Here is a 48,364-nt window from a genome sequence, read left to right on the forward strand (position 1 = left end):
ATAGAAGCAGGACGCGCTGTTAATATGCAAGCCCACAAAGGCAGCATCCATGGTGTTGGAGCCGATATTATTGCCGGTACAAACCCGATACAAAGCAATGATGAACAGAGCGGGAATATCACCATGGAAGCAGGTAAAGATATCATCTTTGAAAGTGCGCAAAACACGCAAAGCACAGAAAACCACACGCAAAGCGCTTCAATGAATGTTGGGTATAGTTATGGTACCGGTGGTACAGGGTGGATGGGGAATGCTTCTTTTGGTAAAGGCAAGGGTTCCAGTGAGGAGGTTCACCAGAAGAACAGCCATATTATTGGCACCGGCACAGTTCACACAACGAGTGGTGCAAACACCACATTGGCAGGCGCCGTGGTTTCTGGAGAGCGTGTAGAAATGGAAGTAGGGGGTGATTTTGCCATTACCAGCCGCAGTGATACGGGACAAAGTTCCAGCAAGCAAAACTCTGTTTCCATTGGTTATAATAGCCGAGAAAAGGATGGTACAGCCACAACCAATATTTCCTTGAACAAGGATAAATCCTCTAGTGATTATCATAGTGTTGTGGAACAATCAGGCATCAAAGCGGGTGATGGTGGTTTTAAGATCAACGTTAAAGATAAAACGACCCTAACTGGGGGGCTTATTGCCAGCACCGCGCTGGCAGATAAAAACAGCCTGACCACAGGAAGCATTAGCACCAGTGATATCAGCAACAGTGCGCATGCTCAAGCTAGCAGCCAAGGTTTAAGCATTTCGGCGGGTGGTCCGATGTATCAGGGCAAATATGGTGTCGGGAAAAACATTGCTAAAAATGTCTTAGATCATTCAAAAGCTAAAGATTCAGAGGAAGGATATACCAAATCTGCTATCAGCAATGGCACCATTGTCATTACTGATGAAGCAGGGCAGAAGGCATTAACAGGACAAGATGTGGAACAAGCCATAGCCTCCCTTAATCGGGATACTGCTAGCGCCCATAAGGGTGTACAACAGCTCGATGTAGGCAAGCTGGAACAAATCGTCCATGAAAATCGCGAAATGGCAACTCAACTCTTAGAAGAAGGGTTTAAATACAGCGATGACTCCTATAAAACCATGTTTATCAAAGAGCACCCCATTGCCGTGGTCGACCGTGATGAAAAGGGTAATATAATCTATGAAATAGATGCAAATGGACAGTATATCACAGACGCTCGTGGACAACCAATACCTCACGCACATTATTTAACGGATGAAGAAAAGCAGCATTTACAAGAGGGTGCTGATGGCAAGGTGCATGTGTCCTTTAATGGCATCTTTACTCCACCAGAGGAAGCCGCTGTTTATGCAGAGCAACATGCAGAAAATAAAAATGAACCGCTTTATTTTGTTGTGTTCCCAGAAGCCGATTCTGCTATCTCAGAACTTCTAGTCGCGGGCTATCAGAAGTTTATGGAAAATAACTTTTGGGGTTTGACCAATTCAACACAAGAAGCAAAAGATTTGATGTATAGCTATGGTCTTACAGGGTTAGAACTTTATGGACATAGTCGCGGGACAATGACATTGGGGAATATGCTGAATTCTTTCAAACAAGAAGGTGTTCACGGTATAGCCAACGAAAACACGACTATCAATCTCTATGGACCAGCCTTTAATGTTTTAGTTGCATCCGGTCTGTTAGGGTATGTGAGTGATAGCAAACAAACCATTGTTGGTTTTGATGGGAATAGATATGACTTTGTAAGCAGAATTATTGGTGGCAATGGCTATACCTACGGGACACTCCCTGCTGGTAGTAACATGTGGAAAGAATGGTGGAGAGTGGTCATGAATCCCATAAGCTCCCATACTTGCCTTGGAGATGCGAGTGATAAGTGTACATGGCGCTATGGCACATCTCATCGTGAACAAAAACCTTGAATTAAATAATGGAGTAAAAAATGAAACACATCGTAAAATTATTAAGTGCTGTAACTCTATTCAGTATCGCTGGATGTCAGTTTAATAAGCCTCCTTCAGGATACTTGACTGCTTGGGAGAAGCCAGGAGCAGATTTTACTGAAATAGGAAAAGCATTATTAGAATGTGGTATGCCAACGCCTTATGATGTATTTCCAGAAAATAGAAAGCAGAGCATCAATGCAAAAGCAACAATTTATGCTTGCATGCTTCAATCAGGGTTTCGCTATAAAGATGAAGAGGTAGCAAGAGCGGGAGGGCCATGTTATACTTTTAAAGAGAAAAACTTGCCCATTTGTCGTCCAGGTGCTGTGATCCCGAGGCCCAGTGTCAAGAAGCGCTTAAACAGCCCTTTTTGTAAAAAATATAAAAATGCACCTGAATGCAAACCTTAAGTCTTGCTAGTGATGATCAACAATCCGCCATCCTTGCCTTCTCTTGGAATGGCGGGACTGTTCCCTCAATCCAACATTTCAATATTGTTCACCGTTGTTTTAATGAAGCGGTGACAGGAAATATCAACAAGCTTATGAGCTGTTTATTGTCAATAAATCCATTAAAAGAGGGGAATAATGAAGAAAATCTTAAAACTATTGAGTTGCATAGCTCTCTTAAATACAGCTGGATGTGTTAACCAACCTCCTCCATCAACTTTAGCATTATGGGAAAAACCAGGTGTCGATAAAGCGATGATCCAACAATCCTTATCAAAATGTGGCTGGAAACCGGTTTATGCTTCTTCTAGTGATATGAATTCGTATGCGAGTGAATTTGCCTCAGTTTATGAGTGCATGAAAAAAGCAGGTTTCCGATATAAATTGCAAGATTCAAAAGGGATCTATTTTACACAACCTCCCAAAAGTGGCTCATTCCTAAGCAATTTAATGATAGCAGGATATCAGCAATTTATGGACAATGACACCTTTGGTGTGACCAACAAAACGAAACAGGAACGGGCTTTACTAACGCATTTTGAGGATGAAAGAAAACGTCAGCAAAAGCAAAAAGCTTTACAAAAGCGATCACCAAAGCGTCCTCCCCATCGTTAAAAGGTCGTTGGATAAAATCACGAATGAAGTAGGGGATCAAAGCCGTCTACTTCTTTATCCACGCAGAGAGCCTTTTAAATTTGGTGGTTAAGATAATCTACAATAAGGCAGGTGAGGGGTCCATTACGGGGGATGCGCATTTTGAAGCCAAAGTCGTGGGGCAATCCACAGGATACGTTAAGTGGTTTGACCGAGGCTGGTGCATCTGGCAGTATGGCAGTGGGCTTTGAAACTGAGAAAGCAGAAGCTTCTTCTCAAGGTTCCACCGCTATGACCACAACAATAGAAGGGCGGACGCGCTGTTAACATGCATGCCCACAAAGGCAGCATTCATGGTGTTGGAGCCGATATTATTGCCGGTACAAACCCGATCGTTCTTGAATTAGAATGAATAGATGCTGGCATATAGATTCTAAAACCTTTAAATAGTATAGTCTTTAAATAGTATAGTAGTGTCTTCAAATCTTTTGTTTCATTCTTTGCACGTGATATCTTAGATACTCTAAATTTGAAAGATAAAATATTTTCTCAGTTATATGTAAAATGCCATACAGATAAGATCTGCTGCATTTTAAATTATATGCTTTAAGATGCTTATTACCTGTTTTTTATTTTAGTGAAAATATAAGGGCGAATAATAAGCTTTCGTGAGGGTTGCTTTATTTATTAATTTTTATTCTAAAAATATCCATTATATTTTATAGTAGAAAGTCTGTTGTTAAACGTATTGGCGTGGTGTAATTGATTCTGCAGAGAAAAAGGTAAAAACAAATCCAGTTTCTTGATTTTATTATGCTTTTGAGAATACTCTCTCTCATAGGGTGGTACTATTTTAGTGCAAAGCCAACTTTTAAAAAAATAAAATAGTTTGGATGTTTGGTGCGGTTAAGAAAAGTACTTAGAAAAGAATCCTTAACTTATAATACATTAAGAGACACATTTAAAAATCTTATTTTCTAAGCTGTGTTTTCTTACTCTCTTATTTTTTAATATGAATAAAAAAGAATATTAATTTAATTGCTAAAGAAGGAACGTTAATAGGTTCATAGCATGATAGGTTCTCTTCCTTATTGTCTTGATATTTTACGTACCATAGATCGTGACCGCTATATATCGGTTTTATTTGCGCCTAAAAAAAAGCGCAAAGCATTGGCTGCTCTTTACGCATTTAATGCTGAAGTTTCTCGTATTCGCGAAAATGTACATGACCCACGCATAGGAGAAATACGGTTACGTTGGTGGTATGATTCTATCGTTCATGGTGAAATGCAAACGAGTGGAAATAATCCGATTTTGACTGATCTATTGACAGCAATGACTCTTTTTAATTTACCTAAGACCGCTTTTTTACGTTATTGTGATGCACAAATTTTAGATCTTTATCACAATCCAATAGAAACGCTTCATGAGCTCGAGCATTATTATGGTGAGACAGCAAGCATCATTTTACAGCTTTCTTGTCAGATATTAGATCCTGATGCTGCACAAGATTTTACAGATATCTATGAACATGGAGGGATTGCTCAAGGATTAAGCGGTGTATTACGCCTTTTATCATTCATGCAATCACGATATCACTATTATTTACCTACTGATATGTTGAAGGCTGTAGGGGGGGAGAGGGAAGATTTAGAATCTCATCGTTTCAGTGATAAACAAAAGGGCTGCATTGTTGAAGCTATGGTAGCATTATCACGCGATCATTATAGCAAATTTTACACGTATTCTCGTGTTTTACCTAGAGCTTTTAAGCCAGCATTTCTTCCATTGGTAATTATACCGGCTTCTCTTCAAAAAGCTCTTCAGCTGGGGGCTGCAATTTTTCAAGAAAATGCAACTTTGCCATTGATACATCGCTATTGGTTGATAACAAGGACAGCAATAAGTGGTAATTTTCCAAAAATATTGTAAAAGAACATTGTCACGTCGAAATTAAATCGATTTTTTCGTATTGAAGAAAGAAGGAGATATGGTGCTTTAAAATCATTTCTTTATTATCAAGAAATGGTGATGTGTTGGTGGCTATGAGTGCAAAAGAATAAGAAATTTTATGATCTTGAAAAAACAGTATATTTTCTCATCAAGTAATATATTTTATTCGTGTATTGGATAGGGGAGATGCAGAGAAGGAAAAACATGAGATAAAGTTTAATACATTCGTTCGTTTGATGAAGAACTTTTGATATTGAGTAGTCTGAATGTATTGGTCGCATCTCATTTATAAATGAAATACAATTTCTATTTTATTATTGAGAAAAGTTATCTTAACAGCCTATTAAGTCTCTAGAAAAAACTCTAATTTTTGAGAAAGTATGAAGCTATAATTGATAATTATTGTGATATGCGAACATATTGATTGAGAGCTCATTTTTTTCTCATATTGAATGAGAACCTTGAATAGAAAAGGATTTCTTCATTTTAAATTACTTTTATAATGAATTTTAAAAATATTTTATATATATATCATAAGACGAGTATATCAATGAAAGTTATTTAAGAAGAAGCAATAGGCTTCTTATGAATGAATATTAAGAGTAGCAGTCGATGAGCTGTCGATGGTATAATAGTAAATCTATCGAGTCCCTCCATTTTTATGCTTATGGAGAAGAAAGCCGGCGCCATCATTATATTTGCCAGCTTGGGGGGCTACAGCTCTTGGCCTTAAGACGGTTCATAAGAGCTACTTTCAGTCCTTTTTTAACAATTTCTATCCACACACGCATCTCGCTTTTATATGCAAGCAAGTGGTTTTAATTGATTCAATATACACAGATTTGAAATGAGAGAATCTTACAATATTCGGGACTCTCATTCAATATACAAAATAGTAAATTATCATTATAAATCAGTTCATTGTCAATAAATGACAGGAGGGATATATAGCTTAATTAGCGACAACATTTACAGCCTTTGGATGGGTAATATTTCTTCATGCGTTGAAAAAACAATTCTACATTCCATTTAGCATTTTTTCGCAAATCTATACATGTACTGATTTGCGAGAAAATTAATCATTATACAAATGATGCTTCTAAGATATAAGCAAATAAAAGATCTATCTCACCTCTTTAATGATAAACGAAGAGCGATAGACACTTTATCAAATAAGCCCTTTAAATTATGCACACCCTTTTTATTGGAGAGCGTTAAAGATCTGATTATAATTCGTGCTATTAATTTCCAAAGGATGTTCTTTATTGGCAACTTGGAGCATTTCTAGCTTAAGATCTTCTCGTATCATCATATCTATATTGGCACGAATATCAGATGAAAGAGTATGAGGAGTGCTGTCTTTAGGCATTGTTACAGTCTTTATTTGATAAATGATACGGTTTGTTGCAACCGGTCCTTTTATGATACCATAATGACCTTTGGGACCAGAAAACAAGGCCTTAACACCTTCATCACCAAGGACTTCAGATGAATCTTGACGCCGGAGGGCTTGTGTTGTTTGTTTTGTAACACCAAGGGTATGAGCAAGAGCAACAAGACTTTTTCCTTCCGTGAGCTGTTTGAGAGCATTTTGGGCTTTTTCATCAAGAAGACGTTGGATTTCCTCATTTTTCCATTGAGAAAGAACATCTAGCTTAGCCTCTTCAAGTGTCTTATCGCGGGCAGGAATAATTTTATCGACCTTATACCAGAGATACCCACCATTTTGAAAAGAGAGAGGATCAAGATCGACACCTTCGTTTGATTGATAGATGGCATTCAGTAAAATATCTTTTTGAGGTAAATCCGTGAGTATTGCACCTTCAAGCGTTTTTCCCGTTTTATCAATGGTAATTGTGCGCAAAGATAACTTGTATTGGTCAGCTAACTCTTTGAGAGAAGCACCCTCAAAACGAGCATTTTCAATGGCTACATAATTGTTACGGATATCATCCATAGCACGATTTTTGGCAAGTATTTGGCGAATATTTTCTTCTACACTTTCAAAAGGAAGAGAGCTTGAGGGTTCAATATGTGTGACGCGAATGATAACAGGTCCCTGTAAGTCATTGATTACAGCACTGACTTGCCCTTGTTGGAGTTCAAAAATTTCGGATGCTAGATGGCTAGGAAGTTCATTTTCTGCGAGAGGCCCTTTTTGTATGTCATTAAGAGTCTTTTTTCCAGCTTTTACCAGTTCATCAAAACTCAATCCATCGGCTATTTTTTTTGCTGCATTATCGGCTTCTTCACGTGTGGGGAATCGCAGTTCTTCAAATGTGCGTTTTTCAGGGGTTACAAAACGTGAAGCATTTTGGGTATAATAAGCTTTTGCCTCATCTGTTGGGATATCTTTAGGTTTTACGAAATCATTAAGTTCCATAGATAATAAAGAGACAGTGCGGTATTCTGGAGTACGAAATTCACTTTGATGTGTTTCAAACCACTTTTGCAGTGTTTCGTGATCAGGATCAGCCGTTATTTCCTTTTCTTTTAGATCAATAATGAGATAATCTGCGATACGCATTTCTCCTTGATAAAGAGCAAGTGCTTTATAGAAGAGATCTGGTGCTTTCATATCAGAGAATAAAGCTGAAATAATTTGGTTACGCTTTTCTTTTCTGGTGTAATAATTAAGAAAAGCACTTTCACTGATACGTAAATGCTGAAGATAGTTATAAAATAAATTTTTATCAAAAGTGCCATTTATTTGGAACATATTATCAGTTCCAATCATACGCGCTATTGTATCTTTTGAAAGACTTATTTTCATTTTACGGGCTTGTTCATCAAGCAGTGTATTTTGTTGTAATTGATTAAACACAAAAGCGGGAATTTGGTATTGCTGCATTTCATTTGGCGTAAACATTCGTCCAAGATGAGCGGCATATGCTAAACGTGCGCTTTGATCGGCAAGAGCGAGACGATAATCATCGACAGTTACTGTGGATTTTCCAGAAGTAATAAGGCCTCTTTCATTTTTGGTGTGTAACTGTGGTATCCCCCATAAAAGAATGAAGCATAAGAGTAAAATAGCAAGGAAAATTCTGGCAATCCAAGAATTTGCAGCATTTCTTACGATGTCAAGCATTGTTTAATTCCACTTTTAACATGAGTTATTATCAAAGCAGTAACGGAATTTGCAACAAAGACACGAAAGATGCAAGCTTTAAAGATTTGCTTTCACTTTATAATTTGGTACTTACAGATAATAATATATTATAATAGCTCTTGAGGTGAAAATATGTCTCCAAATATTCGGCCTTTTCTTGCTGGAAATTGGAAAATGAATGGAACGAGTGAATCGCTTGGAGAGTTGCGTGCTATTGCTACAGGCGTTAGCTCTGATCTAGGTCATTTGTTTGAAGCTTTAATTTGTGTTCCAGCAACGCTTTTATCGCGTGCTTCTGATACGCTGGATGGTGAAAATCTCCTTTTAGGAGGACAAAATTGTCACTTTGATGATTATGGCCCTTATACTGGAGATATTTCAGCTTTTATGCTTAAAGAAGCGGGAGCAAGTCATGTTATTATCGGGCATTCAGAACGTCGTACAGTGTATCAGGAAAATGATGCTATTGTTTGCGCCAAAGTGCAAGCAGCGTGGCGAGCAGGGCTTGTGGCTCTTGTATGTATTGGTGAAACATTGGAAGAACGCAACAATAATAAAGTGCTGGATGTTCTCGCACAGCAGCTTGAGGGATCTTTACCAGATGATGCAACAGCAGAGAATATCATTATCGCTTATGAACCTGTTTGGGCGATAGGCACCGGCAATACAGCAACTGTAGAAGATATTGCAAAAGTGCATCATTTCATTCGTGATGAGATGTGCTCTCGTTTTGGGGAGGAAGGGAATAATATGCGCCTTCTTTATGGTGGATCAGTAAAACCATCTAATGCATTTGAGCTTTTAAGCATTGCTCATGTTAATGGTGCTTTGATAGGTGGAGCAAGTTTAAAAGCGATTGATTTTTTAACTATTTGCGATGTTTATCGTAAATTATAGCGGAGAAATTTGAGTTACCCCTTGGATTGTGTGTTATTTATGTGTAAATAACCATGAAAGAGTTATTTGAAGAGCAGGGTTTATGCAAACAGTACTTATTGTTATTCATTTATTGATTGTGATTACTTTGGTTGGCGTTATATTAATCCAACCTTCAGAAGGTGGTGGGCTCGGTGTGAGTAATAACTCAGGGTTGATGAAAGCCCGTGGATCTCGCAATCCTTTAACACGTTTGACTGCTATTTTAGCATGTTGTTTTTTTGTTGTGTCCATTGGACTTACTGTGGTGGGAAATATATCCAATTCTAGTTCTGATATTTTAAAGCGTATACCGGTTAATACAGAGCAAAATTCTACCCATAAAGACTCAGAATCAGTCCCATCATTAGATAGTGAGTCTTCTCCTTCTATTCTTGAACAGCTAGGAGGTCCTTCGCATTCCCCGCAGGAACAAAAACAGTCCACAAATCCTGAAGCAGAAAGCCCAGTTCCACCGGTTCTTGAAAATACAGTTCCGGATAACACTACAAAATAGTTTTTTAAGAAAATATAGACTTTTTACAGAGGTGATTTTTTCACCTTTTTTATTTGAGAAGAAAAATTGTTTCTTTTTGCATTTTTTGCTGGAAAAATCATTATAAATTGCTTATCACCATAAGCCCATGGCACGTTATGTTTTTATTACTGGTGGTGTGGTTTCTTCCCTTGGAAAAGGTGTCGCAGCGGCGGCGTTAGCAGCGTTATTACAGGCTCGTGGCTATCGTGTACGGCTTCGCAAACTTGATCCTTATTTAAATGTTGATCCAGGTACAATGTCACCTTATCAACATGGTGAAGTATTTGTAACCGATGATGGTGCAGAAACGGATCTTGATCTTGGTCATTATGAGCGTTTTACTGGACGTTCTGCAAATAGCCAAGATAATATTACGACAGGGCGTATTTATCGCAATATTATTGAACGAGAGCGGCGTGGTGATTATTTAGGGGCAACAGTCCAAGTTATTCCTCATGTTACGGATGAAATTAAGAGATTCATTACGACGGGAAATGAAGAATTTGATTTTGTTTTGTGTGAAATAGGTGGGACGGTTGGTGATATTGAAGCAATGCCTTTTCTAGAAGCGATTCGTCAGCTTCGTAATGATCTACCGAGACAAAATGTCGTTTATGTCCATCTCACCTTAATGCCTTATATTCCTTCTGCAGGTGAATTAAAAACGAAACCAACACAACATTCTGTCAAAGAATTACAATCAATTGGTATTTCTCCTGATATTTTGCTTGTGCGTGCAGATCGATCTATTCCAGAAACAGAGCGGTACAAATTATCACTTTTTTGCAATGTTCGCTCCAATGCAGTTATTCAGGCATTAGATGTGCCAACAATTTATGATGTTCCTATGGCATATCATAAGGAGGGTTTAGACTCTGAAGTTCTTTGCGCTTTTGGAATCGATTCGGCACTTTCTCCTCAGATGGATCGTTGGAAAGATATTACGCATCGCATTCATCATCCTGAAGGAGAAGTTACGATTGCTGTTGTAGGAAAATATACGGGCTTAAAGGATGCTTATAAATCCCTTATCGAAGCGATTGCGCATGGTGGTTTAGCGAATAAAGTGAAGGTTAATATTGAGTGGATTGATTCGGAACTTTTTGAAAAAGAAGATTCTGTCTCAGCTTTACAAAAAGCCCATGGCATTTTGGTTCCAGGTGCTTTTGGTGCACGAGGGTCTGAAGGGAAGATTCGAGCAATTCGATTTGCACGAGAGCGTAAAGTTCCATTTTTAGGGATTTGTTTTGGAATGCAATTAGCTTGTATAGAAGCTGCGCGTAATATTGCACAGATTGAGAATGCTTCATCAAGTGAATTTTGCGAAACAGAAAATCCAATTGTAGGTTTAATGACAGAATGGCTCAAAGGCGATGTTCTTGAAAAACGTACAAGAAATGGTGACCTCGGCGGTTCGATGCGTCTTGGTGCCTTTGTGGCTGAATTAAAAGAAGGGAGTCATATTGCCAAAATTTATGGGATGACAAAGATTGTCGAGCGGCATCGTCATCGTTATGAGGTCAATATCGATTATAAGGATAAGTTAGAACAGTGTGGTTTGATTTTTTCTGGTATGTCTCCTGATGGTATTTTACCAGAAACGATAGAGTATGTAGATCATCCATGGTTCATTGGTGTTCAATACCATCCAGAATTAAAATCACGTCCTTTTGATCCACATCCGCTTTTTTCTTCTTTTATTGAAGCCGCTGTAGAACAAAGTCGATTAGTTTAATATATAAATTTGGCTACTTTGCTTTTGAGGAATAAAATGTCTAAACCAAATGCCACTGTGAAAGTTGGAAATATTATTTTTTCAAATGAAATGCCTCTTTCATTAATTGCGGGTCCGTGTCAGATGGAAAGTCGAGATCATGCTTTTGAAATGGCTGGTCGTATTAAAACAATTACCGATCAAGTCGGTATGGGGTTTGTTTATAAATCGAGTTACGATAAAGCCAATCGAACCTCTTTGAGTGCGGCACGTGGTATTGGTCTTGAAAAAGCAATGGCTATTTTTTCTGATTTAAAAAAGGAGTTTGATTGTCCCATATTAACTGATGTGCATACGGAAGAACAATGTACAATTGTTTCTTCTACAGTTGATATTTTACAAATACCGGCTTTTTTATGTCGTCAAACAGATCTTTTGGTAGCAGCCGCTAAAACAAGCTGTATTGTTAATATTAAAAAAGGTCAGTTTTTAGCTCCGTGGGACATGGAGAATGTTTTAAAAAAGGTTGTTTACAGTGGTAATTCGAATGTCATGCTTTGTGAGCGAGGCACGTCATTTGGTTATAACCGACTTGTTTCTGATATGCGTTCGTTGCCTATTTTACGTTCATTGGGTGCTCCTGTTATTTTTGATGCAACACATTCTGTTCAAGAGCCGGGGGGGCATGGTTCTTCATCTGGTGGACAACGTCAATTTGTTGAAGTTTTAGCGCGTGCGGCTGTTTCTGTTGGGGTTGCAGGTATTTTTTTAGAAACGCATCAAGATCCAGATAATGCGCCTTCTGATGGACCCAATATGATTAAAATTGATGATTTACAAAGATTGCTTGAGACTTTAATGGAATTCGATTATCTGTCAAAGAAACTGAATTGAGAAGAAAAAGTATTTCATTAATAGGTTGTTAGAAATGAATCGCGACTTTTATCGGATAAGGAAATACATATGACTATAATTGTCGATATCATTGGACGTGAAGTTCTTGATAGCCGTGGTAATCCAACGGTAGAAGTTGATGTTCATTTGGAAAATGGTGCGTTTGGTCGTGCTTTGGTTCCATCGGGAGCCTCAACGGGAGCCTATGAGGCTGTAGAACTTCGTGATGGTGGTTTGCGCTATCAAGGAAAAGGCGTTGAAAAAGCAGTTGCTGCAGTCAATGGCGAAATTCTTGAAGAACTTGGTGGTCGGGATGCAACAAATCAAATCGCTATTGATCAAGCCATGATTGCTTTGGATGGAACGCCAAACAAAGCCCGTCTTGGTGCCAATGCACTTCTTGGTGTTTCATTAGCTGTTGCAAAAGCAGCTGCGGCTTCATTAAATTTACCTTTGTATCGTTATATTGGGGGGACACAAGCGCATATTCTTCCAACACCTATGATGAACATTATTAATGGTGGCGTTCATGCTGATAACTTGATTGATTTTCAAGAGTTTATGATTATTCCTATAGGAGCGCCTACCGTTAGAGAAGCAATTCGTTATGGTGCTGAAATTTTTCATGCGTTGAAAAAGCGTTTAAAGGGTGCAGGTTATAATACCAATGTTGGTGATGAAGGTGGTTTTGCACCTCAATTTAAAAGTGCTGATCAAGCAATTGATTTTATTATGGAATCTATCATAACATGTGGTTATAAACCAGGGGAGCAGATTGCCATTGGTTTAGACTGTGCTTCAACCGAATTTTATAAAAATGGTTCGTATTTTTATAAAGGTGAGGGGAAATGCCGTGACATCCAAGAACAGGTAGATTATTTAGTGCAACTTGTGAAAAGTTATCCTATTGTTACAATTGAAGATGGAATGGCAGAGGATGATTGGGAAGGTTGGAAGCTACTCACGGATACAATTGGAGAAAAATGTCAGCTTGTTGGCGATGATTTGTTTGTAACAAATTCAGCACGTTTGCGTGATGGTATTAAAATGGGGGTAGGTAATTCTATCCTCATAAAAGTGAATCAAATTGGTACATTAAGTGAGACACTTGATGCTGTAGAAGTGGCACATAAAGCAGGTTATCGTGCTATTATATCTCATCGTTCAGGCGAAACAGAGGATTCTTTTATTGCAGATCTTGCGGTTGCAACGAATTGTGGACAAATTAAAACAGGTTCTCTTGCACGTTCGGATAGATTAGCAAAATACAATCAACTTATTCGTATTGAAGAAATGCTAGGAACCCAAGCGCGTTATGCTGGTGATGTATATCGTTGATAGTTGTGAGCACAAAGTGTGAGAGTATGATATTATTTAGATTATGAAATTGAGATTTCTTATCAAAGACATATGCGCAGTAATTTTATAGGTATTTAAATTTATAGGGATTAAGATGAGAGGTATAATTATTACTCAAGATCAAGGAATGTATCTCGTTTCGGGTGATGATGGTAAGCGTTATCAGTTTGCGACTTGGGATTGGTTGGGAAAGAAACCACCAAGGATTGGTGATACTGTTGATTTTGTCTATGAAGGCGGTGTGGTCAGTTCTGTTTTTCCGTTGTTGAGATCAAGTACAGAGAACTCAAAGATAATGTTTGCACTTCTTTGTTGGGTTGCAGGTATCTTTGGTGTTCATCGTTTTATGGTTGGGAGAGTTCGGACGGGTACTTTAATGCTCGTTTTATCTTTATCAGTTTTTGGATTGATGATTACCGGTATTTGGGCAATTGTTGATTTTATACTCATTGTTGCTGGAAAATTTACGGATAAAGATGGGAAACAGATCACAGACTTGTAAAAATCTTATAATAAAAAGGAGGTAATTTAGCCTGCTTTTTATTTTTATCAATATATTAAGTTCATAATAGCTCTGCGTTATTGTATTATATGTCTTTAATGTAAGATATTAAAAGCCTATGCACAGTTGAACAAAAATATTGAAAAAACTGTGCTATTTTTATAGGTAAAACAAAAGCGCAAATCAATTACAGCGTAATTTGGGTTGCTGTTTATAGCAGCGGGAAATATTAGATTATTGGGGGCCTAACTATTTCAATTACACATTTATCATGGTTTTTATGCGTTTTATTTATACCGTGAGGTTAATCCGCATATTATCGAATTAGAATAATCTCTTTATGAATAACACATGAGGAGTAGCTTTATAGGTGGGCAAGGATGAAGGGTAAAATTATTGGTCAAGATCAAGGGGGGTATCTCGTTTCGGGAGGTGATGATAAGCGTTATCAATTTGAGGATTGGAATCGGTTAGAAAAAAACACCAAAGGTAGGGGATACCGTTGATTTTGTATATGAAGATAATATTGTTAAATCTGTTCTCTCTCTTGAGTCAAAAAGAATTAGAGCAATTAAGATCAGCTTTGGCAGTTATTTGTTTTGGGGGACGGTTAAGTATTCACCGCTTCATAGCTGATAAAATTGGAATGGGTATCGTAATGCTTCTCATTAAATATAACAGGTATAGAACTTTTTATCAATATACTGTGGTCATTTATTGATTTTATAGTTATTTTATCTGGGTATTTTAGGGATGCAAATGGCAATAAAATTACCAAGTTATAGCAATTCAACAAAAGTATAATATAAACAAATATTTTATTTATCAATATATTAATTTAATAATGTAAATTACTTTAGTCTATGTCTTGAATATTAAATAAAAGTATTGAAAAAGACTGTACTATTTCATATGAAAAAAACAAACGTACAAATCAAACAGCGTGTTTTGTATTGCCGCTTATAATTGCGGGAATTTGGGGTTGTTGGGGAATTTTTAGCTTTTTCAATTTTCATATATCACTGTGAGTACAGATCGTATTCATGCTGTGAAGTTTATTTAACATGTTATCATATTAGAAGAAAAGATTCTTTATGAATAACAATTTTATAGGTGGTGAAGATGAAAGGTAAGATTATTAGTCAGGATCAGGGAAATTATTTCGTTTCAGGTGATAATGGTAAGCGCTATCAATTTGCGGATTGGAATTGGACAGAAAAAAACGCCGAAGATTGGTGATATGGTTGATTTTGTCTGTGAAGGGTATAACGGTAAATCTATTTTCCCTATCTTGACTGAAGGTCAGTCACAGCAATCAAAAGTGACGTTAGCTGTCGTTTGTTTTTTTCTAGGTGGACTAGGAATTCATCGTTTTATGGTTGGTAAAGTTGGAACTGGCATTGTAATGCTTCTTATAAATATACTAAGTATAATCAGTCTACCATTTACTTTTGGGTTAGGGATTATAGGGATTATTTTTATAATTACACCTTGGGTATTGATTGATTTTATAGTCATTTTAACAGGAAATTTTAAAGACAAAGCTGGGTGTAAAATCACAAGTTAGTGGGATATCCAATATTTGTAATACAAAAAGTGGGGCATTCAGCTTACTTTGATTGTCTTGAGGGGGGATAAATTGGTGATAAAAAATTGTTTACGTTTCTAGATTGAGTAATGAGGTGTTAATCAAAATCGTGCATAGTTGGGCTGGGTATTGAGGAATTTGTGCTATAAAGACTGTGCTATTTTATGTGGACAAAGCAGAAACGTCGATCAATCAAAGTACGCTTTGTACTGCCTCTTATGACGGTGGGAGTCTTAAGCTATTTCAGTTACCACATTTATCATGGTGAGTATGGGTTGTATTCACGCAGTGAAGTTAATCAGCATATTAGTGAATTAGAAAAGGAGCTTCATAAAATAGAAGCTGAGCGGCTATTCATAGAAAAGCGTATTTCTCTTTTACGCAATGGACATATCGAAAAGGACATGTTAGATGAATATGTCCGAAAAAATTTAAACTTTTCTAAGTCCAATGAATTGACAATCTTAACGCCTTGTAAAGGCTGCCAAAAGTGAATAAAAAATCGCTTAATTTAAACAACAATCACCGATGATATTGTTTAAGCTGATTGATAAGGCTTGTAACTTTTGTTCGTAAAGGTTATTCCTAAACGATCATAAAAGGGAGTTTAATATGGCAGAACGACTTAAAAAAAATTCTGCGTCGGTGGCGCGCACTGCATTATCAAGCACCACAAAGAAAGCACCAATAGCAGATTTTACAAAAGAGGAAGAAATTGTTGCCTATCGTGAAATGCTTTTAATTCGCCGTTTTGAAGAAAAAGCAGGACAACTTTATGGTATGGGGCTTATTGGGGGATTTTGTCACCTTTATATTGGGCAAGAAGCCGTTGTTGTTGGAACATTGAAAGCGGCAAAAGAAGGTGATCAGGTTATTACGTCTTACCGTGATCATGGACATATGTTAGCGGTTGGGATGAGTCCGCGTGGTGTTATGGCAGAATTAACGGGGCGCCAAGGGGGCTTTTCCAAAGGAAAAGGTGGCTCGATGCATATGTTCTCTAAAGAAAAAAACTTTTATGGGGGACATGGTATTGTTGGGGCGCAGGTTCCCATTGGTTCAGGCTTGGCATTTTCGAATCAATATCTTGGTAAAGATAATGTGACATTGGTTTATTTTGGTGATGGTGCTGCAAATCAGGGGCAGGTTTACGAGAGTTTTAATATGGCTTCACTTTGGAAGCTGCCTGTTGTTTATATTATTGAAAACAATCAGTATGCTATGGGAACGTCCGTTTCACGTGCATCTGCAGAAACTGATTTTTCCCGTCGTGGTCTTTCTTTTGAAATTCCAGGTATTGTTGTTGACGGTATGGATGTTCGATCAGTAAAAGGAGCTGCTGATGAAGCAATTTCTTGGGCACGCTCAGGTAAAGGGCCAATCATTCTTGATATGCAAACCTATCGCTATCGTGGTCATTCCATGTCTGACCCAGCGAAATATCGTTCAAAGGAAGAAGTCCAAAAAATAAAAGAGGAACACGATCCGATTGATCAAGTAAAAAGTCGGATTCTTAAAAAAAATTGGGCGAGCGAGGACGATTTAAAATCTATTGAGAAAGAGGTTCGTGCAATTGTTGCGGATGCGGCAGATTTTGCACAAAGTGATCAAGAGCCAGATGCTTCTGAGCTCTATACTGATATTTTAGTTTGATGCGAGGGAAGCAAGTATGTCTATTGATATTTTGATGCCGGCGCTTTCACCAACTATGGAAGAAGGTAAACTGTCTAAATGGCTCAAGAAAGAAGGTGATAAGGTTAGCTCTGGCGATGTTATTGCTGAAATTGAAACGGATAAGGCTACAATGGAAGTAGAGGCCGTTGATGAAGGTACTCTTGGTAAAATTTTTGTGCCTGAAGGTTCTGAAGGCGTGAAGGTTAACACTGTTATTGCGATTTTATTAGAAGAAGGTGAGCGTGCTGAGGATATTTCGCAACCTACTGATGCAACACAAAAACCTAAAGAATCTCCACTCTCTCTTTCCTCGTCAGTTCCGAAGTCTCCTCCTTTTGATATGACTCCTGATTTTGATATTCCAGCGGGTACCCAAATGGTTACGATGACAGTTCGTGAAGCGCTTAATCAGGCTTTGGCTGAAGAAATGCGGCGTAATGAAAAAGTTTTCCTTATGGGGGAAGAAGTTGCGCAATATCAAGGTGCCTATAAAGTTAGCCAAGGTTTGTTGGAAGAATTTGGGGAACGCCGAGTTATTGATACTCCTATTACAGAGCACGGTTTTGCTGGGTTGGCTGTTGGTGCTGCTTTTGGAGGGTTACGTCCTATTGTCGAGTTTATGACATTTAATTTTGCGATGCAGGCGATGGATCAAATTATTAATTCAGCAGCAAAAACACGTTATATGTCTGGTGGACAAATGACTGCTCCTATGGTTTTCCGTGGTCCCAATGGTGCAGCTGCCCGTGTTGGTGCTCAACATTCTCAATGTTATGCAGCATGGTATAGTCATATACCAGGTCTGAAAGTTGTTATGCCTTATAGCGCTGCAGATGCAAAAGGTTTGCTAAAAGCAGCTATTCGTGATGATAATCCTGTTGTTTTCCTTGAAAATGAGATTTTGTATGGGCATCAATTTGATGTTCCTCAACTCGATGATTTTGTTTTACCTATTGGTAAGGCGCGTATTCATAAGTCTGGACAAGATGTGACAATTGTTGCATGTGGGATTGGAATGCATTACGCGGTTGAAGCTTTATCTGAAATTGAAAAACTTGGTATCGATGTTGAATTAATTGATTTACGGACCATTCGTCCGATGGATCTTCCAACAATTCTTTCTTCAGTTAAAAAAACAGGTCGTTTGGTTACAATTGAAGAGGGATTTCCTCAGTCATCTGTGGGAACTGAAATCGCAACGCGTGTTATGCAGCAGGCTTTTGATTATCTTGATGCGCCAATTGCTACGATTTCTGGCAAAGATGTTCCGATGCCTTATGCAGCTAATCTTGAGAAATTGGCTTTGCCTAATACGGCTGAAATTATTGAGGCTGTTAAGGCTGTGACGTACAGAGCAAACGGAGGAAAGTACGATGCCCATTAAGATTACAATGCCAGCGCTTTCCCCTACAATGGAAGAGGGAAATTTAACAAAATGGAATATTAAGGAGGGAGATAAGGTTTCCTCTGGTGATGTTATTGCTGAAATTGAGACGGATAAAGCGACGATGGAAGTCGAAGCTGTTGATGAAGGTAGGGTTGCTAAAATTATCGTTCCTGCTGGAACACAAGGCGTTAAAGTGAATGCTTTAATTGTTGTTTTAGCAGAAGAAGGTGAAGATTTAGCTGAAGCTGCAAAAGTTGCAGAAGAAATCTCTTCTTCTACAAGACAAGAACCAAAGGGCATCAAACAGATAGATTCTCCGAAGCGGACGGACTCCAAGGATACAAAAATATCTCATGAATCATCAACTGGACAATTAATACAGCAAGATAAAAAGGGCCCTCGTCTTTTTTCCTCTCCCTTAGCGCGGCGATTAGCATCTCAGGCAGGTCTTGATTTATCCCTTATTTCTGGGAGTGGTCCGCATGGGCGTATTATTAAGCGTGATGTAGAAAAAGTTATGAGCGGTGATATTTCTAAGACTTCTTATTTGTTACAGACAGGAGAGCCAGTAACCGCAGGTGCTTCTGAGAAACAGATACTGAAACTCTTCAAAGAGGATGAATATGTTTTCATACCCCATAATAATATGCGTAAAACAATCGCTACACGTTTGGTGGAATCAAAACAGAAGGTCCCACATTTCTATGTAACGGTAGATTGTGAACTTGATGCGCTATTAGCGCTGCGTACACAATTGAATGCTGCTGCACCAATGGTTAAGATGCAGGAAGAAGCTAAGCCTACTTATAAGATTTCTGTTAATGATATGGTGATCAAAGCTGTCGCACTTTCTTTGAAAGCGGTTCCTGATGCGAATGTCTCTTGGCTTGAAGGTGGAATGCTTCATCATAAACATTGTGATGTTGGGGTTGCTGTTTCTATTCCCAATGGATTAATTACGCCGATTATTCGCCATGCAGAGGAAAAGCCGTTATCGCTTATTTCCAAAGAGATGAAGGATTTTGCAAAGCGTGCGCGTGAGGGCAAGTTAAAAATGGAAGAATATCAGGGTGGAACAACAGCTGTATCCAATATGGGGATGTATGGTGTGAAAAGTTTTTCTGCTATTCTTAATCCACCGCATGCGACAATTTTTGCGATTGGTGCAGGGGAGCAACGTGCTGTTGTTAAAAATGGTGCATTAGCCATTGCGACAGTTATGTCAGTTACAATTTCTGCGGATCATCGTGCTGTCGATGGTGCTTTAGCAGCAGAGCTCGCGCGGACTTTTAAGAAGATGATTGAAAATCCATTAGCAATGTTGGTTTGAACTGTTTAACAGTTCTTCACGTAAATTGTGAGAGAGTGTATTTAAGAGAATAAAAACAAATTTAAAGAGTTTGAAGAGCAGAGGTATTGCTGTTTCTAGTTTGGGTAAAGCATTTATAGAAAGCTTAGAGTATAAAGAAATAAGATAATTCTGTTATGTTCATTTTCAGTCTTAAGTTTAAAAAATGCATATCCATTTTATATATATCCATGGAGGAATTACTGTGGCAAATCTTTATGATGTAATTGTGATTGGATCAGGTCCAGGCGGATATGTAACCGCAATTCGTGCAGCGCAATGTGGCTTTAAGACTGCGATTGTTGAACGTGAACATTTGGGAGGGATTTGTTTAAATTGGGGATGTATTCCAACAAAGGCTCTTTTACGTTCAGCGGAAATGAAACATTTTGCTGAACATGCAAAAGATTATGGACTAAAAATTAATGGTTCAATTGAGGCAAACATCAAAGATGTTGTGGCACGTTCACGCGGTGTTTCAGCACGTTTAAATGCTGGTGTTGGTTTTTTAATGAAAAAAAATAAAATTGATATTATCTGGGGTGAAGCAAAGCTTACTAAAGAAGCAAAAGGAAGCCAGCCTGCGGAAATTATGGTTTCTTCATCTTCCAAACCGGTTATGCAACCACAAAATCCAGTCCCTAAAGGGACCTTGGGAGAGGGAACTTACCAAGCAAAGCATATCATTATTGCAACGGGTGCACGTCCTCGTGTCCTTCCTGGTATTGAGCCAGATGGAAATCTCATTTGGACTTATTTTGAAGCTATGATACCGCCAGAAATGCCAAAATCTCTTTTGGTCATAGGGTCTGGGGCTATAGGCATTGAATTTGCCTCTTTTTATCATGATATGGGGGCGACAGTCACTGTTGTTGAAATAATGCCCCACATCATGCCTGCTGAAGATATTGAAATTTCAACATTTGCTTGTAAACAATTAGAGAAAAAAGGTTTACGTGTTCTTCGTCAAGCAAAAGTAACAAGGATTGAAAAATCTTCCGATTCTGTAACTGTACATATTGATATTCAAGGTAAAAAAGAGACAATGACTGTTGATCGGTTGATTTCTGCTGTTGGGGTGCAGGGTAATATTGAGAATCTTGGATTAGAAGCTTTGGGAATAAAAACCGATCGTGGGTGTATTGTAACTGATGAATGGAGTTGGACAGGAGTTGCGGGTATTTATGCTATCGGTGATGTGGCAGGTCCTCCTATGTTAGCCCATAAAGCAGAAGAGGAAGGCGTAATATGTATTGAACATCTTGCTGGTTTAAAAAATGTTCATCCGCTTGATAAGAAAAAAATTCCAGGATGCACCTATTGCACACCGCAAGTTGCTTCTGTAGGTCTTTCAGAAGCGACAGCAAAAGAAGCAGGGTATGATATACGTATTGGTCGTTATTCTTTTTCCGCGAATGGCAAAGCGATTGCTCTGGGTGAAGATCAAGGGTTAGTAAAAACAATTTTTGATAAAAAAACAGGACAGCTTCTTGGGGCCCATATGGTAGGAGCTGAGGTAACAGAACTAATACAGGGGTTTGTCATTGCCATGAATCTTGAAACAACAGAGGAAGAATTAATGCATACTGTTTTTCCACATCCGACTTTATCGGAAATGATGAAAGAAAGTGTATTGGATGCTTATGATCAAGTTTTAAACGCTTGATGATTAGATTGTATGAAAGATCTTAAATTTTTCATTGCTCCTTCGTATTTATAAGGCAAAGGCTTAAATGGTTACGGTTGTTGATAGAGTTACGAATAGACGTTTGCGCCATCCTGAAAAGGCGCATCGTCCGGATACAAGCGTTCAAAAAAAGCCGGATTGGATTCGTGTAAAAGCGCCAACATCACCAATTTATAAGGAAACACATGGTATTGTACGTACGCATAAGTTAGTGACTGTATGTGAAGAAGCAGGTTGCCCTAATATTAGCGAATGTTGGAGCCAGCGGCATGCCAGCTTTATGATTTTAGGTGAGATATGTACGCGTGCTTGTGCTTTTTGTAACGTTGCAACAGGGATTCCGCTTGCCGTTGATCATAATGAGCCAGAACGTGTAGCTGATGCTGTTGCACAAATGGCACTAAAACATGTTGTCATTACATCCGTTGATCGTGATGATCTTGCTGATGGTGGCGCTGAGCATTTTGCAAAAGTTATTTATGCGATTCGTCAAAAAGCTCGTAAAACGACAATTGAAGTTCTTACACCTGATTTTCGTCATAAGGATGGCGCTTTAGAAATCGTTGTTGCTGCTAAGCCTGATGTTTTTAACCATAACTTAGAAACAGTTCCTTCTAAATATTTAAAGGTTCGTCCAGGAGCACGTTATTTTCATTCAGTTCGACTCTTACAACGCGTTAAAGAACTTGATCCAACAATCTTTACGAAATCAGGTATTATGGTTGGCCTTGGGGAGGAACGAAATGAAGTTCTACAATTGATGGATGATTTGCGCTCTGCTGATGTTGACTTTATGACAATTGGACAATATTTGCAGCCTACGCGAAAACATCATCCAGTTATTCGTTTTGTCCCTCCTGAAGAATTTGAGTCTTTTGCTAAAATTGGCAAAGTAAAGGGTTTTTTGCATATGGCTTCCAATCCTCTGACGCGTTCATCTCATCATGCAGGAGATGATTTTGCCATTTTGCAAAAAGCGCGTGATGAAAAATTTGCCTTACAGAGATAATTATGCCAACTTTTTCAACACATCGGCAAGTTGCCCATAGTGCTCATGAGATGTTTGATCTTGTGTCAGATATTGAACGTTATCCTGAGTTTTTACCAATGTGTGAGGCTTTAACAATACGTTCTCGCAAGGAATGTGACGAAAAGACATTGCTTCTTGCAGATATGACAGTTGGTTATAAAGTTATTCGAGAAACTTTTACGACCCAGGTTTTTCTTCAGTCGAAGAAAAGTTTGATAGAGGTTAACTATATTGATGGTCCATTTAAATATCTTGAAAATCGTTGGGTCTTTCATAATATTGAAAATACCAATGCATGTAATGTAGAGTTTTTTATTGATTATGAATTTAAAAGTAAAATACTGGGACGCCTGATGGGTTCAATGTTTGATATCGCGTTTCGTAAATTTACCGATGCCTTTGAAAAACGTGCACATCAGATTTATGGCTCAACAATAGCATAATTTACTCTGTTATTTTTTAACAATACACATTGTTTATAAAAGTGTAAAGATGAAAACTGATTTTCATCTTTACGATTTATTTTTAATGCAGCTTTCAAAAGCATATTGAAGAAATATCACTTTAAATGATGAAGATGATGCACAGCTTCACGCTTTTGTTTCTCTCTTTTTTAATGGATGCACATTTGTTAAACAAAATGCCAAAATGGAGCATGCTTGCATCATACCCATTTTATAATAGTGCTCATAATAAATAGGATAGATTCTCGTAAAAGTATATAAAATCTACATTTATACACTTATGAAGAAGTCAGTCTGCACCATTTATTTGCCATCTCTCAAGATGTTATGCCAGCTCTTAGCATCTGAGAGAGAGGTACAAGTGTCCCTTTCTTTGATTATTTTATTTATACAGTTTTTTTCTCTTATGGCGTGCAAGTGAATAAATTTGATTAATTTAACCTACACAGGACTAAAGTGAGATAGCTTTACGCTATTGAGATCTTTCATTTTCAACTTATGATACAATAAATTATTTTTTCAAGAGGTTGATGATTATAGACTCAACGTGGAATAGAGAGTTTTAAAATTGGTGGGGAGAATTCAGTGAAGAAATTCCAGAATCATTTTAAAAGCATTTTCAACTGTTGCATGGCGGATAGCATTGCGATTAAGATGACCAAAGTGCATTTCTTTGTGTAGGGAGGAGTGATTTTTGTAAGCAATTGCGCAATGCACAAGTCCTACAGGTTTATCAAAACTTGCACCTCCTGGTCCTGCAACGCCTGTTACAGAAACCGCAATATCAGCTTGTGAATGTTTTAATCCGCCTTCAGCCATTGCAAGAGCAACTTCTTTTGAAACGGCACCATAGGTTCTTATAAGTTCAGCACAAACGCCAACAAGGCGTGTTTTGGATTCATTTGAATAAACAACAAATCCACAATCGAGAACATCTGACGATCCTGCAATATTTGTGAGGCTTGCAGCAATGAGTCCTCCTGTACAAGACTCTACAGTTGTTAACAGTAAACCTTTTTGGCGAAAGGTATTAAGGACTTCATGTGCTTGTTTTTCACAAAGATATGTCATTGGGGAATTTCTCCTGAATAAAGAACGCTCGCTGTTGCAAGAGCAGCAATTCCCTCACCACGACCAATAAATCCAAGCCGTTCATTTGTTGTTGCTTTGATAGAGATTCGATCAGGTGTCATTGCAAGTATTGTCATAAGATTTTCTGTCATGGCATGACGATAGGGACCAATTTTAGGATTTTCAGCGATAATTGTGATATCAACATTGGCGATACGACCACCTGCTTGTTTTATAATATCAAGAGCATGACGGAGAAAAATTTCTGATGATACATTTTTCCATTGAGGATCAGAGGGAGGAAAATGTGTACCGATATCTCCAGCACCTTGAGTTGCAAGAAGGGCATCTGTTAATGCATGAAGAGCAACATCCGCATCGGAGTGTCCATTTAATTTTTTATGAAAAGGGATTTTTATACCACATAATATAAGAAAATCACCATTCTCAAAAGAGTGAACATCATAACCATTGCCGGTACGAATATCAGGAAATATTTGCATTTTCTTTTGGAGATATAAATGTGCAGTATTAAAATCTTCATGCCATGTAATTTTTATGTTGTTAGGATCACCTGGAACAGTAAGCATAGGAATTCCAAACCATTCGGCAATTGCAGAATCGTCAGTGAATTCTTGTTTGCAAGCTTGTTTTGCTTGTTTATGGGCCGCTAAGATATGTTCAAAGGGAAAACACTGTGGAGTTTGTGCACTATAAAGATGGGTACGGGGAATTGTTTCTAAAACATGCTGATTATTTATACGTTTAAGGGTATCAGAGATGGGCAGAACAGGAAGAACACCTTCTTGAGGAGTAACGGTGGTATGAATGTTATTAAGAAGCTTGTTTTCGATAAAAGGGCGTGCACCATCATGAATATGCACATATTGTGGATTAAATTTTTTGAGTGCCTGAAGTCCATATAAGGTAGAGATTTGACGTGTATCGCCTCCTTCAACGATAATAAGGCTTTCTTTAAAGTCGGCGATAGCCTGTTCACAGATTTGACGATCTTCTGGATGAATAACAAGAATAATTGTTGTGATAGCTGGATGCTGCAAAAAACAATGCACGGTATGATAAATAATTGGCTTTTGTCCTAGAAGCCGATATTGTTTTGGAATTTTATGGGGAGATCCTGCTCTTTCACCCCGTCCAGCGGCTAATATTATTGCTGCAATAGAAATACTTAATCTCCTTGTATTATAATCTTAGTTTGCTTTTTTATCATTAATTTTAAAATGATTTTGAAAGGATGGTTGTTGTAGATCAGCAAGGGATATCACGGATAACACCTCAAAAAAAGCATTTAATGCTTTTTGAAGTGCGGTATTTAAACCACAAAAATCAAACAAGGGGCAAGTTGGTTCTGCAGTATCGAAACATTCTGCTAGGGAAAAGTTATCCTCTGTTACTTTCACAACATCAGCGACTGAAATCTCTGCTGCGGGTTTAGCCAATTTAACGCCACCATTGCGTCCACGCACTGTTTGGATAAAACCTGCTTGAACAAGCGGTTGAAGGATTTTAAATAAAAAAAGTTCTGAAACGGCATATGCCTTAGCAATTTCTGGAACACGACTGAGAGTTTCCTGATTATCTGCACAATACATGAGCATCCGAAGAGCATAATTTGTTTGTTTTGTTAATCGCATCTCATTTCCTTTGTAAAGTATCGTCGAACGTAGTTTATTTTAAAGATATTTTGCAAAATGCAGAAGTTCTTTCTCATTGACTATATTTGCTCTATTTTAAATGTAGTATTATTATTGTCAATTTTTGTTACAAAAGATTATATGAGGATAATGGGAATAAGGGTATGTAAGCTTATGATGAATGTAACATCTGTGACGAATCTTCAAGACATAGATAAAAATACTTTTAATGATGAGTTGTATCGTTTAAGTAAGATATATATCTTTTTAGGTATTACAATTATTGTGTTGGCTTTACTTACAGCCTCTGTTTCGTTCATTATTCTTATTGGCTTAACTCCTGTTGTTCCCAGTAGAACAGTAACCCTTATTCTTATAGGGATTAATAGTTTTTGGGTTTTAGGGCTTGTTATCATCGTTTTTTATGAGATGGTTCCGATCATTCGTGCTTGGCGTTCAAGGCGTGCAGGCTCACGTCTTCATGTGCGCCTTATTTCATTGTTTGCACTTGTTGCAACAATGCCAGCTGTTGCTGTAGCTCTTGTGTCAGGGCCAGCACTGAATTTGGGACTTGATCGATGGTTTGATACAACAACGCGGCAAATTGTGGGTTCTTCTATTGATTTAGCAAATGCTTATGCAGATGAAATGCTTCAAAATTTAAAAAATTTATCCTACGCTATGGCATTTGCACTTGATAATAAAAAACTTTTAGAACGTAATCCAGCTGAATATCGGATGCAATTGACGCGTCATGCTATAGGACGCAATTTGCGTGGTGCATTTTTGTTAAGTTCTAGTGGAACTATTTTTGTATCGAGTGCTCTTGGTGATGAGGATAAACTACCAATTCCTCCTTCCAATCTTATTGAGCGTGCAACCAGTGCAAGGCCTTTTTCTTTTCAACCAGGCGTTCATGATTATTTCGGTATTATTTTAAAATTTACCAATATTCCAAACACATTTTTATATTTGGTGCGTGACGTTGATAAAGGTGTTTTATCTGCTTTGCGTTTGACAGAAGTCAATACGGATCGTTATCGTGATTTAAATGAAAATCGCCTTCTGACACAAATTGCATTTGGTATGCTTTATTTATGTCTTTTTTTTAGTTTATTCCTATCAGCTATTTGGGCTGCTATTGCTGTGGCTGATCGCTTAGTACGTCCTATTCGTCTTCTCATTAGTGCTGCTGATGATGTTGCTTCTGGGAATATGGAAATTTTCGTGCCAGTACGAGCAAAAGATGGCGATATTGGGCAATTATCTAAAACTTTTAATTATATGGTTAGTGAATTGAAAAGTCGGCGCAATGAGTTGATTGCAGTGCGTGATCAAATTGATGAGAGACGGCGTTTTTCTGAAGCTGTGTTATCGGGTGTAACGGCGGGCGTAGCAGGAATAGATGATAATGGTGATATTACCATTATCAATCGGTCTATTGAAGCGATGTTTGATATTCGCTCTGAACACGTTGTTGGACAAAGTCTTTTATCTTTAAGTGCTGAAATTTGGCAGGTTTTTCAGTTTGCGCGTTCATTGGATCGTAAAAATCACCGTGAACAGGTCACTTTAAACGTTGCAGGAAAAGAGCGTGTCTGTAATGTCCAAGTTACGATGGAGGAAGATGATGGACAGGGGCGATCTTGGGTTCTAACAATTGATGATATTACAGACCTTGTTGCAGCGCAACGTACAGCAGCATGGGCGGATATTGCACGGCGTATTGCACACGAAATTAAAAATCCCCTCACACCTATTCAATTATCCGCTGAACGTATTCGTAAACGTTATAACAAAGTTATTACACAAGATAGAGAGGTCTTTGAGCGGTGTATTGAAACAATTATTCGACAGGTTGGAGATATTGGACGTATGGTTGATGAGTTTTCTTCTTTTGCCCGTATGCCCAAACCACAAATGCATGTTTTAGATATACGTGAATTGTTGCGTGAAGCATGCTTCTTGATAGAAGTGACACGACATGATATTCATTTTGAGCAAGACTTAGGAAGTCTACCTCTTATGGGTGCATTTGATAACCGTCTCATTGTACAGGCTTTTTGCAACGTGATCAAAAACGCGAGCGAATCCATAGATTCAGTTATGCGAGAGGAAAATATTCACGGTCATATTCTTGTCCGTTCTTATCATCAAGAAGAATGGGTGGTTGTGGATGTTGTTGATAACGGAAAAGGACTTCCTAAAGAGCAAAGACAAAAGTTATTAGAACCTTATATAACAACACGGGAGAAGGGAACAGGACTCGGGCTGGCCATTGTGCGCAAAGTTATTGAAGATCACGGTGGTTCCATGGAGCTTCATGATGCACCGGAGAGTTTTTATGAAGGTCGTGGTGCGATGATCCGTTTGATGTTTCCGACGGTTGGGGGTAAGCAGGGTAGTATTATACAAGCTATAAATCATAAGATAGGGGAATAGTATGGTATCAGATATCTTGATTGTTGATGATGAAGCGGATATTCGTGAACTTGTTGCTGGTATTTTGGATGATGAAGGCTATGAAACGCGTGTTGCTTGTAACTCTGATGAAGCATTAGCTCAAATTAGTGAGCGTATTCCAAAGCTCATTTTTTTAGATATTTGGTTACAGGGGAGTCGCCTCGATGGTTTAGCGTTGCTTGATGAAATTAAAACGCACTATCCAGCTCTTCCGGTCGTTATGATCTCTGGTCATGGTAATATTGAGACTGCCGTTTCTGCTATAAAGCGAGGGGCCTATGATTTCATTGAAAAACCTTTTAAAGCTGATAGACTTGTATTGGTTGCAGAGAGAACACTTGAAAACTCAAATTTAAAACGTGAGCTTTTAGAATTGCGAAAACGTTCAAACGAGACATTGGAGCTGCTCGGAAAATCAGCAGTTATGAGGAATTTGCGTCAAATCATAGAAAAAGTAGCGCCAACCAATAGTCGCATCATGATAACAGGTCCTTCAGGAGCGGGAAAAGAGACTGTTGCACGAGCTATTCATGCATTCTCAACACGTTCAAATGGGCCATTTGTTACAATAAATGCAGCAATGATTACTCCGGAAAGAATGGAAATAGAGTTGTTTGGCAGCGAAATGGAGGGAAGAGAGCGCAAGATCGGTGCCTTGGAGGAAGCCCATGGTGGAATACTTTATCTTGATGAAATTGCTGATATGCCACGTGAGACTCAAGGTAAGATTCTTAGGGTGTTAACGGGGCAAACATTTGAGAGAGTTGGCGGTACAAAACGTGTTAAAGTAGATGTTCGTATCATTTCTTCGACAGCGCAAAATCTTGAAAACCTCATTTCTGACGGGCGCTTTAGAGAAGATCTTTTCCACCGTCTTTCCGTTGTTCCCATTACTGTTCCGCCCCTTTCTGCTCGTCGTGAAGATATTCCAGAACTTGTCCATCATTTTGTAAAAACAATATCACAACAGGTTGGGATTAAGCCACGTGAAATCAGTGATGATGTGATCGCTATTTTGCAAACGCATGCTTGGCCGGGTAATGTAAGACAATTACGTAATAATATTGAGCGTCTTCTTATTCTTGTGCGGGATGGGGATGGTCCTATAACAGCGGATTTTCTTCCCAGTGAAGTGAATGATTCTTTGCCACGTCTTCAAATGGATTCGGATGAGAGTATAATGGATTTACCGTTGCGTGAAGCACGAGAATTGTTTGAAAAGAGATATTTAGTGGCGCAGATTGGACGTTTGGGTGGAAATATATCGCGTACTGCTGAATTTATAGGCATGGAGCGTTCAGCTTTGCACCGTAAACTTAAAGCGCTTGGAGTTTCTTAAAGCCTATGCGTGTTATTATTTGCGGAGCAGGACAGGTTGGTTATGGGATAGCAGAGCGTCTTGCTGCTGAAAATCACGATGTTACTGTTATTGATATTGAAACAAGATTAATTGAAAAGATTCGCGATACATTGGATGTGAGAGGTTTTGTTGGTCATGGTTCACGGCCTGAAGTTCTTTTGGCTGCAGATGCAGACAAAGCTGATATGTTGATTGCTGTCACTTTGTTTGATGAAGTGAATATGGTTGCTTGCCAAGTAGCACATTCATTATTTAATGTTCCCACAAAAATTGCTCGTATTCGCTCACAATCTTATTTAGAACCGCGTTATAAGACGCTTTTTTCTAGAGAAAATATTCCCATTGATGTAGTTATTTCACCAGAAGTTGAAGTTGGAGAAATGGTTTTACGCCGTATTGCTTTACCTGGTGCAATAGATGTTCTTTATTTTTGTAATGATGATATTGTTGCGTTAGCCTTGGAATGTATGGAAGATTGTCCCGTTATTAATACACCTTTGCGTCAATTAACAGAGCTTTTTCCAGATCTTCAAACAACGGTTACCGCTATTAAACGTGGCTCGGAATTATTGATTGCACATTCAGAAACGCAATTACGTGTCGGTGATATAACCTATCTTGTTGTTGCTCGTGAACAGATGCGTCGTGCTGTTGGGCTTTTTGGTCATAAAGAACAAGATGCTCACCGCATGATTATTGCAGGGGGGGGGCACATTGGCCTTTATGTTGCTCAGGCTATTGAAAAGCGTCTCCATAAATTAAAATTGAAGATTATAGAATCGCATAGAGAAAGAGCCCTCACAATTGCTGATCAGCTTGAAAAAACAACTGTTTTATATGGTAATGTGTTAGATCCAGTCATTCTTCAAGATGCAGGAATTGATCAAGCCGATTTAATGATTACATTGACCAATCAAGATCAAGTTAATCTCTTAAGCGCTATTATTGCTAAAAGGTTGGGCTGCAAAGCTAATATGGTATTGATTAATAATGTTGCCTACCAAGAATTTAGTCGTGCTGTTGGTGTGGATGCCTATCTTAATCCCCATAGCGTTACAATATCGAGAATTTTGCAACAAATGCGCCGTGGGCGTATTCGTTCTGTTCATTCCGTTTTTAATGGTCGCGCAGAAATTATTGAAGCTGAGGTGATGCAAACATCTTCATTGGTTGGGAAGTCATTATCAGAGCTCAATTTATCAGATGGTTTGAGAATTGGTGCAATTTATCGCAATAAAACAATTATACAGCTTTCGGCGGATATGCGTATTTTGTCCGGTGATAGAATAGTGATTTTCGCTCTTGCGGAGTGTGTTCGCGATGTTGAACAACTCTTTCGTGTAAGCTTAGAATATTTTTGATATATGATCTATGGATATTTGTACTTTTTGGTATAGTGGGCAATTAAGATTGGTGGATAGGCTTTGTTTGTCCTCAATGGTTAAAACTGGACAGCGCGTTAAGCTTTTTAGTTATGATAAAGACATAGATAATCTGCCTGCTGGTGTTGAGTTGCATGAAGCCGAATCAATTGTACCACGCTCAGCAATTTATCGCCTTGATCCCAATTTTTCTGATGATAAACTAGGATGTACAATTGTTCAGTTCTCAGATTTTTTTCGTGTTATGCTGATGAAATATCAACAAGGTGTTTGGTTAGATACAGATGTTTACCTTGTTAAACAATTTCATCCAGATACGAATAAGGTTTGGTTGGCAAGAGAAAATAATATAAGAGTGGGCGTTTCTGCACTTTATTTTCCGCCCGATAACCCTATTATAAAAGTATTTGAAGATTATTGGGCGGGTACAGAAATTATTCCTTATTGGCTTGGGTTTAAGCGTCGTGTTTGGAGGCCGTTCTGGCTAAAGAGGAAAAAAATGCCGATTTTACCAGGAAATCTTGGCGTTACGATATTTGGTAATGATGGTATTTCACGATTAGCAAAAAGATATGGTTTTTTTCATGAAGCAAAGGAAAAGGAAACTTTTTATTATTGGACTGGGCGAAAGTCTGAATATATCTTTGAACCAGCTTTTGGCGTAAAACCGCTCACCGATTCACGCTTGATAGGATTTCATATTCACAGAAAGACAAAGACGACGCAAAAACCTCAGGAAGGAAGTTTTTACCATTGGGCGGTATCTCGCATTCCTGATATTCATGATTTTTTTAGGTAGAGTTATTATTGCTATTTTAATAATTGGGATTTTAATCTATCCTAAACAGCTTTTGATTGTAGCTTGCACAAGAGAGTAATGTTAGCCTATGGATAAAAACATTGAATGTGTAAAGAGCGATTGTTATATGAACGGAAAGTAAAAATATGAGTGATCCAATGAAAACAACATTAAGCCTTGTTCCTATGGTTATTGAACAAACCAATCGTGGTGAACGGGCCTATGATATTTTTTCCCGTCTTTTAAAGGAGCGGATTATTTTTATTAATGGTCCTGTTGAAGATGGTATGGCAATGCTTGTTTGTGCACAATTGCTTTTCTTGGAAGCGGAAAATCCTAAAAAAGAAATTAATCTTTATATTAATTCTCCAGGTGGTGTTGTGACATCTGGTATGGCTATTTATGATACTATGCAGTTTATTCGTCCTCCTGTTTCTACGCTGTGCATGGGGCAGGCGGCATCTATGGGGTCTTTATTGTTAACAGCTGGAGCAAAGGGTCATCGTTTTACATTGCCAAATGCGCGTATTATGGTGCATCAGCCATCTGGTGGTTTTCAAGGCCAGGCTTCAGATATTGAACGACATGCACAAGATATTATAAAGATGAAACGGCGCTTAAATGAAATTTATGTTCAACATACAGGTCAAGATTATGAGGTCATTGAAAAAACTCTCGATCGCGATCATTTTATGACAGCAGAAGAAGCCAAAGCGTTTGGCTTAGTTGATGATGTTATACAATATCGTGCAGAAACTGAAAAAGAAGAAAAAGATTAAGAATTTTTATAGAAAAAATAGCTACTTTAAAATAAAGAGTTTTATAAAAATATCGCAAAGTTTAGAGAAACACCTAAAAATATTGAGACATGCATGGTTTTCTATATGTCTTTTAGTTTTCATGATGAAAAGCTTCCTTTGAAAAGGCGAAGTGTTCATATATCGTGGTGAAAGGAAAGAAAAATGAGCAAAATTAGCAATAGCGGGAACGAATCAAAAAATACTCTCTATTGCTCGTTCTGCGGCAAGAGTCAGCATGAGGTGCGTAAGCTCATTGCGGGTCCTACTGTATTTATCTGTGATGAATGTGTAGAGCTTTGCATGGATATTATTCGGGAAGAAAATAAGTCTTCTGGGGTTAAGGTGCGTGATGGTGTTCCTACTCCACAAGAAATTATAACAGTTCTTGATGATTATGTTATTGGTCAACAGCATGCAAAGCGTGTTCTTTCTGTTGCTGTTCATAATCATTATAAACGGTTGGCGCATCAGTCTAAAAGCAATGATATTGAGTTGGCTAAATCAAATATTCTTCTTGTTGGTCCAACGGGCTGTGGTAAAACTTATCTCGCACAAACATTAGCACGTATTATTGATGTGCCTTTTACGATGGCGGATGCGACCACTTTGACTGAAGCAGGCTATGTGGGTGAAGATGTTGAAAATATTATTTTAAAGCTTCTTCAAGCTGCGGATTATAATGTTGAACGTGCGCAGCGTGGTATTGTTTATATTGATGAGGTCGATAAGATTTCTCGTAAAGCAGATAATCCTTCTATTACAAGAGATGTTTCGGGAGAAGGAGTTCAGCAAGCGTTATTAAAGATTATGGAAGGAACGATTGCTTCTGTTCCTCCACAAGGTGGACGTAAACATCCGCAACAAGAGTTTCTTCAGGTTGATACCACAAACATCTTATTCATTTGTGGGGGAGCTTTTGCAGGTTTAGAACGGATTATTTCAGGGCGTGGTGAAAAAACTTCTATTGGTTTTTCTGCGACTGTTAAGGCACCTGATGAGCGTTGTGTTGGTGAGATTTTTCGTGATTTAGAGCCTGAAGATCTTATAAAATTTGGTTTAATACCAGAGTTTATTGGGCGTCTTCCTATCGTTGCTACCTTAGAGGATTTAGACGTTAACGCCCTTGTACAAATTTTATCACAACCTAAAAATGCGTTAGTAAAGCAATATCAGCGTCTTTTTGAAATGGAAAATGTTGAGTTAGCATTTCATGAAGATGCTTTACGTGTTATTGCGAAGAAAGCTATTGAACGTAAAACTGGTGCACGTGGTTTACGTTCTATTATGGAGAAGATCCTTCTTGAAACGATGTTTGAACTACCAGCTCTTGAAGGCGTTCAAAAAGTGGTTATTTCGAGTGATGTGGTTGATGGGAAAGCGCGTCCTCTTTATATTTATTCAGAACGTGCAGAAGATAAAGAAAATGTATCAGCATGACATTGTGCGATGGACAATATAAACGGTATTTCTAATGATATCGTTATAATGCTTGATTTATGTGTTAGCAATTACCACTTCATGTATTATGAAGGGCTTAAAGGTTTTTAACGGTGGGTTTGTTATTGTAGATAGCTCATAGGCTCCAGAAAGGAGAATTATGCAATATATTGATGAAAAGACAGATGAAATAAGAGATGGGGTTTATGCTGTTTTACCTCTTCGTGATATTGTTGTCTTCCCCCATATGATTGTTCCACTTTTTGTGGGCCGTGAAAAATCAATTCGTGCTCTTGAAGAAACGATGGCGGTTGATAAGCAAATACTCTTGGTGACACAAAAAAATGCTTCTGATGACGATCCAAAATCAGAGGATATTTATCATATTGGTACATTTGCTAATATTCTTCAACTTTTAAAGCTTCCTGATGGTACTGTAAAGGTTTTAGTTGAAGGGACTGCACGTGCAAAAATTAGTCAATTTGCTTTAAGTAAAGATTATCATCAGGCTTTTGCAACTGTTATAGAAGAACCTAGAGAGAGTGATGTTGAGATTGAGGCTCTTTCAAGGTCAGTGACTGCTTATTTTGAAAATTATGTAAAGCTTAATAAAAAAATCTCTCCTGAAATTGTTAATGCAATTGGCCAGATTGATAATCCTTCTAAGCTTGCAGATACGATTACCTCTCATTTGATGATTAAACTTGGAGAAAAACAGGAGATATTAGAGCTTTTATCTATACGGGCCCGTCTTGAACGTATTTTGTCCTTCATGGAAGGGGAAATTTCCGTTTTACAGGTTGAAAAACGTATTCGTTCGCACGTTAAACGACAAATGGAAAAAAACCAACGAGAATATTATCTCAATGAGCAGATGAAGGCTATTCAAAAAGAGTTAGGAGCCGGTGATGATAGCCGAGATGAGCTCTCTGAATTAGAAGAACGTATCAAGAATACAAAACTTTCCAAGGAAGCACAGGAAAAAGCTGGAACAGAATTGAGAAAATTACGGAATATGTCTCCTATGTCTGCAGAAGCGACCGTTGTACGTAATTATCTTGATTGGTTATTAGCAATGCCTTGGGGTAAAAAATCTAAGATTAAAAACAATTTAGATTTTGCTGAAAAGGTTATGAATAATGAACATTTCGGTCTTGAAAAAGTTAAGGAGCGAATTATTGAGTATTTGGCCGTACAAAGTCGCGCATCAAAGATAAAAGGTCCCATTATTTGTTTGTTAGGTCCTCCTGGTGTGGGGAAAACATCATTGGCTCGCTCTATTGCAAAGGCAACAGGGCGTGAATATGTTCGTATTTCGTTGGGAGGTGTACGGGATGAAGCAGAAATTCGCGGACATCGCCGAACATATATTGGTTCGATGCCTGGAAAAATTATCCAGTCTATGAAAAAAGCAAAAAAATCTAATCCGCTTTTCTTGCTTGATGAAATTGATAAAATGGGACAAGATTTTCGGGGAGATCCTTCATCCGCTTTGTTAGAAGTTCTTGATCCTGAACAAAATGGTACATTCATTGATCACTATTTGGAAGTTGAATATGATCTTTCTGATGTCATGTTTATCACAACGGCAAATACGCTTAATATTCCAGGTCCGTTAATGGATCGAATGGAAATTATTCGTATTGCGGGGTATACTGAATGTGAGAAAATGGAAATTGTTAAACAGCATCTTTTACCAAAGGCGCTAAAAGATCACTGTTTGTCTAAAAAAGAACTCAGCATTTCTGATGGAGCACTCAGGTCGATTATTCAGTTTTACACACGTGAAGCAGGAGTTCGTAATCTTGAGCGTGAACTCATGAAAGTTGCCCGTAAATCTGTTACAAAAATTCTCAAAACACATCAAAAATCTGTAAAAGTTACAGAAAATAATATCAATGATTTTTTGGGTGTTAAACGTTACCACTATAATCAGATTGAAGGAGAAAATCAAATTGGTGTTGTGACAGGCCTTGCGTGGACAGAAGTTGGTGGAGAGTTATTGACCATTGAAGGGGTCATGATGCCCGGCAAAGGCAAGATGACTGTAACTGGAAATTTACGTGATATCATGAAAGAGTCCATTTCAGCAGCAGCATCTTATGTACGTTCTCGTGCTATTGATTTTGGTATTGAACCTCCACTTTTTGAAAAACGCGATATCCATGTTCATGTTCCAGAGGGTGCGACACCCAAAGATGGCCCCTCTGCTGGGATTGCAATGGTGACAGCAATTGTTTCGGTACTTACAGGGATAGCTGTGCATAAAGATATTGCAATGACTGGTGAAATTACTTTACGTGGACGTGTTTTACCAATTGGTGGATTAAAAGAAAAACTTCTAGCAGCTCTTCGAGGAGGGATAAAAAAAGTCCTTATTCCTGAAGAAAACGCAAAAGATTTGGTTGATATTCCTGATGATGTCAAAAATAACATGGAAATTATTCCGGTAAATCATGTGAGTGAAGTTTTGAAACACGCTTTGGTTCATTTTCCTGATACTATTGAATGGAAGGAGCCTTCTACAGTGGCTGTCCCCATCAGATCAGAGGGCAGCGATAGTGAAGGAATACAGATTGCGCACTGATTCATTCGTCTCATTTATTGAGTGCATTTTTTTAAGTGGCAGAGGGCGTTGTCGTGGTTATGATTCCGTTTTTTGTTGAAAAAAGTGAAAAAATCCGTGAATAACTGTGATTATTGCTAAAAAACAATGTTTTGTATAAAAATAAGACTTCTGTTTGCTGTACTTTTCAATAAACTGACTAATAACATGATTAAGTCATGTTGTCAGGTAATATAGGGAAAGGAAATGTTCTATGAATAAAAGTGAATTGGTTAGCTCCGTTGCTGAAAAGGCAGGCGTTTCGAAAGCGCAAGCTGGTGCTGTTGTTGATGCTTTTATGGCTTCTGTAACAGAAGCTTTGGCTTCAGGGGGAGATGTTCGTCTTCCAGGTTTTGGCTCTTTTGAAGTTTCTCATCGTGCTGCTACGAAGGGGCGTAATCCTTCAACTGGTGCTGAAATCAATATTCCAGCGCGTTCTGTCCCAAAATTTTCTGCAGGAAAAAGCCTTAAAGAAGCAGTTAATAAAAAATAATTTAAATGACATTTAAAAAACCCGATTTATTTATAAGCGGGTTTTTTAAACGCGTGTATTATGCGCGTTTTTCATATAAAAATTCTGAATCTTTGCGGTATTTTTCTTATTTATATATTTTGGTATTTTTAATGATTTTAAATATTGCGTAAAATACCGTAGATTTGGAGTGGGTTGTTTTTAGCCATTTTTAATGGAATAGAGCACTGTATCGTTTATAAAATGTGATGGGAGCTTTTGTTATACCTTAAAGTTCTTGATCTTTATTTAAAAACAAAGACCTGTAAATAGTGTAAGACGAAAAGCTCTATGAAGTGTATAAAAGCTATTATATAACACCATTTTTACGCTTAATAAAAGAGTAAGGTTGGTGTCATCATGCTATTTTTCAGTTCCTATACTGTTGTGACGAGCTTTCAGCATTTGAGATGAATTCACAAGGAGTAGTTTTATTCATTTTTTCATAGTTCTTTATTTACACACTAACTTCGCTTGCGAAGCACCAAGCGGATGATTTTCATTATTTTACCATAAGATGAGTTTGAAATAAAAGAATTTTACGATATTCAGGTTTTTCATGCAATATAGAAAGATACAAATTATTATTATAAATCAATTCATTGTAAATTGATAAAGTAGCATCATCATTCTTTTTCGTTTTTAATATTGTGATTTTTCTTGGTGCTTGAAATGAGAAAGAGATTGGGCTCTGTCTTAAAATATTTTTTCTTCCTGTCTTTATTTCACGTGTGATATGCAAGCGAGCGTTTTGCTTTCATCACACAAGAGTTAAAATGAGAGAATATCACAAATTTTGAGAGAGGAAGTTAAAAAACAGAAAACTTCTGTTATCAAATAATATATATTATATAGTATAAAGTTATTAATAGTTATAAAATCACAGCTTTATTTGCGTATTTTCTATCTATTTATTCTTTATTACTATAATATATTTTATATAATTATTTTATTTTTAGTCATTGAATCATAGTAAATCGTTTATAGCGAGAAAGTTTTTTATAGCATCTACGTTATAGAATAAATAATGAAACATAGAGAAGTATTCATGGATTGGAGAAGACAGTAAAAGGCTTTAGAATGACTTTTTCATGAGAGTCATAGAGATTTATTAGAGAGGCGAATCGTGTGTTTTTGATCAACAGAAGCTCTTTGATTCTTTATTTGCTAACCACTGAATACAATCATTGAGGGCTCTCGCTGTTATAACTTGCTTTTTTGCTAATTTTTTTTCTTTACTTGGTAAGCGTTTTTCTGAATGTTTAATAGAAGTAATAGGGGGAAAGAGTCCGAAATTGATATTCATTGGCTGAAAGGATTGTCTTTCTGTTTCTTCTATTACAATATGCCCCCCCGTAATATGATGCAAAAGGGCACCGAATGCAGTGGTTTGTGGGGGGAGGCAAGGACAGTTATGATGATATTCTGCAGCGGCAAAATGTCCAGCAAGAAGCCCTATTGCAGCTGATTCTACATAACCTTCACATCCGGTAATTTGTCCTGCAAAGCGTAGTCGTTTTGTTTGTTTTAAACGAAGGGTTTGATCAAGAATGATTGGAGAGTTGAGGTAGGTATTGCGGTGAAGACCACCAAGACGCGCAAACTCTGCTTTTTCAAGACCGGGAATCGTTCTAAAAATGCGAATTTGTTCACCATATTTCAGTTTTGTTTGAAAGCCGACCATATTGTAAAGGGTTCCAAGTTTATTATCTTGGCGTAATTGAACAACAGCATAAGGTTTAACTGTAGGGTTATGGGCATTGGTTAAGCCCATAGGTTTCATAGGTCCATGTCTTAAAGTTTCAAGTCCGCGTTCAGCCATAATTTCAATGGGTAGGCACCCATCAAAATAGGGTGTTTTTTCAAAGTCACGAAACTCTGTTTTGTCGGCATTTTTTAACGCTTGAACGAATGTTTCATATTGTTCTTTATTTAAGGGACAATTAAGGTAATCTTTTCCTGTTCCTTCAGGACCAATTTTATCATAGCGAGATTGATACCAACAAATATTCATATCAATACTATCGGTATGGATAATAGGTGCAATAGCATCAAAAAAAGAGAGCGATTCTGTTCCGGTTATTGCTTGTAATTCTTGAGCAAGTGCAGATGAGGTAAGGGGACCTGTTGCAATGATAACATGTTTCCAAGCTTTAGGAATTTTTTGAACTTCTTCACGTTTGATTGTTATAAGAGGGTGGTTTTCTAGTGCTGTTGTAACGGTTTTTGAAAATCCATCACGGTCAACGGCAAGAGCACTCCCTGCAGGGACTTTATTGGTATCAGCAGCTTTCATAATTAATGATTTCGCTAATCGCATTTCAGCATGGAGAAGTCCTACGGCATTTGTTGATGAATCATCGCAACGAAATGAATTTGAACAAACCAGTTCTGCCAAATGACCGGTTTTATGGGCATCTGATTTTTTTTCGGGTCGCATTTCATGCAAAACAACAGAAATTCCAGACTGAGCGATTTGCCAGCTTGCTTCACACCCTGCAAGGCCGCCACCGATGATATGAATTGGGATATCAAATGTCTTTAACATAATCGACTTTTAGCGTAAGCAGCCGTGTATGAAAAGCGTAGATTTTGTTTTTTTTAATATATTTGTTTGCTTTTTTTCTGTAATTAATGGTATAGAGACGCCGCTTGTATAAGGTTATTAGCTTGTCAGTTTGGCGGATGTGGCGAAATTGGTAGACGCACCAGATTTAGGTTCTGGCGGGAGACCGTGGGGGTTCGAGTCCCTCCATCCGCACCAAAGCAATCCCTTAAGTGCTACGGATTTCTACGTGTCTGGAATTCCGCTTCATGGTAATGTAACACTCGAAGTGTTAGAATGTAATGATTATTAGAGTGGGCATATCCCTCTCCTTAGAAAAATGAAGGTGTTTAATGCAGGTTACCGAGACGCTTAATGAAGGACTGAAGCGCGAAATTAAGATCGTGGTTCCAGCGAAAGATTTAGAAAAAAAGTTGAATGAACGGTTGGATGATACCAAGGGTAAGATCAAGCTTAATGGTTTTCGTCCGGGTAAAGTGCCTAGTGGGCATTTGCGAAAAATGTATGGTAAATCTTTAATGGCGGAGATTCTCAATGAGATACTCAGTGAGGCGCCTCGTTCTATTTTAGCGGACCGTAATGAACGTGCAGCGATGCAGCCAAAAATTGACATAGATGAAGATGAAAGAATTCTAGATGGCGCTGCCGATTTTACTTTTAGTTTAAAGTATGAAGTTTTACCAAAAATTGAAATTAAAGATTTTAAACATATTGAAGTTATCCGTGAAATTGCAACTATCCCTGAACAGGAGATTGATGATCAAGTCAAACGCGTCCTTTCTTCTACACGTAATTATTCCCTAAAAGAGGGGGCTTCTGAAGAAGGTGACCGTATTACCATAGATTATCAAGGTAAGCTTGAAGGCGTTCCATTTGAAGGTGGGGCCGATAGTGATTCACAACTGATTCTTGGGTCAAAACAATTTATTCCTGGCTTTGAAGAGCAATTAGTTGGTGTGAAGGCTGGGGATGCAAAAACGATTTCTGTTAAATTTCCTGATAATTATAGTGCGGCATATTTGGCGGGAAGAGAAGCAGAGTTTGATATTACTGTTAAAGCTATTTTTAAACCAGATGAATTAAAAATTGATGATGAAGCAGCGCAAAAAGTTGGTTTAGAATCTCTAGATCGTTTACGTGAGGTCATTCGTGAACAGATTGAAAGCCAATATGGTTCAATGACACGTCAAAAAATTAAGCGTCAAATTCTTGATGCTTTAGATGCTGATTATAATTTTGAGATTCCTGAAGAGCTTTTAGAAATTGAGTTTAGCAATATATGGGCTCAGGTTAATGATGATTTGAAAAAGGCTGGACGCAGTTTTGAAGATGAAGGTGTGACAGAAGAGAAGGCTCGGGAGGAATATCGTGTTCTTGCACAACGTCGTGTTCGTCTTGGTTTAGTGCTTTCTGAAATTGGAGTAAAGGTTGGTGTTAAAGTTAGTGAGGATGAGCTAAAGGCAGCTGTTTTTGATCAGGTTCGCCAGTATCCTGGACAAGAGAAAGAAATTATGGATTTTTTCCGTAAGACGCCAGAAGCTGTTGAAAATCTGCGTGCTCCAATTTTTGAAGAAAAGGTCATTGATCATTTATTGGCACAGATAAAAGTCACGGATAAAGAAGTGACGGTTGAAGAGTTGATGAAAGAATATGACGAATCAGATGTTATTGAAAAAAAGCCAGCAAAGAAAAAATCTGCAGTGAAGGAAAAGTCCGCAGAGAAAACATCAGTTAAGAAAAAGGCTCCTAAAAAAGCTTAATATTTGCGCGAATAAAATAAGTTCGATAGAATCAGGCTTTTTATGAGATTTATATCGTAGGATTGCACTGAGAATGGTTTTAGATAAGCCATGAAGTATGTTTTAAAATATTGGTAATGGATTGGCAATGAGCATCATTGATACGCGTATTCCTGATTCTAAGCGTTTTATTTCTGGAGTTACAGGTGATTGGGAAGTCATAATTGGCATGGAGGTTCATGCGCAAATCATATCAAATTCGAAACTTTTTTCAGGAGCATCCACCAAATTTGGAGCAGAGCCAAACAATCATGTATCTCTTATTGATGCAGCTATGCCAGGTATGTTGCCTGTTCTTAATCAGGAGTGTGTTCGTCAAGCGATTCGAACGGGGTTAGGATTAAAGGCGCGTATTAATTTAAAATCTATTTTTGATCGCAAGAATTATTTTTATCCAGATTTACCGCAGGGATATCAGATTTCTCAGTTTCACTATCCCATTGTAGGAGAGGGGAAGATTATCATATCTGTTGGTCCAGATTCGAATGGCCAATTTGAGGATATAGAAGTGGGAATTGAGAGGTTGCATCTTGAACAGGATGCTGGAAAATCGATGCACGACCAACATCCAACGATGTCTTTTGTGGATCTTAATCGTTCTGGTGTTGCTCTTATGGAAATAGTTTCCAAGCCTGATATGCGCTCATCAGATGAAGCCAAAGCCTATATGACAAAATTGCGTACAATTGTTCGTTATTTAGGTACCTGCGATGGTAATATGGATGAAGGTTCTATGCGTGCGGATGTCAATGTATCCGTTCGTCGCCCTGGTGAAAAGTTTGGAACGCGTTGTGAGATCAAAAATGTTAATTCTATTCGCTTTATTGGCCAAGCAATTGAGTATGAAGCACGTCGTCAGATCGCAATTTTAGAAGATGGAGGCGTCATAGATCAAGAAACTCGGCTTTTTGATGCGGCTAAAGGTGAAACACGCTCTATGCGCTCAAAGGAAGAAGCGCATGACTATCGTTATTTTCCTGATCCTGATCTTTTGCCATTAGAGTTTGATCAAGCTTTTGTGGATGCTTTGGCAGCGGATTTACCAGAATTGCCCGACGCTATAAAAGCACGTTTTGTTACTGAAATGGGACTGACAATGTATGATGCCTCCATTCTTGTGACAGAAAAGGCTATTGCTGATTATTTTGAAGAAGTTGCTCGTGGTCGGGATGGAAAAATAGTTGCCAATTGGGTGATTAATGATCTTTTAGGGGCTTTAAATAAAGATAATCGTGAAATTGAAGAGTCTCCAGTCTCGCCACATCAATTGGGAAGCATTATTGATCTCATAAAAGAAGAAATTATTTCTGGAAAAATTGCCAAAGATCTTTTTGAGATTATTTGGAATGAGGGGGGAGATCCACGCCAAATTGTAGAAGAGCGCAATATGAAGCAGGTGACAGATATAAAGGCTATTGAAAGAGCTGTTGATGAGATTGTTGCCAATAATTCTGATAAAGTTGCGCAAGCAAAGCAAAAACCTGCTTTAGTTGGTTGGTTTGTTGGGCAAGTAATGAAAACAACAGGTGGTAAGGCAAATCCTCAAACTGTTAATGAGTTGGTTAAGATAAAACTTGGTATAGATTAAATTTTATGGGGTGGAGAAGAATCCATAAATATGATATGTTCTTGAAATTAAGGGAGAGAAAGTTATCCTATCAATTGGAGTTGTGGCTGAATTTACCAGTAACTTTTTCGGTAATTTCAAGGAGTAAACAATTGTATTCCAACGATTGATTTCATGAACATACTGAAGAAATGGAATAGAAAATGGCTCATTTTTTAAAACAAATCTTTACGTGGTGGAGTGGTAATACCATTGGTACGCGTTTTTTTACATGGCGAAAAGGTAAGCGGATAGGGGAAGATCAATCTGGAAATATATATTATGAGGGGGGATATCATAAGGATGGTTATCCGCGTCGTTGGGTTATTTATAAAGATTATTCTGAAGCTTCTACTATTCCACCAGGTTGGCACGGCTGGATACATCATCGCTGTGAGTGTCCACCAACACAGGAAGATTATCATCCACATGAATGGGAAAAGCCTCATGTCGCAAATATGACAGGTACGGGTGAGGCCTATCGACCAAAGGGGGCTATTCCTTACAATGATGAGCGTCCTTGTGTGCATGAAGATTATGATGCATGGTCACCTAAAAAATAAAATGTTTTAATGTGTGTGTGTATTTTTGTCTTATTTGACTCCATTTTATGACAAGAGTTATTTTTAAGGTGCGATTGATTTTGATATGATGAGGTTTTTTTTATTGTTAGGGTTGAGGCATTTTATATATATTTTTTTAATGGAAGTTTTAGTGTTTTTATCCTTAAATGGTGGGGTACGGGCTGAACGTGTTAGCAATGGAATTGCTGTTTTTGCAGGTCTTGATAAAATCACGGGGCGGACCACACGTTTTGAAGTTACTCTTGGTGAAATTTATCAATACGGTGCATTACAGGTAACACCCCGTGCTTGTTATACGAGCTCTAAAGATGAGCCAACGCGTACAACTGGTTTTGTTGAAGTCAACGAAGTAACATTAGATAAAAAAATACGACGTATTTTTACAGGATGGATGTTTGCAGATAGTCCTGGTTTGAACGCTGTTGAGCATCCTATTTATGATGTGTGGTTAAAAGATTGTAAGCAGAGTTCTCAAAATCTACCTCTTCAATAATTGGTGTTTTATGTATTTTAATACATTGATTTATAATGATTGTTTGTTGTTTTACAACTTAAAAGAGAGGCTTAGATTTCTATAATTTTTTCATTTTAAACTTTCTTATATTGAATCAATTAAGACCATTCTCTTGTACATTACAAGTGGCGAACGTACGGATAAGGCTGTTTAAGAAAGGAATGAAAGTTTTTCTTATGAACCATTTAAATACAAGGACGCACCATTGAAATCAACACATTGTTTTTTCGAGTGTTTTATCCTATTATGCTGTAAAACGCCGTTGTTTAGAGTGGTGATATAAGGCGTGAAAAGCTTTGCATATTAAGTGTTTTTAGATATCGTGATTAGTTTCAGGGCATGGTTTGTCTGTCGCGCCTATGAAGTGAGCTGCATGAGTGATTAGCAGGAGAAATCCGCCGAGAGAAGCTAGGCTGTTGACAGTCCGGTGACGGGTAGGGATCTCTGTTTTTTGAGGTGTGGGGAGGAACCTAGAAACATTAGAACTGTCGTGAAAAACATTGATCATTCTCACTTCTTTCTAATTATTGAAAAAGGATAAGATAATGATTAGGAGGTGCTAAACGCAATAGGAGCGCATCATATCCCCAATTGGCAGTTAAACTTAGAAATATCAAGATGATATAACCAATGACCATTGCTGTTTAGTGTCCATAGGGCGCTGCATCCGCTATATATCCCTAAAAAAGAATGAATAACACTAAAAGACTACTCCCTTCTATAAACTCTGTTGAAATAATAACCGGTTTACGAATAAGCAAAAGAAAAAGGAAAAAAGACGTGTTTTTTCAATATTTTATGTAATATTTTACACACGATAAAGAACACTCTATCGCATTAGTGTTATTAGAATTGATTGTTTGGAAATTGGATTTTTTTCTTTTATATTTAATTGGTTAGTAGATAGAGTGTTCATTCTCCCCCTCTTATATTTGTATCTATGGAACGCTTTAGCTACATGATACATTTTACTTTATTCACGATGATTTATATAGATAATTATTTCAATTTTATGATTTTTTAGTGCTTTATATAATATGTTTTTTTATTTTTAAAAAATAGCCCTCCGCGCCTGTTAATTACGCTACTATAGCAACCGTATTGACAACATTATCGCTTTCATAGACCCCACTGTTTATTCCAACAATCCCACTACTTAGTCTTGTGATTTTTGCATTCCCATAAATTTTTCCTCTAATTGATCCATGGCCAGAAATTTTTGCATTATAGGAGGCGATTCTTGAATTATATCTGTTAGAGGTGAAATAAAAGGTTTGTTCTTATTTGTTTTTGTTCTTATTTGTTAAAGAGATAAACCGACGTTTTTGCGTTTATGGGGGAAGAATACAGATATACTAAATGAATACGTTATGAAACACCAATTATTATATCTAGAGAACGCAAATATGTTGGTAGTTTTTTATTCTTATGGAGATGTCGTTTTTCATTCAAAGCGTCAAACTATATTGTTGGAGCGACTGAGATTAATTGAGATTTAAGCTTATTTAAAATCTCAAATGAAGCATAGTTAGTATATTTCTGGCAAAAAGAAACATTTATGTATTTGACTTTTTATTATATAGAGCGCCTCATAAGTGAGTTTGTTTATTTGTAAATTCTTGTATATTGCATTACAAATTTCACATTTAAAAAAGCAGGATAGCACTAATTTTGTAAATCATATTCTTGATATTCATGCTTTTCAAAATCTTTTGTATAAGATACATCTGTTTTCACGGTGAGCTATTGAAAATTTTAAAAGGGGAGGCAGAGAAATTCAAGTTGAAAACTTTTCCTTATTCAAGATGAATATATCTATTTTGTGTAAAGAATTACCAATTTTCTAAAGAATATGAGATTTTATATAATGAAAATTTCTGATCCTCAGTATAATTATGCTTTCCGATTGCCGAAACAACCCAAAGAACCTTTATTGAAGGTTCCATTTATTATAGTTGTTTTGATAGCATTTTGTTTTTGTCTTTATTGCATTCCTCAGTATTTTTTTTCTCATCAGATTTATGTTGAAAGTCTTGAGTTTTTCTCATTTACACCAGCATTGTTCAAGACAGATCCTTTAACATTTGGTTATACTATGGTGAGTTATTCATTTATGCATAGTAGTTTTAAACATGTTGTCCTTAATATGGTTTGGCTTTTGGTTTTTGGCTCTCCTTTAGTAAGATATTTGGGTGTTTTACGTTTTTTAATTTTTTGGGTGTTAACGGCAGTTGCTTCTGTTTTGACTTATTTTACATTTCATCAAGAAAGTATCATATCACTTGTTGGGGCGTCAGGTGCAGTATCTGGAATGATGGGTGCTATTATACGTTACGGTTTCCCCAGCAGCTATTTAGGTGTTAATGCGCAGAATGAAGAATTTTTGGGGCGTTTATTGTCCATCAAAAAAGCCCTATGTTCCAAAGGAGTATTTGTTTATATGAGTGTGTGGATGATAGTTGACTTTATCATAGGTATTTCTTCTGTTCTGTTTGAAGAAAATGGTATCTCAATAGCATGGGAAGCTCATATTGGTGGTTTTTTGGCGGGTTTTTTGTTGGTTGGCTTTTTTGATGTTTCAAAAAAAATTAAAAATTAGAATCTAAGATATTTATGTGCCACATAAAGCGCTATTGTTGCTGCATTTGAAACATTTAATGATTTAATATTCCCAGGCATATCAAGGCGTGCTAAAGCGCAAACGGTTTCACGTGTTTTTTTACGCAAGCCTTTACCTTCTGCGCCTAAAACAAGAGCAATTTTATTACCTGTTAATGTTATTTCTAAAGGTTGTCCACCTTCTGAATCGAGACCAAAGCTTGTAAAACCTGTTTGATGGAGTTCTTGAAGAGCTTCAGCAAGATTTCTCACGGTGATATAATGAATCATTTCCAGAGCTCCTGATGCAGCTTTTGCAAGAACACCGCTTTCGTGGGGAGAATGTCGACAAGTTGTAATAAGTGCTTTAGCTTTAAATGCGACTGCAGAGCGCATAATAGCGCCAACATTATGTGGATCGGTAATTTGATCCATGACAATGACAAGATCAGTATTGGTTAGTTCCGATAGTTTGCATGGTTTGAGAGGAGAAGTTTCCAACACAACACCTTGATGAACTGCTTCACTTCCAACCAGCGAATCAAGATATTTGGGTGTGCATAGTGTAACAGGGCAAGGATAATCTGATTCGGATATATTTAATCGTTTTAAGGCATTTTGTGTAACATAAAGACATTTAAAAATTCTTTTTGGGTTTTTTAAAGCAGCATGAACGGAATGAATGCCATAAAGACGGATTATCCCTTGCTGTAAAGAAGCGGCTTCCTTCTTCGGGTGTGTAAAAGATCGAAAAGAAGAGCTTTTTGTATCCCGATATTGGCGACGTAAACGAGCATAATGAGAATTTTGTGATGTTTTTTCTTTCATAACTTCTTTATAGCGTGTTAATAAGAAAAATAGATATAAAAAATCTATGATTTAAAGTTATGAGCAGGAAATTTGTACAGAATTGTATTTATTCTGTTGACAGATACAATAGTAATCGTCATAACCACTTCGCAATCAGGTTGAATTGGATGAGTATTCAAAATGGTTGTCGTGATGCCTCATCGCGCGACTTTAACGGTGTAATGGAGGGGTGCCCGAGTGGTTAAAGGGGGCGGACTGTAAATCCGTTGCGTATGCTACGTTGGTTCGAATCCAACCCCCTCCACCATTCATCGAAGGAGTGTTAGTACATGGATCATGCGGGTATAGCTCAATGGTAGAGCAGCAGCCTTCCAAGCTGAATATGCGGGTTCGATTCCCGCTACCCGCTCCAAATAGTTGTTGATGATTAGGCAAGTAGGTATAATGGAGGATGTTCCATTATAGAAGTAGGCGGGCTTTACCGTCTAAGAGTTGTGGTAATTGGGCTGATTGACAGTTCGGTTGAATTCAATTCTGCAGGTCTGTTTTTAGGTGCTAACAAAAGTAGAGAATAAAACAAGAGATTAATAGCGATGGCGAAGAGCAAATTTGAACGTACAAAACCGCATGTTAATATTGGTACGATTGGTCACGTTGATCATGGGAAGAC

37 protein-coding genes, 3 tRNA genes and 3 pseudogenes are annotated in these 48,364 nt (G+C 37.7%); 37 read left to right on the forward strand and 6 right to left on the reverse strand.

All coding sequences use genetic code 11. From position 1 onward, the window contains the following. The 5 genes and pseudogenes from ACFINC_RS07690 to ACFINC_RS07710 all read left to right on the forward strand — a co-directional run. The coding region (locus ACFINC_RS07690) for a hemagglutinin repeat-containing protein (protein ID WP_375616814.1) at positions 1-1,902 on the forward strand (1,902 nt) is incomplete at its 5' end. Positions 1,903-1,922: 20 nt separating this feature from the next. Beyond that, complete coding sequence (locus ACFINC_RS07695) at positions 1,923-2,336, forward strand: hypothetical protein (protein ID WP_375616815.1); 414 nt, start codon at positions 1,923-1,925, stop codon at positions 2,334-2,336. A gap of 177 nt (positions 2,337-2,513) precedes the next feature. Further along, complete coding sequence (locus ACFINC_RS07700; protein ID WP_375616816.1) at positions 2,514-2,990, forward strand: hypothetical protein; 477 nt, start codon at positions 2,514-2,516, stop codon at positions 2,988-2,990. Positions 2,991-3,185: 195 nt separating this feature from the next. Next, positions 3,186-3,363: pseudogene (locus ACFINC_RS07705) on the forward strand (hemagglutinin repeat-containing protein); the annotation flags it as partial. A 677-nt stretch (positions 3,364-4,040) separates the two neighbouring features. Next, a complete protein-coding gene (locus tag ACFINC_RS07710; RefSeq protein WP_375616817.1) occupies positions 4,041-4,901 on the forward strand; it encodes a phytoene/squalene synthase family protein in 861 nt (286 codons plus the stop codon). A gap of 1,222 nt (positions 4,902-6,123) precedes the next feature. Here ACFINC_RS07710 and ACFINC_RS07715 read toward each other — a convergent pair. Beyond that, positions 6,124-8,013, reverse strand: coding sequence for a peptidyl-prolyl cis-trans isomerase (locus ACFINC_RS07715; protein ID WP_375616818.1), 1,890 nt, complete (start codon positions 8,011-8,013; stop codon positions 6,124-6,126). A gap of 153 nt (positions 8,014-8,166) precedes the next feature. Here ACFINC_RS07715 and tpiA point away from each other — a divergent pair, with 153 nt between their 5' ends. The 15 genes and pseudogenes from tpiA to ACFINC_RS07790 all read left to right on the forward strand — a co-directional run bounded on the left by tpiA (position 8,167) and on the right by ACFINC_RS07790 (position 23,113). Continuing rightward, complete coding sequence (gene tpiA / locus ACFINC_RS07720; protein ID WP_375606259.1) at positions 8,167-8,931, forward strand: triose-phosphate isomerase; 765 nt, start codon at positions 8,167-8,169, stop codon at positions 8,929-8,931. 82 nt (positions 8,932-9,013) lie between these two features. Further along, positions 9,014-9,466 (forward strand): preprotein translocase subunit SecG, encoded by a 453-nt coding sequence (secG, locus tag ACFINC_RS07725; protein WP_375616819.1) that lies wholly within the window; start codon positions 9,014-9,016, stop codon positions 9,464-9,466. A gap of 127 nt (positions 9,467-9,593) precedes the next feature. After that, positions 9,594-11,222 carry a CTP synthase gene (locus ACFINC_RS07730; protein ID WP_375616820.1) on the forward strand — a complete coding sequence of 543 codons (1,629 nt, stop codon included), beginning with the start codon at positions 9,594-9,596 and terminating at the stop codon, positions 11,220-11,222. Positions 11,223-11,258: 36 nt separating this feature from the next. Then, entirely contained in the window at positions 11,259-12,095 is an 837-nt protein-coding gene (kdsA, locus tag ACFINC_RS07735; RefSeq protein WP_375616821.1) for a 3-deoxy-8-phosphooctulonate synthase, read from the forward strand. A gap of 69 nt (positions 12,096-12,164) precedes the next feature. Then, positions 12,165-13,433 (forward strand): phosphopyruvate hydratase, encoded by a 1,269-nt coding sequence (gene eno / locus ACFINC_RS07740; RefSeq protein ID WP_375616822.1) that lies wholly within the window; start codon positions 12,165-12,167, stop codon positions 13,431-13,433. Positions 13,434-13,548: 115 nt separating this feature from the next. After that, a complete protein-coding gene (locus ACFINC_RS07745; RefSeq protein WP_375616823.1) occupies positions 13,549-13,956 on the forward strand; it encodes an NINE protein in 408 nt (135 codons plus the stop codon). Positions 13,957-14,336: 380 nt separating this feature from the next. Next, positions 14,337-14,462 carry a hypothetical protein gene (locus ACFINC_RS07750; RefSeq protein WP_375616824.1) on the forward strand — a complete coding sequence of 42 codons (126 nt, stop codon included), beginning with the start codon at positions 14,337-14,339 and terminating at the stop codon, positions 14,460-14,462. A gap of 616 nt (positions 14,463-15,078) precedes the next feature. Beyond that, positions 15,079-15,523: pseudogene (locus tag ACFINC_RS07755) on the forward strand (TM2 domain-containing protein). 185 nt (positions 15,524-15,708) lie between these two features. Next, positions 15,709-16,038: a septum formation initiator family protein gene (locus ACFINC_RS07760; protein ID WP_375616825.1), complete on the forward strand. Its 330-nt coding sequence runs from the start codon at positions 15,709-15,711 to the stop codon at positions 16,036-16,038. A 118-nt stretch (positions 16,039-16,156) separates the two neighbouring features. Beyond that, complete coding sequence (pdhA, locus tag ACFINC_RS07765) at positions 16,157-17,197, forward strand: pyruvate dehydrogenase (acetyl-transferring) E1 component subunit alpha (protein ID WP_375616826.1); 1,041 nt, start codon at positions 16,157-16,159, stop codon at positions 17,195-17,197. Positions 17,198-17,213: 16 nt separating this feature from the next. Further along, entirely contained in the window at positions 17,214-18,602 is a 1,389-nt protein-coding gene (locus tag ACFINC_RS07770; protein WP_375616827.1) for a pyruvate dehydrogenase complex E1 component subunit beta, read from the forward strand. After that, entirely contained in the window at positions 18,592-19,935 is a 1,344-nt protein-coding gene (locus ACFINC_RS07775; protein WP_375616828.1) for a pyruvate dehydrogenase complex dihydrolipoamide acetyltransferase, read from the forward strand. Before ACFINC_RS07770 ends, ACFINC_RS07775 begins: the two co-directional genes overlap by 11 nt. A gap of 223 nt (positions 19,936-20,158) precedes the next feature. Then, positions 20,159-21,619, forward strand: a complete 1,461-nt coding sequence (gene lpdA / locus ACFINC_RS07780) for a dihydrolipoyl dehydrogenase (protein WP_375616829.1) — start codon at positions 20,159-20,161, stop codon at positions 21,617-21,619. A 67-nt stretch (positions 21,620-21,686) separates the two neighbouring features. Continuing rightward, positions 21,687-22,649, forward strand: a complete 963-nt coding sequence (lipA, locus tag ACFINC_RS07785) for a lipoyl synthase (protein ID WP_375616830.1) — start codon at positions 21,687-21,689, stop codon at positions 22,647-22,649. Between the two features lie 2 nt (positions 22,650-22,651). Continuing rightward, positions 22,652-23,113, forward strand: a complete 462-nt coding sequence (locus ACFINC_RS07790) for a type II toxin-antitoxin system RatA family toxin (protein WP_375616831.1) — start codon at positions 22,652-22,654, stop codon at positions 23,111-23,113. Positions 23,114-23,716: 603 nt separating this feature from the next. On the opposite strand, the gene ACFINC_RS07795 is transcribed toward ACFINC_RS07790, so the two are convergent. The 3 genes from ACFINC_RS07795 to rirA are packed head-to-tail and all read right to left on the reverse strand — an operon-like array spanning position 23,717 to position 25,860. Continuing rightward, complete coding sequence (locus tag ACFINC_RS07795) at positions 23,717-24,205, reverse strand: CinA family protein (protein WP_375616832.1); 489 nt, start codon at positions 24,203-24,205, stop codon at positions 23,717-23,719. Beyond that, positions 24,202-25,392, reverse strand: a complete 1,191-nt coding sequence (locus ACFINC_RS07800) for a bifunctional 2-C-methyl-D-erythritol 4-phosphate cytidylyltransferase/2-C-methyl-D-erythritol 2,4-cyclodiphosphate synthase (RefSeq protein WP_375616844.1) — start codon at positions 25,390-25,392, stop codon at positions 24,202-24,204. The genes ACFINC_RS07795 and ACFINC_RS07800 overlap by 4 nt, the downstream gene beginning before the upstream one ends. Positions 25,393-25,416: 24 nt before the next feature. Beyond that, a complete protein-coding gene (gene rirA / locus ACFINC_RS07805) occupies positions 25,417-25,860 on the reverse strand; it encodes an iron-responsive transcriptional regulator RirA (protein WP_375616833.1) in 444 nt (147 codons plus the stop codon). Positions 25,861-26,037: 177 nt separating this feature from the next. Here rirA and ACFINC_RS07810 point away from each other — a divergent pair, with 177 nt between their 5' ends. The 8 genes from ACFINC_RS07810 to ACFINC_RS07845 all read left to right on the forward strand — a co-directional run bounded on the left by ACFINC_RS07810 (position 26,038) and on the right by ACFINC_RS07845 (position 37,199). Beyond that, positions 26,038-28,302, forward strand: a complete 2,265-nt coding sequence (locus ACFINC_RS07810; protein WP_375616845.1) for an ATP-binding protein — start codon at positions 26,038-26,040, stop codon at positions 28,300-28,302. Position 28,303: 1 nt separating this feature from the next. After that, on the forward strand, positions 28,304-29,662 hold the full coding sequence (locus ACFINC_RS07815; RefSeq protein ID WP_375616834.1) for a sigma-54-dependent transcriptional regulator: 1,359 nt from the start codon (positions 28,304-28,306) through the stop codon (positions 29,660-29,662). A 5-nt stretch (positions 29,663-29,667) separates the two neighbouring features. Next, the gene (gene trkA, locus ACFINC_RS07820) at positions 29,668-31,044 is read left to right on the forward strand and encodes a Trk system potassium transporter TrkA (RefSeq protein WP_375607657.1); all 1,377 of its coding nucleotides are present in this window, start codon (positions 29,668-29,670) and stop codon (positions 31,042-31,044) included. Positions 31,045-31,054: 10 nt separating this feature from the next. Further along, positions 31,055-31,864, forward strand: coding sequence for a hypothetical protein (locus ACFINC_RS07825; protein ID WP_375616835.1), 810 nt, complete (start codon positions 31,055-31,057; stop codon positions 31,862-31,864). A 146-nt stretch (positions 31,865-32,010) separates the two neighbouring features. Continuing rightward, the gene (gene clpP / locus ACFINC_RS07830) at positions 32,011-32,643 is read left to right on the forward strand and encodes an ATP-dependent Clp endopeptidase proteolytic subunit ClpP (protein ID WP_375616836.1); all 633 of its coding nucleotides are present in this window, start codon (positions 32,011-32,013) and stop codon (positions 32,641-32,643) included. 183 nt (positions 32,644-32,826) lie between these two features. After that, the gene (clpX, locus tag ACFINC_RS07835; protein ID WP_007347127.1) at positions 32,827-34,101 is read left to right on the forward strand and encodes an ATP-dependent Clp protease ATP-binding subunit ClpX; all 1,275 of its coding nucleotides are present in this window, start codon (positions 32,827-32,829) and stop codon (positions 34,099-34,101) included. A 160-nt stretch (positions 34,102-34,261) separates the two neighbouring features. Further along, positions 34,262-36,688, forward strand: a complete 2,427-nt coding sequence (gene lon / locus ACFINC_RS07840; RefSeq protein WP_375616837.1) for an endopeptidase La — start codon at positions 34,262-34,264, stop codon at positions 36,686-36,688. 232 nt (positions 36,689-36,920) lie between these two features. Beyond that, positions 36,921-37,199 (forward strand): HU family DNA-binding protein, encoded by a 279-nt coding sequence (locus ACFINC_RS07845; RefSeq protein ID WP_212112126.1) that lies wholly within the window; start codon positions 36,921-36,923, stop codon positions 37,197-37,199. Between the two features lie 1,156 nt (positions 37,200-38,355). Here ACFINC_RS07845 and trmFO read toward each other — a convergent pair. After that, the gene (gene trmFO, locus ACFINC_RS07850) at positions 38,356-39,765 is read right to left on the reverse strand and encodes a methylenetetrahydrofolate--tRNA-(uracil(54)-C(5))-methyltransferase (FADH(2)-oxidizing) TrmFO (RefSeq protein WP_375616838.1); all 1,410 of its coding nucleotides are present in this window, start codon (positions 39,763-39,765) and stop codon (positions 38,356-38,358) included. A 133-nt stretch (positions 39,766-39,898) separates the two neighbouring features. Between trmFO and ACFINC_RS07855 the strand changes: the two genes are divergently transcribed. From ACFINC_RS07855 to ACFINC_RS07880, 6 genes are all read left to right on the forward strand, one after another. Then, positions 39,899-39,981, forward strand: a tRNA-Leu gene (locus ACFINC_RS07855). Positions 39,982-40,115: 134 nt separating this feature from the next. Continuing rightward, complete coding sequence (tig, locus tag ACFINC_RS07860; RefSeq protein WP_375616839.1) at positions 40,116-41,543, forward strand: trigger factor; 1,428 nt, start codon at positions 40,116-40,118, stop codon at positions 41,541-41,543. A 127-nt stretch (positions 41,544-41,670) separates the two neighbouring features. Beyond that, complete coding sequence (gene gatB / locus ACFINC_RS07865) at positions 41,671-43,170, forward strand: Asp-tRNA(Asn)/Glu-tRNA(Gln) amidotransferase subunit GatB (RefSeq protein ID WP_375616840.1); 1,500 nt, start codon at positions 41,671-41,673, stop codon at positions 43,168-43,170. 182 nt (positions 43,171-43,352) lie between these two features. Next, positions 43,353-43,751, forward strand: a complete 399-nt coding sequence (locus ACFINC_RS07870; protein WP_375616841.1) for an NADH:ubiquinone oxidoreductase subunit NDUFA12 — start codon at positions 43,353-43,355, stop codon at positions 43,749-43,751. A gap of 88 nt (positions 43,752-43,839) precedes the next feature. Next, complete coding sequence (locus tag ACFINC_RS07875) at positions 43,840-44,265, forward strand: DUF2155 domain-containing protein (protein ID WP_375616846.1); 426 nt, start codon at positions 43,840-43,842, stop codon at positions 44,263-44,265. A 1,888-nt stretch (positions 44,266-46,153) separates the two neighbouring features. Then, positions 46,154-46,885, forward strand: a complete 732-nt coding sequence (locus ACFINC_RS07880; RefSeq protein ID WP_375616842.1) for a rhomboid family intramembrane serine protease — start codon at positions 46,154-46,156, stop codon at positions 46,883-46,885. Here the strand turns inward: ACFINC_RS07880 and ACFINC_RS07885 are convergent. Continuing rightward, positions 46,882-47,712: a TrmH family RNA methyltransferase gene (locus ACFINC_RS07885; RefSeq protein WP_375616843.1), complete on the reverse strand. Its 831-nt coding sequence runs from the start codon at positions 47,710-47,712 to the stop codon at positions 46,882-46,884. The two genes, ACFINC_RS07880 and ACFINC_RS07885, sit on opposite strands and share 4 nt — an antisense overlap. A 205-nt stretch (positions 47,713-47,917) precedes the next feature. Here ACFINC_RS07885 and ACFINC_RS07890 point away from each other — a divergent pair. From ACFINC_RS07890 to ACFINC_RS07900, 3 genes and pseudogenes are all read left to right on the forward strand, one after another. Then, positions 47,918-48,001 (forward strand) — tRNA-Tyr (locus tag ACFINC_RS07890). Positions 48,002-48,032: 31 nt separating this feature from the next. Further along, a tRNA-Gly gene (locus ACFINC_RS07895) sits at positions 48,033-48,106 on the forward strand. A gap of 181 nt (positions 48,107-48,287) precedes the next feature. Next, positions 48,288-48,364 (forward strand): annotated as a pseudogene (locus tag ACFINC_RS07900) (elongation factor Tu); the annotation flags it as partial.

The sequence above is a fragment of the Bartonella sp. AP58NXGY genome (assembly GCF_042195785.1).
In the GTDB taxonomy this organism is placed as follows: domain Bacteria; phylum Pseudomonadota; class Alphaproteobacteria; order Rhizobiales; family Rhizobiaceae; genus Bartonella.

What these genes read in the sequence shown, in the direction of transcription:
- ACFINC_RS07825 (WP_375616835.1), top strand. Translation starts at nt 31,055, where the DNA reads ATGGATATTTGTACTTTTTGGTATAGTGGGCAATTAAGATTGGTGGAT.
- ACFINC_RS07715 (WP_375616818.1), bottom strand. Translation starts at nt 8,013, where the DNA reads ATGCTTGACATCGTAAGAAATGCTGCAAATTCTTGGATTGCCAGAATT.
- ACFINC_RS07695 (WP_375616815.1), top strand. Translation starts at nt 1,923, where the DNA reads ATGAAACACATCGTAAAATTATTAAGTGCTGTAACTCTATTCAGTATC.
- gatB (WP_375616840.1), top strand. Translation starts at nt 41,671, where the DNA reads ATGAGCATCATTGATACGCGTATTCCTGATTCTAAGCGTTTTATTTCT.
- ACFINC_RS07875 (WP_375616846.1), top strand. Translation starts at nt 43,840, where the DNA reads ATGAGGTTTTTTTTATTGTTAGGGTTGAGGCATTTTATATATATTTTT.
- ACFINC_RS07750 (WP_375616824.1), top strand. Translation starts at nt 14,337, where the DNA reads ATGAAGGGTAAAATTATTGGTCAAGATCAAGGGGGGTATCTCGTTTCG.
- clpP (WP_375616836.1), top strand. Translation starts at nt 32,011, where the DNA reads ATGAGTGATCCAATGAAAACAACATTAAGCCTTGTTCCTATGGTTATT.
- ACFINC_RS07710 (WP_375616817.1), top strand. Translation starts at nt 4,041, where the DNA reads ATGATAGGTTCTCTTCCTTATTGTCTTGATATTTTACGTACCATAGAT.
- rirA (WP_375616833.1), bottom strand. Translation starts at nt 25,860, where the DNA reads ATGCGATTAACAAAACAAACAAATTATGCTCTTCGGATGCTCATGTAT.
- ACFINC_RS07870 (WP_375616841.1), top strand. Translation starts at nt 43,353, where the DNA reads ATGGCTCATTTTTTAAAACAAATCTTTACGTGGTGGAGTGGTAATACC.
- clpX (WP_007347127.1), top strand. Translation starts at nt 32,827, where the DNA reads ATGAGCAAAATTAGCAATAGCGGGAACGAATCAAAAAATACTCTCTAT.
- ACFINC_RS07700 (WP_375616816.1), top strand. Translation starts at nt 2,514, where the DNA reads ATGAAGAAAATCTTAAAACTATTGAGTTGCATAGCTCTCTTAAATACA.
- ACFINC_RS07730 (WP_375616820.1), top strand. Translation starts at nt 9,594, where the DNA reads ATGGCACGTTATGTTTTTATTACTGGTGGTGTGGTTTCTTCCCTTGGA.
- lon (WP_375616837.1), top strand. Translation starts at nt 34,262, where the DNA reads ATGCAATATATTGATGAAAAGACAGATGAAATAAGAGATGGGGTTTAT.
- ACFINC_RS07770 (WP_375616827.1), top strand. Translation starts at nt 17,214, where the DNA reads ATGTCTATTGATATTTTGATGCCGGCGCTTTCACCAACTATGGAAGAA.
- ACFINC_RS07795 (WP_375616832.1), bottom strand. Translation starts at nt 24,205, where the DNA reads ATGACATATCTTTGTGAAAAACAAGCACATGAAGTCCTTAATACCTTT.
- ACFINC_RS07885 (WP_375616843.1), bottom strand. Translation starts at nt 47,712, where the DNA reads ATGAAAGAAAAAACATCACAAAATTCTCATTATGCTCGTTTACGTCGC.
- ACFINC_RS07815 (WP_375616834.1), top strand. Translation starts at nt 28,304, where the DNA reads ATGGTATCAGATATCTTGATTGTTGATGATGAAGCGGATATTCGTGAA.
- ACFINC_RS07845 (WP_212112126.1), top strand. Translation starts at nt 36,921, where the DNA reads ATGAATAAAAGTGAATTGGTTAGCTCCGTTGCTGAAAAGGCAGGCGTT.
- tig (WP_375616839.1), top strand. Translation starts at nt 40,116, where the DNA reads ATGCAGGTTACCGAGACGCTTAATGAAGGACTGAAGCGCGAAATTAAG.
- ACFINC_RS07775 (WP_375616828.1), top strand. Translation starts at nt 18,592, where the DNA reads ATGCCCATTAAGATTACAATGCCAGCGCTTTCCCCTACAATGGAAGAG.
- ACFINC_RS07880 (WP_375616842.1), top strand. Translation starts at nt 46,154, where the DNA reads ATGAAAATTTCTGATCCTCAGTATAATTATGCTTTCCGATTGCCGAAA.
- eno (WP_375616822.1), top strand. Translation starts at nt 12,165, where the DNA reads ATGACTATAATTGTCGATATCATTGGACGTGAAGTTCTTGATAGCCGT.
- kdsA (WP_375616821.1), top strand. Translation starts at nt 11,259, where the DNA reads ATGTCTAAACCAAATGCCACTGTGAAAGTTGGAAATATTATTTTTTCA.
- trmFO (WP_375616838.1), bottom strand. Translation starts at nt 39,765, where the DNA reads ATGTTAAAGACATTTGATATCCCAATTCATATCATCGGTGGCGGCCTT.
- ACFINC_RS07760 (WP_375616825.1), top strand. Translation starts at nt 15,709, where the DNA reads ATGTGGACAAAGCAGAAACGTCGATCAATCAAAGTACGCTTTGTACTG.
- tpiA (WP_375606259.1), top strand. Translation starts at nt 8,167, where the DNA reads ATGTCTCCAAATATTCGGCCTTTTCTTGCTGGAAATTGGAAAATGAAT.
- pdhA (WP_375616826.1), top strand. Translation starts at nt 16,157, where the DNA reads ATGGCAGAACGACTTAAAAAAAATTCTGCGTCGGTGGCGCGCACTGCA.
- ACFINC_RS07790 (WP_375616831.1), top strand. Translation starts at nt 22,652, where the DNA reads ATGCCAACTTTTTCAACACATCGGCAAGTTGCCCATAGTGCTCATGAG.
- ACFINC_RS07810 (WP_375616845.1), top strand. Translation starts at nt 26,038, where the DNA reads ATGAATGTAACATCTGTGACGAATCTTCAAGACATAGATAAAAATACT.
- trkA (WP_375607657.1), top strand. Translation starts at nt 29,668, where the DNA reads ATGCGTGTTATTATTTGCGGAGCAGGACAGGTTGGTTATGGGATAGCA.
- lipA (WP_375616830.1), top strand. Translation starts at nt 21,687, where the DNA reads ATGGTTACGGTTGTTGATAGAGTTACGAATAGACGTTTGCGCCATCCT.
- ACFINC_RS07745 (WP_375616823.1), top strand. Translation starts at nt 13,549, where the DNA reads ATGAGAGGTATAATTATTACTCAAGATCAAGGAATGTATCTCGTTTCG.
- secG (WP_375616819.1), top strand. Translation starts at nt 9,014, where the DNA reads ATGCAAACAGTACTTATTGTTATTCATTTATTGATTGTGATTACTTTG.